Origin of the sequence: Pseudomonas sp. 8O (assembly GCF_902506495.1) — a bacterium.
In the GTDB taxonomy this organism is placed as follows: Bacteria; Pseudomonadota; Gammaproteobacteria; order Pseudomonadales; family Pseudomonadaceae; genus Aquipseudomonas; species Aquipseudomonas chaetocerotis.
This window is the reverse complement of record NZ_LR733265.1, coordinates 518663-576333: the sequence shown is the minus strand read 5'-3', so window position 1 is coordinate 576333 and position 57671 is coordinate 518663. Positions and strand designations below refer to the sequence as shown.

46 protein-coding genes and 4 pseudogenes (2 of these 50 running past the window's edge) are annotated in these 57671 nt (G+C 58.0%); 21 read left to right on the top strand and 29 right to left on the bottom strand.

Annotation, left to right across the window (positions count from 1 at the left end; translation table 11 throughout):
* Together GV002_RS16130 and GV002_RS16125 are read left to right on the top strand one after the other, a co-directional pair.
* Nucleotides 1-631, top strand: partial view of a multidrug effflux MFS transporter gene (locus GV002_RS16130; RefSeq protein ID WP_160019363.1) — the 3' portion only. 614 nt of this gene lie to the left of the window's left edge; only the last 631 of its 1245 coding nucleotides appear in the window; its start codon lies beyond the left edge, outside the window; the stop codon is at nucleotides 629-631.
* 194 nt (nucleotides 632-825) lie between these two features.
* Nucleotides 826-1131, top strand: a complete 306-nt coding sequence (locus GV002_RS16125) for a hypothetical protein (protein WP_160019362.1) — start codon at nucleotides 826-828, stop codon at nucleotides 1129-1131.
* Between the two features lie 536 nt (nucleotides 1132-1667).
* Here the strand turns inward: GV002_RS16125 and GV002_RS16120 are convergent.
* The 3 genes and pseudogenes from GV002_RS16120 to GV002_RS16110 all read right to left on the bottom strand — a co-directional run.
* Nucleotides 1668-2453: pseudogene (locus GV002_RS16120) on the bottom strand (IS3 family transposase); the annotation flags it as partial.
* Between the two features lie 43 nt (nucleotides 2454-2496).
* Entirely contained in the window at nucleotides 2497-2790 is a 294-nt protein-coding gene (locus tag GV002_RS16115) for a transposase (RefSeq protein ID WP_160019361.1), read from the bottom strand.
* 312 nt (nucleotides 2791-3102) lie between these two features.
* On the bottom strand, nucleotides 3103-3906 hold the full coding sequence (locus tag GV002_RS16110; RefSeq protein WP_160019360.1) for an inositol monophosphatase family protein: 804 nt from the start codon (nucleotides 3904-3906) through the stop codon (nucleotides 3103-3105).
* Nucleotides 3907-4132: 226 nt separating this feature from the next.
* On the opposite strand from GV002_RS16110, the gene GV002_RS16105 reads away from it, so the two are divergent.
* On the top strand, nucleotides 4133-5116 hold the full coding sequence (locus tag GV002_RS16105; protein WP_160019359.1) for a hypothetical protein: 984 nt from the start codon (nucleotides 4133-4135) through the stop codon (nucleotides 5114-5116).
* 509 nt (nucleotides 5117-5625) lie between these two features.
* On the opposite strand, the gene GV002_RS16100 is transcribed toward GV002_RS16105, so the two are convergent.
* Nucleotides 5626-7248, bottom strand: a complete 1623-nt coding sequence (locus GV002_RS16100) for a hypothetical protein (protein WP_160019358.1) — start codon at nucleotides 7246-7248, stop codon at nucleotides 5626-5628.
* 460 nt (nucleotides 7249-7708) lie between these two features.
* Here GV002_RS16100 and GV002_RS16095 point away from each other — a divergent pair, with 460 nt between their 5' ends.
* The 3 genes from GV002_RS16095 to GV002_RS16085 all read left to right on the top strand — a co-directional run bounded on the left by GV002_RS16095 (nucleotide 7709) and on the right by GV002_RS16085 (nucleotide 12743).
* Nucleotides 7709-10516, top strand: coding sequence for a TrlF family AAA-like ATPase (locus GV002_RS16095; protein WP_160019357.1), 2808 nt, complete (start codon nucleotides 7709-7711; stop codon nucleotides 10514-10516).
* 651 nt (nucleotides 10517-11167) lie between these two features.
* Entirely contained in the window at nucleotides 11168-11518 is a 351-nt protein-coding gene (locus GV002_RS16090; RefSeq protein WP_160019356.1) for a histone-like nucleoid-structuring protein, MvaT/MvaU family, read from the top strand.
* 181 nt (nucleotides 11519-11699) lie between these two features.
* On the top strand, nucleotides 11700-12743 hold the full coding sequence (locus GV002_RS16085) for an exodeoxyribonuclease VII large subunit (protein WP_160019355.1): 1044 nt from the start codon (nucleotides 11700-11702) through the stop codon (nucleotides 12741-12743).
* Nucleotides 12744-12873: 130 nt separating this feature from the next.
* On the opposite strand, the gene GV002_RS16080 is transcribed toward GV002_RS16085, so the two are convergent.
* The 4 genes from GV002_RS16080 to GV002_RS16065 form a co-directional block, all read right to left on the bottom strand.
* Nucleotides 12874-14133 (bottom strand): phosphatidylserine/phosphatidylglycerophosphate/cardiolipin synthase family protein, encoded by a 1260-nt coding sequence (locus GV002_RS16080; protein WP_160019354.1) that lies wholly within the window; start codon nucleotides 14131-14133, stop codon nucleotides 12874-12876.
* Between the two features lie 88 nt (nucleotides 14134-14221).
* The gene (locus GV002_RS16075) at nucleotides 14222-14569 is read right to left on the bottom strand and encodes a hypothetical protein (protein WP_160019353.1); all 348 of its coding nucleotides are present in this window, start codon (nucleotides 14567-14569) and stop codon (nucleotides 14222-14224) included.
* Nucleotides 14570-14623: 54 nt separating this feature from the next.
* Entirely contained in the window at nucleotides 14624-15136 is a 513-nt protein-coding gene (locus GV002_RS16070) for a hypothetical protein (protein ID WP_160019352.1), read from the bottom strand.
* Between the two features lie 913 nt (nucleotides 15137-16049).
* Nucleotides 16050-16277: a hypothetical protein gene (locus GV002_RS16065; RefSeq protein WP_160019351.1), complete on the bottom strand. Its 228-nt coding sequence runs from the start codon at nucleotides 16275-16277 to the stop codon at nucleotides 16050-16052.
* A gap of 537 nt (nucleotides 16278-16814) precedes the next feature.
* Here GV002_RS16065 and GV002_RS16060 point away from each other — a divergent pair.
* The 3 genes from GV002_RS16060 (at nucleotide 16815) to GV002_RS24355 (ending at nucleotide 19075) form a co-directional block, all read left to right on the top strand.
* Nucleotides 16815-17531: a hypothetical protein gene (locus tag GV002_RS16060; protein WP_160019350.1), complete on the top strand. Its 717-nt coding sequence runs from the start codon at nucleotides 16815-16817 to the stop codon at nucleotides 17529-17531.
* A 710-nt stretch (nucleotides 17532-18241) separates the two neighbouring features.
* The gene (locus tag GV002_RS16055) at nucleotides 18242-18556 is read left to right on the top strand and encodes a hypothetical protein (RefSeq protein ID WP_160019349.1); all 315 of its coding nucleotides are present in this window, start codon (nucleotides 18242-18244) and stop codon (nucleotides 18554-18556) included.
* A 219-nt stretch (nucleotides 18557-18775) separates the two neighbouring features.
* Nucleotides 18776-19075: a hypothetical protein gene (locus GV002_RS24355; RefSeq protein ID WP_256667107.1), complete on the top strand. Its 300-nt coding sequence runs from the start codon at nucleotides 18776-18778 to the stop codon at nucleotides 19073-19075.
* A 73-nt stretch (nucleotides 19076-19148) separates the two neighbouring features.
* Here GV002_RS24355 and GV002_RS16050 read toward each other — a convergent pair whose 3' ends face one another.
* From GV002_RS16050 to GV002_RS16040, 3 genes and pseudogenes are all read right to left on the bottom strand, one after another.
* Nucleotides 19149-21938 carry a UvrD-helicase domain-containing protein gene (locus GV002_RS16050; RefSeq protein ID WP_160019348.1) on the bottom strand — a complete coding sequence of 930 codons (2790 nt, stop codon included), beginning with the start codon at nucleotides 21936-21938 and terminating at the stop codon, nucleotides 19149-19151.
* Between the two features lie 588 nt (nucleotides 21939-22526).
* Nucleotides 22527-23689, bottom strand: a pseudogene (locus GV002_RS16045) (IS3 family transposase).
* Between the two features lie 586 nt (nucleotides 23690-24275).
* Entirely contained in the window at nucleotides 24276-24608 is a 333-nt protein-coding gene (locus GV002_RS16040) for a helix-turn-helix domain-containing protein (RefSeq protein ID WP_160019347.1), read from the bottom strand.
* Between the two features lie 86 nt (nucleotides 24609-24694).
* On the opposite strand from GV002_RS16040, the gene GV002_RS16035 reads away from it, so the two are divergent.
* Nucleotides 24695-25114 carry a hypothetical protein gene (locus tag GV002_RS16035; RefSeq protein ID WP_160019346.1) on the top strand — a complete coding sequence of 140 codons (420 nt, stop codon included), beginning with the start codon at nucleotides 24695-24697 and terminating at the stop codon, nucleotides 25112-25114.
* 320 nt (nucleotides 25115-25434) lie between these two features.
* Here GV002_RS16035 and GV002_RS16030 read toward each other — a convergent pair.
* A pseudogene (locus tag GV002_RS16030) lies at nucleotides 25435-25880 on the bottom strand (transposase); the annotation flags it as partial.
* 689 nt (nucleotides 25881-26569) lie between these two features.
* On the opposite strand from GV002_RS16030, the gene GV002_RS16025 reads away from it, so the two are divergent.
* Both GV002_RS16025 and glyA read left to right on the top strand, forming a co-directional pair.
* On the top strand, nucleotides 26570-30775 hold the full coding sequence (locus GV002_RS16025; RefSeq protein WP_372241837.1) for an EAL domain-containing protein: 4206 nt from the start codon (nucleotides 26570-26572) through the stop codon (nucleotides 30773-30775).
* Nucleotides 30776-30922: 147 nt separating this feature from the next.
* Nucleotides 30923-32176, top strand: a complete 1254-nt coding sequence (gene glyA, locus GV002_RS16020; protein WP_160019345.1) for a serine hydroxymethyltransferase — start codon at nucleotides 30923-30925, stop codon at nucleotides 32174-32176.
* 154 nt (nucleotides 32177-32330) lie between these two features.
* Here the strand turns inward: glyA and GV002_RS16015 are convergent, their stop codons facing one another.
* Entirely contained in the window at nucleotides 32331-32837 is a 507-nt protein-coding gene (locus GV002_RS16015; protein ID WP_160019344.1) for a DUF3015 domain-containing protein, read from the bottom strand.
* A 165-nt stretch (nucleotides 32838-33002) separates the two neighbouring features.
* Between GV002_RS16015 and GV002_RS16010 the strand changes: the two genes are divergently transcribed.
* Nucleotides 33003-33374, top strand: a complete 372-nt coding sequence (locus tag GV002_RS16010; RefSeq protein WP_160019343.1) for a PilZ domain-containing protein — start codon at nucleotides 33003-33005, stop codon at nucleotides 33372-33374.
* Here GV002_RS16010 and GV002_RS16005 read toward each other — a convergent pair whose 3' ends face one another.
* Nucleotides 33375-33563, bottom strand: a complete 189-nt coding sequence (locus GV002_RS16005; RefSeq protein WP_160019342.1) for a hypothetical protein — start codon at nucleotides 33561-33563, stop codon at nucleotides 33375-33377.
* 23 nt (nucleotides 33564-33586) lie between these two features.
* Between GV002_RS16005 and GV002_RS24645 the strand changes: the two are divergent.
* Nucleotides 33587-33799, top strand: a pseudogene (locus GV002_RS24645) (response regulator); the annotation flags it as partial.
* A 175-nt stretch (nucleotides 33800-33974) separates the two neighbouring features.
* Nucleotides 33975-34100, top strand: coding sequence for a hypothetical protein (locus tag GV002_RS24350; RefSeq protein ID WP_256667106.1), 126 nt, complete (start codon nucleotides 33975-33977; stop codon nucleotides 34098-34100).
* A 21-nt stretch (nucleotides 34101-34121) separates the two neighbouring features.
* On the opposite strand, the gene GV002_RS24345 is transcribed toward GV002_RS24350, so the two are convergent.
* The 3 genes from GV002_RS24345 to radA form a co-directional block, all read right to left on the bottom strand.
* Nucleotides 34122-34268, bottom strand: a complete 147-nt coding sequence (locus tag GV002_RS24345; RefSeq protein ID WP_256667105.1) for a hypothetical protein — start codon at nucleotides 34266-34268, stop codon at nucleotides 34122-34124.
* A 213-nt stretch (nucleotides 34269-34481) separates the two neighbouring features.
* Nucleotides 34482-37421, bottom strand: coding sequence for an autotransporter outer membrane beta-barrel domain-containing protein (locus tag GV002_RS15995; RefSeq protein WP_160019340.1), 2940 nt, complete (start codon nucleotides 37419-37421; stop codon nucleotides 34482-34484).
* A gap of 1133 nt (nucleotides 37422-38554) precedes the next feature.
* A complete protein-coding gene (gene radA, locus GV002_RS15990) occupies nucleotides 38555-39913 on the bottom strand; it encodes a DNA repair protein RadA (RefSeq protein WP_160019339.1) in 1359 nt (452 codons plus the stop codon).
* A 92-nt stretch (nucleotides 39914-40005) separates the two neighbouring features.
* On the opposite strand from radA, the gene GV002_RS15985 reads away from it, so the two are divergent.
* Complete coding sequence (locus GV002_RS15985) at nucleotides 40006-40500, top strand: GNAT family N-acetyltransferase (RefSeq protein ID WP_160019338.1); 495 nt, start codon at nucleotides 40006-40008, stop codon at nucleotides 40498-40500.
* Between the two features lie 116 nt (nucleotides 40501-40616).
* Here the strand turns inward: GV002_RS15985 and GV002_RS15980 are convergent, their stop codons facing one another.
* Both GV002_RS15980 and GV002_RS15975 read right to left on the bottom strand, forming a co-directional pair.
* Nucleotides 40617-40895 (bottom strand): YdcH family protein, encoded by a 279-nt coding sequence (locus tag GV002_RS15980; protein WP_160019337.1) that lies wholly within the window; start codon nucleotides 40893-40895, stop codon nucleotides 40617-40619.
* A gap of 68 nt (nucleotides 40896-40963) precedes the next feature.
* The gene (locus tag GV002_RS15975) at nucleotides 40964-41212 is read right to left on the bottom strand and encodes a YdcH family protein (protein WP_021487975.1); all 249 of its coding nucleotides are present in this window, start codon (nucleotides 41210-41212) and stop codon (nucleotides 40964-40966) included.
* Nucleotides 41213-41409: 197 nt separating this feature from the next.
* On the opposite strand from GV002_RS15975, the gene GV002_RS15970 reads away from it, so the two are divergent.
* Nucleotides 41410-42435, top strand: coding sequence for a CNNM domain-containing protein (locus GV002_RS15970; RefSeq protein ID WP_100547167.1), 1026 nt, complete (start codon nucleotides 41410-41412; stop codon nucleotides 42433-42435).
* Here GV002_RS15970 and GV002_RS15965 read toward each other — a convergent pair whose 3' ends face one another.
* Nucleotides 42436-43212: a ferredoxin--NADP reductase gene (locus tag GV002_RS15965; RefSeq protein ID WP_160019336.1), complete on the bottom strand. Its 777-nt coding sequence runs from the start codon at nucleotides 43210-43212 to the stop codon at nucleotides 42436-42438.
* A gap of 69 nt (nucleotides 43213-43281) precedes the next feature.
* Here GV002_RS15965 and GV002_RS15960 point away from each other — a divergent pair, with 69 nt between their 5' ends.
* From GV002_RS15960 to GV002_RS15950, 3 genes are all read left to right on the top strand, one after another.
* Entirely contained in the window at nucleotides 43282-44406 is a 1125-nt protein-coding gene (locus GV002_RS15960) for a methyltransferase (RefSeq protein WP_160019335.1), read from the top strand.
* Nucleotides 44407-44474: 68 nt separating this feature from the next.
* Complete coding sequence (locus GV002_RS15955) at nucleotides 44475-44732, top strand: type II toxin-antitoxin system Phd/YefM family antitoxin (protein ID WP_160019334.1); 258 nt, start codon at nucleotides 44475-44477, stop codon at nucleotides 44730-44732.
* Nucleotides 44720-45016: a type II toxin-antitoxin system RelE/ParE family toxin gene (locus tag GV002_RS15950; RefSeq protein ID WP_160019333.1), complete on the top strand. Its 297-nt coding sequence runs from the start codon at nucleotides 44720-44722 to the stop codon at nucleotides 45014-45016. The genes GV002_RS15955 and GV002_RS15950 overlap by 13 nt, the downstream gene beginning before the upstream one ends.
* Before the next feature lie 3 nt (nucleotides 45017-45019).
* On the opposite strand, the gene GV002_RS15945 is transcribed toward GV002_RS15950, so the two are convergent.
* From GV002_RS15945 to GV002_RS15905, 9 genes are all read right to left on the bottom strand, one after another.
* A complete protein-coding gene (locus tag GV002_RS15945) occupies nucleotides 45020-46339 on the bottom strand; it encodes a TldD/PmbA family protein (protein ID WP_160019332.1) in 1320 nt (439 codons plus the stop codon).
* Nucleotides 46339-47781 (bottom strand): TldD/PmbA family protein, encoded by a 1443-nt coding sequence (locus GV002_RS15940; RefSeq protein WP_160019331.1) that lies wholly within the window; start codon nucleotides 47779-47781, stop codon nucleotides 46339-46341. Before GV002_RS15940 ends, GV002_RS15945 begins: the two co-directional genes overlap by 1 nt.
* Before the next feature lie 105 nt (nucleotides 47782-47886).
* Entirely contained in the window at nucleotides 47887-50289 is a 2403-nt protein-coding gene (locus tag GV002_RS15935; protein WP_160019330.1) for a TonB-dependent receptor, read from the bottom strand.
* A gap of 187 nt (nucleotides 50290-50476) precedes the next feature.
* Complete coding sequence (locus tag GV002_RS15930) at nucleotides 50477-51397, bottom strand: FecR family protein (protein ID WP_160019329.1); 921 nt, start codon at nucleotides 51395-51397, stop codon at nucleotides 50477-50479.
* Nucleotides 51387-51887, bottom strand: coding sequence for an RNA polymerase sigma factor (locus tag GV002_RS15925; protein ID WP_074936200.1), 501 nt, complete (start codon nucleotides 51885-51887; stop codon nucleotides 51387-51389). Before GV002_RS15925 ends, GV002_RS15930 begins: the two co-directional genes overlap by 11 nt.
* A 111-nt stretch (nucleotides 51888-51998) precedes the next feature.
* The gene (locus GV002_RS15920) at nucleotides 51999-52145 is read right to left on the bottom strand and encodes a DUF2474 domain-containing protein (protein WP_004425073.1); all 147 of its coding nucleotides are present in this window, start codon (nucleotides 52143-52145) and stop codon (nucleotides 51999-52001) included.
* A 196-nt stretch (nucleotides 52146-52341) separates the two neighbouring features.
* Nucleotides 52342-53349, bottom strand: coding sequence for a cytochrome d ubiquinol oxidase subunit II (cydB, locus tag GV002_RS15915; RefSeq protein WP_160019328.1), 1008 nt, complete (start codon nucleotides 53347-53349; stop codon nucleotides 52342-52344).
* Between the two features lie 2 nt (nucleotides 53350-53351).
* A complete protein-coding gene (locus tag GV002_RS15910) occupies nucleotides 53352-54791 on the bottom strand; it encodes a cytochrome ubiquinol oxidase subunit I (protein WP_160019327.1) in 1440 nt (479 codons plus the stop codon).
* 394 nt (nucleotides 54792-55185) lie between these two features.
* Nucleotides 55186-56463 carry an acetyl-CoA C-acetyltransferase gene (locus GV002_RS15905; RefSeq protein WP_160019326.1) on the bottom strand — a complete coding sequence of 426 codons (1278 nt, stop codon included), beginning with the start codon at nucleotides 56461-56463 and terminating at the stop codon, nucleotides 55186-55188.
* Nucleotides 56464-56935: 472 nt separating this feature from the next.
* Here GV002_RS15905 and GV002_RS15900 point away from each other — a divergent pair, with 472 nt between their 5' ends.
* On the top strand, nucleotides 56936-57671 hold the 5' portion of the coding sequence (locus GV002_RS15900; RefSeq protein ID WP_160019325.1) for a 3-oxoacyl-ACP reductase. The gene runs 620 nt beyond the window's last position; only the first 736 of its 1356 coding nucleotides appear in the window; it begins with the start codon at nucleotides 56936-56938; the stop codon falls past the right edge of the window.

Below are 57671 nucleotides of genomic sequence, written 5' to 3'. Positions count from 1 at the left end.
GCGGACGCCCCTGTCTGCGACTTCGATTTTCAAGGGCTATGGAAAGCTACTGCTCGACGCACGCTTTGTCGGGCCGGCAGTAGTGGTCGCTTGCGTTACCGGTGGTCTTTTCGGCTTTTTCACTGCTGCACCCGTCATCTTGCTTGAGGGGTTGGGGCTCAGCTCACTGGGTTTTGGGGTGTTTTTTGCGGGAACTGTGCTCGTGGTGTTTGCGGCAGGCCTCCTTGGCCCGCGAATTGCGCATTACCTGGGGACAGAGCGCACAGTTTATATCGGGCTGTTTGTGGCTCTAGCGGGAGGGTTCCTCGTCTGGGCAGCCGCTGCTTGCAACCCTGGCGACCTGATTACCTTTGCGGCCGCGATCAGCGTGTTTCTGTTTGGTATGGGCATGGTCAATCCACTTAGCACAGCCCTGGCACTTGTGCCCTTTGCAGCCCAGGCAGGCTCCGCATCGGCGATGCTTGGTTTCTTGCAGATGTCAGGGGCGGCATTGGGGGCGGCGCTCGTTACCGCGTTAAGCCATTATGTGCCGATGACTGCGCTCGGACTGATACTCATGGCAGCACAGGTCATAGCAATTGCTGTTTTTGGGCTACTGCGCGCACGTCGCTCTGCAATAGAAACTGGATGACGTTGCCATCCTCCGGGCTATTGCGGTGCCCCAGGGACGACGCTTCTATAATCGCGTAGGCTGTAACAGATCACTATTTCTCGTAGCTTTAAACACTGTTAATGCTGCTCTTAGCGGCGATAGATCGGTGGCTATCGCCAATAAGCAGCAACTGCTAATGCTGGCTTGAAGGATCTCCTGAACGGAGATACGTAATGCTTTTGCCTGGAGCCGAAGCACTGGGAATGACCCACAAACAATGCCTCGAACTACTGGAAAGTGCTGAGGACACGCTAGATTTTCTGACCTCCAGCCTGACCTATCTGATCTATGCAGAGAGCCAGCAGTCACGGCCAAATGCTGCCCTGATCGCCGAGTGGGAAACCTTGGATCAGGAGGTATTCGACGTGCAGTATTCGTTACCGGGCTCGGACGTGAAGGTCTATCGGCAGGTCATTGAAACTTATGGTCAGCGCAACCGTGAGCTGCGCCCGGTTGTTGATCGGTACATGACGAAGTAGCTGGCGGCTCGATGGCTGGCTGCACGGGGCGCCCTGCACCAGAACGCTTGCCGCCCCATTGTCCCCGCACCTTTTCTCGACACCGATGCCACCCCTCGGCCCGTATAAGCATTGGCCAAATCAGAAGCGGATGTTCTTGCAGGTGCCGATTGATCTGCCGGTAAATCTGATAGGCCTTGGGCGATAGGCCGTCAGGACTGTGCAGTAGATCAAGCAGCATGCCTACCGCATTACCATCGTTGAGCTCCTGCTGCCGCTCGCCAAGCAATTGCCAGAGCGATGGGCGGCGCTCAGCCAACCAGGCAGCAATGCCCTGCTCGGGGAAAAGCACAGCAGGGGTGAATAAACCCTCATGGAATTCCGTCACCTCCTTGGTTAGAAGGCGGTTCACGGCCTTGTCGAATTGTTCTTTCTGGCGAACTCCTGACTTGTAGCGCGCCGCTGCTGCACGCTTATCTGTGCCATCTGCCAAGAGCGGTGTACTGGGCGCGTGATACGCACAGAGCTGGTCTGCCCCGGAACTGGTGGACAGGTAGTTAAGAGCTACTGCTCGCATTTCGCCGCTCAAATTCCATCGGACTGAGATAGCCCAACGTCGAGTGGCGCCGACGGTGATTGTAAAAGCGGATGTAGTCGAACAGGTCGGTTTTTGCCTCCTGGTAACTGGCGTAGCGCGTCAGGTACACCCGCTCGGCCTTCAGCGAACGGAAAAAGCTCTCCATCGCGGCGTTGTCCCAGCAGTTCCCCGGACGTGAATGGCTGGGCACGATGCGATGGCGCCGAAGCAAGGCCTGGTAGTCGTACGCGCAGTATTGGCTGCCACGATCCGAGTGCAGCAGCACCTCTTCTTTCGGCTGTCGGCGTGCCACGGCCATCTCCAGCGCGGCGTGTACCAAGTCCTGCTGCATGCGGTGGTGCATCGCCCAACCGACAACGGCGCGTGAATAGAGATCGAGCACGACGGCCAGATACAGCCAGCCTTGGGCCGTCCGCACGTAGGTCATGTCCGAGACCCAGTGCCGATTGGCGCGATCCGAGGCGAACTGGCGATCCAGGTGGTTCGGGGCCATCGGCAGAGCATGACGACTGCTGGAAACCAGCCGCCAGCGCTTGCGCGAGCGAACGCGCAGACCGGCTTCGCGCATCAGTCTAGCAACCCGGTGTCGACCACACGCATGCCCCATGGCCGCCAACTCGGCCTTGATGCGGCGATGGCCATAGATCCCATTCACCTCATGGTGGATGGTGCGGATCTCCTTGCTCAGACGCCGATTCGCCATCTCTCTCGCCGAAGGTGGCCGCTGCTGCCAGGCATAGAAGCCGCTGCGGGATAGCGACCGGCCAACGCCTCGATAGCGCGGAACTTCACTTCGTGGGCTGCGAGAAGATGGCGAGCGCCTTTTTTAAAACATCGCGCTCCATGGTGACCTGAGCCAGTTGCTGGCGTAGCCGACGCAGCTCCGCACTCTCACCGCGCTGCTTGCCATTGCCCGGAAAGGCATCGTCACCTTGCTGTTCGTACTGGCGCTTCCATTTGCCCAGCAGGCTTTCAGCGATGCCGAGCGTCTCGGCTACATGACGAAGCGGTGTGCCGAAAAGTACCTGGTCTGCCGCTTCACGTTTGAAAGATTCGGGAAAACGTCGTCTGGTCTGGGTCATGAAAACTCCTTGCGGTGGACATTATCCACCTTAAGTCAGTGTCCACTCAGCCCGGGACAGACCAATCAAATCGCTGCTTATGTCATGTGCGATTGAGGGCAAGGCAACGTTGATTGCCGGCGACTGCTCCCATATTCAGTGGGGACGGCTTAACCACACGCCGGCCCCACTAGGCGAAAGCAAAGCTGAGACGGCGCAAGGGTACCTAGATCGCATCATTAACGCGTCACCAGTCAGCCCGAACGGCAGGGCCTGTGCGCCTCACTAAAAGTTGCGAATGAAAACGTCTTCACACCAGGCAAATCTGTAGCGCTACCCTTGGAAAATGCGTCCCCAGTCTCGCGCAGCCATATCACGACATGCCTCTGGCGCACCGCCAAAGCAGCGCGACGACACCGTCCTCATCCGCTCTTCGGTGTTGTACGAAACTAGCATTCCGTCTTGATCGAGTAGCACACCACCCGCGCCGATCAGCAAGGCATGGCCGCCCACAACATCATGGGCTGACACAGGGACAAGTGACATGCCGACAACCGCATCACCAGTTGCAACACGTGCCAGGCGATAAGCGATACTCGGCATCGGGATGAAGCTCGCCGGAGCACATAGCTCCGCATTTAGTTCTGGCTTACTGGCAGCCGAGGTGCTCACCAGAACGGAACTACCCTGCAGTGCGAGCTGCTCGAGTACCCTGGGGACTGCTTGCCCATTGCGAATAACATTCGGCAGGCCTACAGCCCAAGAGATACAGTCCGCTCCACGGTCTGAAGTAACAGGCGCGTGAACCACCCCTAAAACCGGGACGCCATTGCGAAGCAGCCCCACTGAAACTGCAGATCCCGCTCGCCCTTGTAAAAAATCTCCGGTTCCATCATTGGGATCAACAACCCAGCAATATTCGTGGCCCGTTAAGTGGGCGCCCGTCTCCTCCCCCCAGAAGTCACATGCCAGGAGATCGAGCAGATCTGAACGCAGCTGTACTTCGATTTCAGAATCGATCTCCGCTTTATCTCCCTGACCTCGGGGACCGCCTATGCGATACCACTCTGAAGCCAGCAGTTTCCCAGCGGAAATTACGCTACCGACGGCAGGATCAAGCAAGCCAACGAAGCTCATAAGGCACCCTCTACGTGCGTAGATCACCTCATCAAGACTAATCTCTTTTTCATGCGACCGCGGGCAGATATAACTCCCATCGCCGACTGCAGACTCACCCCAGCGCACCATCTGTCTGCGCTACTAGCCACTTCAGCCTCTCCTCAAGTTGTTTTAGAGTAAACTGGATATTCATACAGAACCCCAAGAGTTCCCTTATCCAGACACCAGGCCAAAAGGAGCGTCCATGTCTGAATCGATGGAGTTCAAGACGCTAGAAGATATCCAGAAACGCTTCGATATTGCGCCCGACATGGTGCTAAACCACGAGAATTTCAGCCACGGGATCTGGCCTTACCGCCTCTACAGAGCGGAAGCTAATTGCCAGTATGAGAAAAACGGCAAGCAATGCTCCCAGGCCCACCAGGTGGGATTTGTCGTGCAGAGAAAGGACGAAGCGGTGGTTCTGATTGGGCATTGCTGCGCTTACAACCACCTCAGTCTTGACGATACAACGGTAAGAAAGGGCTTTAAGGAGCTCGAGGCAGAGGAGCGTCTTGCGAGCAGGCGCCGAAGAGTCGAATCCATGCTTAAGCAGCGTGATTCCCTCGAAAACCGGGCCGAAACGCTCCACACGAGACACAGTGAGCTTCAGAGCCAAGTCTCGTCCATACGCGATGCCCTTCCGCACGAAGTAATGAGCAAGCTGACAGAGCGTTGGAAGGGTGGCCGCCTTGATGTCATCTGGGACTACCAGATCATCAAGGAAGGACTCGACGAGAACGGCAAGAAGACCGTTGAGCGTTCTTGGTACCCGAGCACCTATGGAAAGCTCCAAGGACTTGGCCTATGGCTCCAATTGAAGGGCCAGAGGTATGCAGAGCTGATCAGTGACTTCAGAAAGGAACTACGCAAGATCCCAGTGAACAAGCAGCTAAATGACTCCGAGATCGATCACGCGGAAACGACATTTGCAGGCATCGCAGAGATAGAACGAGTCGAGCGCGAGATCGAAACGCAGTTCAAGCTGCTAGGTGACTTTCTATCTGAATCGAACTTAGTGCTGACAATTCAGTTGAACAGTAACCAATCCATTCGGGCCGAGACCGTTGTCGGTGTGCATAAGCTTACTGGCCAAAAGCTCACCCAAAAGCCTCAACAATTCGTAACAGAGATCGATCAGGAACTGAAGCGGCGACATGGGGCCAACAGCGTCCGAATACACCCGTAATCTGGTGAGCAGGCCGTGGAGCTGCCCTCAACAGACCCGAGTAGGTAAACCTGCGGGTCAGTAGGAGCCCAAGACATCATGATTCAGTCTTGGCAGCCATAGTGCGGATTTCATCAGGACTAGGGATCGGTTTGCCTTTTGGCAGAACCAAGGTCTGGGAGCTAAGGATTGCCGTCTCGTAGTGTGACGAGCACTCAATATTGTCCCCCTGCTGGAACCAGTGAGTAGCTTCAGGCAAAAGAGTTCGGGGAAACGGATGCTGCGCAAATGGATTGTGAAACACCTCAAGATCTGCAGACCAAGGCTCGTAACCTTGAGGCCAGAGACCTCGATACTCCGGGCTTGTAATGTCCAGGCAAAATTATAGCAGTATTGGCTGGAACCGGCTCACGAGGCGCCCCCTCTTTCATCGCCACCTCCAAGGCGTTGAGCGCAGCTATTCTGCTAGCGAGTCCATGCACCTCTAAAACAACCGCCCAGACATGATCCAGTTGTCGCCATGCTAGCGTTCAGAACGCAGCTTCAAGAGCAGCATCAAGATCCGCTTTAAAACGCCCCAAGTGAGCCCGAAGCACATGATCCTGACTATCGAAGCACTCCTTCAAGATATGCAGGTAGTTGTTCCGCTCTCTGTAACCGTATGGCTCGATAAGATGCCGTCGCATCACAGCGGCCAACGAAGCCAGATGCTTTCGAATCTCCAAGTCTCGCAGGGTACTTAGCGCCACACCCAGCAGTTCTTCCTTGAGCCGACGGGATATGCGAGATGACATTAGAGTGGGGTGGATAACTCGGCCAATGGCCTCCGCAGCTTCGAAGGAAATGTAAATGTGATTGCCTTGCATCTGAACGGCATGCACCGCTTCACCCGGCGCTGTCAAAGACTCAGCATCTCTGATCCACACTGCAGTAGTGTTAACGACTTCGTACAGGAGGTAACACAGCGGCGTTGGGAATTCATGGTTCTCATCTTCAAGTCGAACTTCACGTGCTCGATCAACTAGGCGGCTCGCAAAATAAGGCATGTAGTGGAGCCACAAATGGTCGGCAATCCTCTGATGTAGGCCCTCCAGAACCATGACCCTGAAAAACCAGATGCCCGTATAAACCGGATCACGATGCTTACCGACATCTTGAAAGGTCAGTAACCGTCCATTGAGCTTCTTCTCAAGCGCCTCATCTCCGTCGATACGCGCTAAAACAGCCTCACCGACAGACCGGTAAACCCCGAGTCGGGCGGCCACATTAACGTCGCTGCAGTAGAACCTTACGAGGCGATTCTCATCAGGCAACACTAGACGATGCCCGCCACCACCGAAGTTGTCGTTGTTCTTTAGCTCGCTGTAGAAGACGCTAGCATCGTTGGCTAATAGGGCCTCGAAAAATTCGTCTTGGAAATCATCAACAAAACGCGTTGCACGCTCCATGACCTCAATACAGAGGTATGGCCGAGCAATGGCGAGATAGCCGACCAAGGGGCGAGATGAGAGCAGCCGCGTCACGACTATAGCAGCACGGCGCTGCACCCGCTGCGAAGGACCAATTAGATCAGCAAGCCATTCGCGGAAGCTAAACCACTTGCGGGAGAGCCAGTCCGTCGAAGCTGCCTCCCCTAGCGAGATGGATCCATCGTCTCGGAAGACGACCTGCAAGCTGGGATGTGGTGGCCGGATGGCGCTGGCAAGACGGCTTCGAACGCTTTCCGACGCCGCTAGGTTCAACGCCGATGAAAGGTGAAGCTGCAGTAGCTCAGTGAGCTCCTCTAGCTTTCCAGCGTGCAATAGCGATGAGGTGAGATCATCGAACAGCCCGAGATTCCATCTCGTCAGCCTGGTTCTGCGCGACCGCCAATAAACGAACGTAGCGAGCAGTAAGAACAGCAGGTACTGAGTAGCGCTCTTGTCGAAGCCCCACAACCAGGGACCGAAGGTAGGAAAACCTAGTGCGGTAAGTACCGGCTGGAAGAACAACCCATGGATGATGAGCAGCGCGGCCCAGATGACCAACCAATCGAACCAGCTAAGGCTCAAACGGAAGCTGAGCTTGGTTGAGTTTGGCACCATAGACCATACCGCAGCAATCAAGCCGAGCATAGTGAGTAGCGTACTGGTGTCGATGCCAGCCGGGTTCATCAGGTGATCCTTATTAGCTATTCCGTTAAATTGACGCTTTAAGTTTGCGAATGGAGCTATCTCCAGCGCGATTATAAAGCACCTTATCAGGGCCGTTTCGGCTTAGGTGGCGGTGCTACAGCGTTGATGTAACTCATAAAGGCCTTGGCTTTTTCGGCTTCGCTGAGCTTCATGGCAGGGAGCTTACGGGATACCTTGTTCGGTTTAGGATCTTGGGCATCAATCCCCGAGATATGCTGCAGCCCGGATCGCTCTGGCTCAGTTAGAGCCGAATCAAACACCTAGCCGGGCACATGTGCACGAGGTAGAGAGCAGTCCGCATCAGGCCCAAAGCGGGCGCTATCAAGGCAGGCTAGAGACGGTGTAGAGTCACGGCACCTGACCCTGATAGGGGAGAACCACGCAGCCTAGTCTGCTGACTGCCGTGACGATCTCAACTCTGTAACGCAAGGAGGCATGGGTGGCCGAGTATCAAGGTATGCGCTGGTTCAAAATGGATTTTCAGGTCCAGACACCGGAAGACAACAGGCACTGGGCAGATGACGACCTGCGTCTACAGAACCCGCGCCGCCCTATACAGAATGGCGAACCTGACGAGCGCGATATTCAAGCCAAGGCAAAGCGCTTTCTCCATCGATGCCACGAGTTAGAGCTCGAGGCTATAGGGATCACTGACCACAATTTCTCTGAGAAAACTGAACCGCGAGACTGGTTTCTCACCCACCTTGTTGAACAGAACAAAACTGTCGCCAAAGAGCTTGGCCGAGCGCCTATTTTCATTTTCCCCGGTTTCGAGGTAGATCTCGGCTACCACGTGCTGTGCTTGTTTGAGCCAGCTACGAAGGTGAGCCACCTGCGGCGCGTCAATATGATCCTGATCAAGCTGGGCCTGGCAGAAAATCAGCGGTTCAGGGGCGGGATGCCCAACGCCCTGCGCCGCGGTGACGAGCCCGTCAGTCTCAAGACCCTACTGGATGTCGTTCAGAAAGATCATGGTGGCATCGTCATTGCGGCGCACGCTGATCAAGAGGATGGTTTGCTTGCTGCCGGCCGCAATATGGATGACTACAAACTGCCAGGGCTGCTGGCGGTAGAGGTAACCACCTACCCAATGCCTCCAAGATACAGCTCGATCTTGGAAGGGAAAGATAGAAACTGGTCGCGTAATGGACGACAGCCAGCATACGTCCAGTCCTCGGACGCAAAGTCGCTGAAAGTAGACGCGGCTGGTGTTCCTCTAGCGAATGCTCTGGGCTATCGCCACACCTGGGTTAAGTCATCAAAGCCCTCGATCAACTCACTGCGCCAAGCCTTCCTCGATGGCAAATCACGGCTTCGACTCCAGCCGGCCCGCCCCTCAGATCAGCAGACACACCCTAGAATCGTTTTTCTGAAATGCCGAGGCTTCAAGTTTCTCGCTGACCAAGAGATCTTTTTCTCTCCGAACCTCAACACCTTAATCGGCGGAAGGGGCACAGGGAAATCCACAGTACTTGAGCTCCTTCGGTTCGCATTCGGCCGTGACCGAGGAGATACATTCTCTGCCTCCACCAAGGCGAAATTTGATCGCGTACGGGCAACTTTTACCGAAGAAGCAGAGGTTCAGGTCGGCTGGGAGAGTATTCCTGGCCAGGTAGATGTCATCTCGCTTAGACCACTGGAAGGTCACGTATTACTCCATGGAGAAGCACACGATCTTGACGTCTTTCTTCGGCAGCTTCCGGTGCAGTTCTATAGTCAACAGCAGCTCAGTGAACTCACGGACGTAGATGGCGGCGACAGGTTGCTGGCAATGATCGACGAGGCTTGTTCAGCTGAACTTCAGGGCCTAAAGGGCCAGGAAAGTACGCTTCGTGCGGAGATCCACCAGCTTTTTGCTGGCGTCGATCAAATTGAATCTTTGACCGACGAGATCAACGTCCTCAAGCAGGAGCTCCAGGAGCTAAACCGGCAGTGGCAGGCTCGGAGCGAGGTTCAAGCGGAGGCACAACAATACCAGTACGCGGAGGCAGCTCGGCGCTATTTTGAGCAGATCCAAACGCAAATCAATGAAGACATCCGGCGCTTCTCCCTACTGGCCGACGACCTGTCTTCTCGAGGCGCACTCAACAGCGGCCAGGTAGAAGTTTGGCCTAGGTCAGAGTGGTTCAATGCGTTTACTCAGGAAGCGGCCAAGCTAAGGGAGGTATATCGGGCGAAGGCAGCCGAGCTGGCAATTCAGCTCCAGCAAGAAGCGACCAAGCTCTTTCAACATGGTGGCGGTTGGGAACAAATTTCACAGGAGCTTGAGGGCACAAAGGGTGCGTTTCTTCTGGCATGCAGCGAACGAGGCCTTCAGCCACAGGACGTGGCACGACTGCAGGAGATCGATAGGGCACGCCAAGCAAAGATGCAATTGCTGCAGCAGAAGGAGGAACGCCTGGGCATTCTTTCACCACAGCAAGAGCGCTTGAACACCGCGATGGAGGAAATGAACACGCTATGGGAGCAGCAATTTAATGTTCGCCATCAAGCAGCCCTTGAGATCAATGACAGGGCACAAGGCTCAATACGCCTAGTCATTCAGAAAATGGCAGATGCGGCGGGCTTCATCCAGGCATGGAACGGAATTGCACCAGACGGCCGCAGTCGCCTTGGAAGAGCCTGGGAACACATCGGCAAGCATCTTTATGAGAGCTTTTCTGGGTACAAGCAAGAGGCAGGCTCACCCTGGCTTCACATTCGTGAAGTGCTAGCTGAGCGGCGAGATTTTCCACGATCCCTGCTGGAATACAGAGATGAGCTGAAGCTCTACCTCATATCTCAGAAAGACGCTTGGCGAAACGCTCGGCTAACTCGTGTTGAGGAGCGCGTAGACATCGAGCTGTACCGGGCCGACAGGACGTTGGTCGGTAGTGTACAGAGCAAGGCTCTGTCGGAAGGTCAGCGCAACACAGCCGTCCTGAACTTGCTGCTGGCCAAGGGAGAGGGGCCTATCGTCATTGACCAACCTGAGGACGAACTGGACTCCAAGTTTATCTACCGCGAGCTCGTGCCATTACTGCGCAAGATCAAAAACCAGCGTCAATTGATCCTGGCCACGCACAATGCCAACCTACCAGTGAATGCCGACACCGACCTAGTGTACGCATTAGAGGTTGACCTTGGTCTAGGCGTGATGCTTGCGTCAGGTGGTTTGGACAGAGCTGATACAGCCACCGCAGTGTTGGACATCATGGAGGGATCTGAGGAAGCCTTTAAGCGTCGACTAGACAAATATCATTTCTAACACCGGAGCCGCTTCAGATGAGGTTTAAGGTTCATTCTGCTGTCTCGGTAGCAGGCCAACTCCATAAGACTAAATAGAAAAGCCATAAGATCCGGCACATTTAACAGGACAACCTCGTTATGTACGCAGAAGGGTGGCGCAGGTTATGGGAATTGCTAAAGTGGCTTACGGCCATTGGCGTTGGGGTGTGGTCGGCGTCTGTTGGGATCCCCGCACTAGAGGCAGAGGCAGTCAGGACGCCGCTTACACCCGGTCAGATGATGTTCGCGTTGTTGCTCATGACCACGGTTCCGGCTGGAGTTATCTTTGCCTTTTTAAGCTCATTGGAATGGGTGTATCGTGGTTTTCACCCCTTGCCGAAAGCGCCCCCTCCAAAAGAACCTAGTGAATCTGAAGCAGAGGCCCCGGGACTTGTACCTTACCAGGCCCTGCCATCCCCTACTCCCAAGCAAGCATCTGATAGTGGTGAGCTCGTTGCTGTCCGAGACGGAGAGGTTGAGCCAAGTAGAGAAGCTTCATTACACCGTTGATCCAGAACTTCCACTGGTCGAAGTTGTGGAACACGACCTACGTGCATTGCTCATTAGCCGTGGCTACCTATAGCCAAACATTGCCATAATGGAACACCCCTCCCGTCATACAGGCTGACCTATGTCCAAAATTGCCGAATTCAAAGCACTTGAAGCACTACTTGCAGCTCAACTGAAACAGCTTGATGCTCTGAAGAACGATAGTGAACTGAAACGCGAGATCGAATTTGAGGAAAAACTCCGTGGCCTCATGGCCGAGTACGGTGTTTCTTTGCGCGCTATCATTTCTCTTCTTGATCCCCAGCCCCAAGATAATTCCGTAGTCCCTTCCACACGTCGAGAGCGCCGACTGAAGGTCTATAAAAATCCGGAGACTGGTGAGGTGGTAGAAACTAAAGGTGGCAATCACAAAGTCCTGAAGTCCTGGAAAGAGCAATACGGCGCCGCAACCGTGGACGCTTGGTTGCAATAAGCCCGTACTCAATACGCCGGATAAAGAGCCAAGCTATGCTTGGCTCTTTGCTTTACTCCGCTTCTGGCGTGTTTCGCCTCTGAAACTTGGGTGCGCTTACTACCAAACTTTACCCCCATATGCACGAGAATCATCTTATGCGTAGGGATCTAAATGACTTAACCACGAGTATCTTAGTCGCATGGATGCTACAGAACACGCCAAACCTATTGGCATCCCTAATGCTGGGGCGCTCGACCAATTTCTGAATAATATCGCCAATCGGAAACTCGATGGTTGGAGGGATTCCAGCATACTTGTCCGGGCATGGGGATCGCTAAGGCAGCTGGACGATAAGCGCAAAACAGCAGAAAGCAATGGCTGGTCTAAGGTCTATGCTTTCCAGCTGGAGAGTGAGGGCACCATCGTCATGGATGCTCCACGATCTCTGATCAGTGGGTTCCGGGACGGCGACCTGGTCGAGATCGTCGGCTTCCCTACTGCCAAAGTCTTTAATAGCAGGCTGAGCTTTAAGCTTGAGCTCGTGGAGATTCGCCATTTCGAGGGGGAAGCCCTAGTAGAGCAGACCAGACGAGTTGTCCGGGACTTTGAGTACCTCCGAGCTCTGCAACCCGGCAGACATAGCTTCCCCATCAAGGACACGTTAAGCATTTCGCTCATTCATTCATCCGCATCCAGTGCACTCGTAGATGAAGACTTCAGAAAAGCGCTAGCACCTGTAAACAGCCGCTGCGAAATCCAATGCATTCCGGTGAAAATCTCTTCGGCAGAGGCGATTGCTAAGGCAATCAAGTCGAGCGCGGGTGATGTGTTGGTGATAATCAGGGGCGGTGGTAGCGAAAGCGATTTTGCACCATTTAATGATCCGCAGCTGCTCGAAGCACTAGCCGCCTATCCTGGTTATCGAGTCCTCGGACTCGGCCACAGCGCGAACACCTTGATGGCGGACTTAGTCTGCGACTATTCAGCTCCAGTTCCATCTGCTGCTGGGACGCACATTCGGGATCAACTGAACGAAATTTCAAGCCTGAGTAACAGCTTCGAAAACCACCTGCAGCAACAGCGAAACCAAATCCATCATTTATCGCATGAATTAAATAGTCTGAAACACAGCCAGGCAGCCACGAAAGAATCGGGGCGCACTGCAAGTAATAAATCAGCTTTCCAACATAATCTGCCTTGGGCAATAATAATTATTATGGCACTTATTTGGTGGGCAAAGTAATCCTATTGAAAGCTCGCCATGTGGAAACAACTGGCAAAAACCTGCCCCTGTTACTGATCCATCAATTATCAACACTATAAGATGTGGCTGAGCACCGTATCCGAGGGCTAATGGCCTATAGCGGGCAGACCTAAGGCCAAAAGCCTGATTTCACGACTAGAATAGGATTCCCGTCAATTATTGCAATCCTAATTACGTGGTAACTTCCCACCTTACCGAAAAATTTAGCGTCGTCTCCAAGTAAATTTGAGCTGTACTTAAATGCTCTGGTGATTCGATAAATCACCTGCTTTTCAAAAGAAGCTCTATTTTCGCCAATCCATGTTCGTGCTTGCTTGCTCAATGCGTTTGAAGCGCTTGAATTTAGCACCGGACGGGGCGAGTATGTTTTATATGAAGAAAGGGCAAACCGCATCGGGACTATACATAGCGGATGCCCGTGTTCCTTGACGAGGATAAGCATATTTGCCCCCTTCGGTAGATCGCCCGTATAGTTTTTCCTTGACTCAACCTCAATCCGCCAAGTAGGGCACTCAGCTATTACTTTTCCACTGAAGTCAACGCCTCTACCAATCATAGAAATGCGAGTCTGCGCGACTCTAGCCCAGCCAATCTCTCCAGTATCAGTAACGCACAAGTACCTTGATAGCCTTACGAGACTTAGCGGAACTCCATTCACCATCCAATAGAGCAAGCTCTTTGTTTCACTGAGCAGTGTGGTTTCAACAGAGTAAGCACGATATTTTACCAATCCCCGGGACCAGTCCTCAGAAATCGGGGCAGCTTCGATAGCCCGCTTTATCTCTGCTCTTAACTCTTCCTGCTCACGATTTATGTCCTCCTTTTCGAGGAGAATTCGGGCTTCCTTAGCAGCTCTATCAATTTTATTTTGAACAACGCTGCATGCATGCTTAAACTCTTCGTACTGTTTCTTAAGAGGCTCTATCAACAATTCCATTTCAGCTATCATGTTTATGGTGATGGGAATTGCCCTCTCTAGCCAAGGAGAGATTATTTTATTCACTTTAGAGACAGAAATTGCGTCTGTATACAGCGCACTTAATTCAAGGTTACGCTCACCTTTTGAAGTTATATTTTGGCTTCCCAAGGTGGCAAAGCCATCTGATCCAATAACTACCTTGGCGTGCAGTCCCTCTAAATGAAATAGCTGGTGCCCCCTCTCCATTAGCCTCTTGAAGACAAAGATATCTGAGGCACCTGAAGCAAAAATTTCAACATCAAATACGGTATAAACGCTTCCCTTAACTGAATCCCCAAGTACGGACTCTGCTGTTTTACCGGTCAGATAAGGAGAGATAAGTCTAATTTGTTTTTTAGCTTTCTTCCCTTTTGACTTCCAATGGACGTGTGCCTTAGTCGTAAGTATCACTTAGCCTCCTTGCTTTCGGTGGATTGAGCGTGGACGCATCAACAAAGGTCGCCTGAACAGGCGACCTTCCGTCTAGGCTTTATCGGCCTCAGCCAGCACGAGCCTTTAGTGAAGACAAATCATCTGTCAACGCACGCTGAAGACGCAGCGATACATGCTTGGCACAGCAGCCATCAACGAGCTCATTCGGGGCGTACACCGGTGTCATGTGACAAGAAGCCGGGCCTGCACGTACCATCAGTTTCTCATCGAAGCAGGCGTTGCACTGTAAAAGCCCCGCAAGGCGCGCGCAATCAACACACACAACAATATGCTCAGTCGGATCATGATCATGAGTATGCGAAACCTCAACATGCGTAGCGTAATGATCCCAAGAATGTGCGCAGCGTATAGTGCCAGCCGATTCATACTCAGCCGAAGTAATACGGGTAGTCATGATTGACCCCTCCTCTTAGAAAAGATGTAGAAAATCTTTTTAAAGTGGCGGGTCTTAGCGGAGCCGGTGCCTGAACTCGCTGAGTTCTGGACCATAGGCAAAGAGAGGAACTCGGTTACAAGCGATCTCAGCAGCTTTGCTGAGGTTCATGAAGGTGAGGCTTTCTCGCTGCAGGCGATAGATAGCAATGGCAGCTGAAAGGCCATGTACAAAGCCTGAGAATATAGACATCCCCCTACGCGAGAGGGTGCGAATAGTGTCAATGGCATCGAGACTAGATAAAGATCTACTTACGATTACGCTCATCGCATAATCCAGATAGCTCTCTTGTAGCTCGTCCTCAATGTCGGTTAGAAGTGCTGCTTTGCTCGGACCGTAGCGTCCTCCTGACTTCTCGGACTGTGTTGCAACTAGCGCTTCGTCGATTAGTCGATGAATCTTGTCCTGATGAACATGCGCTTCGAGCAGCGCAATCTCGCGGGCTACCTCCTTTTCGCCCCAGGACTCAGCCGGAGTAGCATGGATACTCTCCTCAATGGCTGTGTTGTTGGGTTTAGGGCGGTTCATGGTTTCATTTACCTACGTAGGTGGTGACGCCTCTCATACGCCCCCAATATAGGCACCAGAGAGGCACCACTTCAACCGCTTTTTCTTTGGCAGCTTCTCCCCGTGAACCACCTTTCCACCCGCCTTGGGCCAGAGCAGCTCAGTCTTCGCCACCGGTGGTGCCCCATCCCTCGTTGAAGACGGTGCAGTTCACACCGTAGCTAACGTACCGTGCGTTCCATCGTGACATCGAACGTCTTTCGTAGAGTGCTGGTATCGAACCGCGCTAGATCCCAAGCGGCGAAGATATTGAGGGCCGCGAGCTTAGCTCGCCGAGCGATGGCCTAGGCCCCATACCTCTGACACTGGTGCGAAGCGAAGAGGCTGGGCGAAATACAGCACTGTGGACGCCGGTGGCTGGGCAAAGTACATCCCCCGCCGTGCGCTCGGCATGTCCAACGCTGCAGGTAAAAGGAATGTCGGAAAAGAGCGAAAACCGGCCATCGCACTAGTTCGACATGCCCGAAGTCTACGCGCTGAAGTGCCTGGTCATTGGCAAGGGAGAAGAACGGCGGGTCTATGTGGTAATCACTGAACCATCAGCGGAATACGCGTGGATCCATGATTGATGGCCATTGCTGAGCACTGCGAGCTCCTTATGAACCTCACGCAACCTAGCGCCATTGGAAATTGTTGGACCCCAAGTTTGATAGATGCCGTTATATAACAGGTTTGGGCAGGAAAGCTGTTTTCACGACATACGCCGACCGTCCACAAGGACGGTATTTGACTCCTTGGAGTGCTATTACGCATTTGAGGGCCTTGTTATCTGGCATGGAGCACTCTTGGATGCGCCGCCTATCTAATTATCTAGCAGGAATTAGCATTAGGCAGTGTAGAAAATTCAGGGCCTCATGGTTGGCCATTACAAAAACTAACGACTCGACTGAAGAACATCCCTGGCTACGACTTCGATATAATCGAAATATGAATCAGGAACACAGTCCTTAAATTTATCTCGCGCTACTTTCGGCAACTTTCCGCCGTTACTTATGCATATTTGCACCAGTGCGCTCAAAGCACTTCCTCTAATATCAAGATTTTTGTCAATTATTCTGTGTATCGCTTCGTACTGCGCAAGATAAATATCGTTGTTTTCCATATTTATTCCCTAACTGGTTACGCAATTTGCAGCACCTAATATCGATAAAGTTTATCATTCAGCCGCCGACCACCGTTAACGCCTACGAAGTACGAAGAAAAGTTTTGGCTGAGTTGGATGGGGGCTCAGCATGGGTCGATTGAACCAAGGATTAATGCCATCGAAACCCGATGCGAGCGTACCAGGTAGCATTGCATTCGAGCCTGTTCTTCAAGTCCTCACTCTACCGATGGCAAGGAATTGAACCATCAGGTATTTCATTACGACGAGCAAGCTTGAACCGATATTGGGCTTAGAGCTCTTACTTTACAATCGGCTGGCTGCTTGGGCCGACGACTGACCGTCAGCCTGGGGAATCGCCGGGCTCGTATGGACTGGAGGCCAGGTTCGGAGGCAGGCTGCGAGGGGCGACATTGGGGTTTGTCGAGCTAGTCTCCAATACTACTCACCTGCACCAACTAACGTAGAGTGGCGCATACGTGTGGTATCGGGTTATTTTTATCTCTAGGTAGTCGGCATAAGGAAAAAGGATTTTTTATGAGAAAGGTTCGCCCGCCAGATGTTTTAGCAAGTTTCATCACACAAGTTGATGAATATTTATCTCACTACGAGAGAATTATTGCAGCACTCAAGGGCACTCAAAATGAGAAGCTCGACATAACGCTTATGTCGAGAAACTTATTTCACTCTGTGTTCGTGGATTTTGAGTGCTTTGTTTCCGACTTATTTATTTCATATCTAAATCGAGATTTTAGTCAATATCAGGATACCTTCGAAGGGGTGGTAAAGAAAGCAGCTAAAAGCAGTAAAGTTAGTCCCTGGTTAATAAGTCGGATCACTTTTGATATTCCGACACACTTGAAGCTGGAGGAGTTAGCCGATGCCATTGACCCCCTCGGCTGGAATCTGACTTTCAAGGATACCGGTCAAATGAAGCAGAAGGCTATGGATTGGCTCGCCGACCCTTATAAAACTAAGATTCAAGCGCTCAATGACGAGGATGCTAACCTTATCGATACAGCTCGATCCATAAGAAACTGGATTGCGCACCAGAGCATAGGGTCTGGAATTATTATGAATGATATGCTCAAAAACATTGATCAGGGACCAGGGACTTCTAATCACGAGCTCGGGAGAGGCATCAAGGAAATTACCAATATTGGTTTCTTTCTCAAAAGCCAGAATAATGGGGAGCGGAGAGTACAGGCCTACGCACGTAGACTCAAAGAGACGGCGCGAAATCTAACAGTGTGAATGAATTGGAGGTTCGCATGTGGGATGCTCTTTCCGCTGTAGGGACATTGCTGGCTGTCATTGTTGCCCTCGGGCTTGCGCTATTATCCGAATTCCAGCGGCGCAAAGAGAACACGAAAAGGGCTGGCCTAGTTGCATCTCGGCTTCTTGAGTCAGTGATATTACTTGCTGAAGAGGTTCGCCATAAAATGGCTGCCTTCGCCTTCTACGATGATGGGCGGGACAGCAATAACGATGGCTTCGCAGACGAAGTGCTCACGCTTCGGCGTTTGACTGAGGCGATCAGCTTGGAATCGATCTATGCCCTGGAACCACTCCCTAGGAACTGTGCCAGCCGCTTGGCCATGGCTCTGGGCATAATCGATGCTCTTGGACGAGAGGTCGAGTACGCCAAAGCTCTACAGCCGTGGACTCAGAGGTCTCCTGAGTGGCGTAAACACTACACTACGCGGTGGATGTCACTATCTAGTTCTGCAGCAGACTATCTTCATATGGTTCGGTCGGAACTAGAGTTAGCAGCCGGGGCCGCTGCCCCACGACCTTCGGCAGAGGATATTCACGGCCCTTGGCATGACGACTCCTGAACCATAATGTTTACTTCTCCCTCCCCCTCATTAGGCCAGGGTGACGGCCGGGTCGGGTGGTCACTTTAGTAATACTGGTGTAGGGTTAAGAATGCGTTATTGCCATCAACCGAATGGAAGTTGGATATGCCGGTGAAATCTGATCTCTCGGGCCTGAAAAAATTGCAGAAAAACCTTGAGGACATGAAGGGGGCTCGCACGGTTCCGATAACCGATGTGCTGACTCCGGAGTTTGTTTCGAGTCATAGTCGCTTCCCCGACTTCGAAACCCTTCTGGCTGAGGCAGGAATAACCACTATGGAGGAATTTGCAGCCTATCCGGACGACGATTTCGATTCCTTCATCGCGGCAAATACTGATTTCGAAAGTTGGCTAGATATGCAGAGGCATGGTGGGGCTGCATATACCAAACGTCAACTACTCAAGGGACTTGGCCGCTAAGCCACATTAAGCGCGGGAAGCGCGGGAAGCGCGAGCTTACGAAAAAGGGAAGGCAATTATTCAAATCGAATCCCCGCTATTGGCCAACTGTCAGAAGGTGGGCCAGACTGTGTGAAACCGCTCCTGAGTTCTGTTGCTGATCCGAGGCACAGAAGGGGCGTATTCGAAAGCACATCACCCTCACAGAACAAAACGCCTGGCTCAGGCGGGAGTTTTCCAATGGCTCTCACATCTATGGAGCAGACCGAATCTGTCAGTGATGTTCTGTGTGACGTTTGTGGCAATAGCACGCGCGTTGAAGGGGCTGCGCAATTCGGCACTCTTTGCGCCAGTTGGGGTTATGGCTCGGCCCATGATGGTGAGTGCTATGTAGTCCATCTGTGCGAACCCTGCTTTTTCAGGACATTTTCCGGCCTCAGACGAGAGCGCATGGTGAACTTCATGTTTAGCGATGAGGATCAAGATCTCAGCGATTTCGGACGCGTTTCTCGCAATGATGGAGGTAGCTCAACCTCCTGATTTCCTGCTGGCACAGCACCCAGGTCTAGCCGGCCTTTCTCCTAGAATTGCGAGACCAACGTTAATCGACGATTTAGATTCTCGGAGATTTTGGGGATATCCGCATGCTTTGCGGAGATATTGCCTTTGCGGGACTGCTTTTCTTAGGTTTGTACTTGCAGCGCGAGTAGTTCGAGCATGATCGAAAGTCACCATAAGGCCCCGTGCGCGCGAGAATTACCCCATATTTGCAGACTGGGCAGCGGTCTTCCTTTACCTGCTCTCCCTTGATGCAGGTGATCGTTACCTTTCCGTCTTTGACCAACTCATCAAGGAATGGCGAGCACTGACCCTTCACAGTGAACATGGCAACCGACCGACGTGCCCTGGTGAGAGCCACATAGAACAGGCGGCGCTCCTCTCCATGGAGGTAGTAATCCCCCTCTGGCATGACCAGACCGAAGACCTGATCGTCACCTTTGAGATTTGGAAAACCCCGTACAATGAGCCCAGGCAGGATGACGTAGTCAGCTTCATCTCCCTTTGAGGTATGGATCGTTTTGAACCTGACCTCAATGCGATCACCGTATCGACTGATCCATCCTTCTGGAACGTATTGGACGTCTTTCTTATAGCGTCCCAAGACAAATACGGTTGTCTTGCCGCCACGGCCGCTCGGCACCTCGCCGCTAACCAGATCGTTGTAAAGCCGCTCAACGTACTGACTCACAGCGTCAGGCACCTCATCCCTGCGCTCTACCTGAAACGCCGTCAATTCGGGACCTATGGGTGGAGTATCCGAAACAACTATCTTTTGGAGCTGAGCAGGATTCTTCGAAACGAAGTGGCTTGAAGCATCACAAATTGCTTGGGGGCAGCGAAATGTCTTCTCGAGCCTCAACACTTCACCATGGCCGAACCAGTCGCGGAATCCAGTCATTACTGAAACATCCGCACCTGCAAATCGGTTGATTGACTGCCAATCGTCCCCCACAGCGAAGAGGTACCGATCAGGTTTCGCGACGAGTGCGCGACATAGACGAGCACGTGCGCGAGAGGCATCTTGGTACTCGTCTGCCATGACAAGCTCGTAGGGCGAAGGATGCCCTTGCTCCAAGTGCTCGGCAGCGTTGTTGATCATGTCCTCAAAGTCGATTCCACCTTCGCCACGTAATGCCTTGTCCCAGGTGCCGATAGTAGGCACTGCTAGTTCCAGGAACATCTGATAGCGATATTTGAAGGCACCTAGCGGTAGCTTTTCGAGCCGCTCATACAACGTCTCGATGCTGAGGCTATTGCTCTTGAAGTGGGTGATAAATGAGCGAAGTACCTTGATGAGATCGAGGTGCTCCATGGGTACCAACCCGCTCTCGGGGATCGGCCGATCAGGGTTGGGATCGAGCTCAATGCCTCGCAATGTGAGGGCTTGGGACAAGTGCTTGAAAATCTGTCCAGTGTTCACTTGGTGTGAAGTGGTTTCAATGAGCTGAGTGCCCTTGGCCTTATGGAGCTCTCGCTTCCATGCAGCGTCCTCCAAGTAGCCTTCAAAATGCTCTGGTGCTTGGCCGTGCGCATCGAGCGCAAAATGTTCGTGATAGAGATTGATCTGTGGATAGAAAAAGTCTGGGAAGTATTGCCTGCGTTGAGCTGTGGCAGTTTCGTGCTCGTAGGGTCTTTCGTAGGTGTACTCCACTCCGTTGTAGAACAACCAGTTCGCGATCATGCGCTCTTCTTGGCTGGCGACGTGGTCGCCGTTCAGGCTGATAAGCTGCCCCTGTCCCTCGCTGTTATAGGCATCGAAAAGATCCTTCGGCATCGTAGAGGGTAGATCTCGTCCGAAGACAAGACGGAATAGATCCCAGTTGATGCGGAACGTATCAGACTGGTCTTTCAGCTCATCTGTGATCGCCGTAAGCTTCTCGATACCCGGTAGCTTTTTACTGGCCCAAATCGGTACATGAGGTTTCTTACCGGTGGCGCCTCCAATGATGGCCAGCCCGAGCGAGTGAAACGTCATTGCCTCAATCGCCACGTTGTCTCTACCTAGGCGTGCTAGAGAGGCTGCGGCCCTGGTCTTCAGCTCTTTTGCAGCATCCTTATTAAAGGCCAGCATGACAATGGAACTGGGGGCAACTAGATTCCGGTGAATTGCATAGATGGCCTTGGCAACCATGGTCGAGGTTTTGCCCGATCCGGCCGAAGCGATCACTTGGACACGATTGTCGAAGCAGATCACAGCATCGGACTGTTCGCCCGTGAGGGGTTTGCTTTCGACCTTTTCTAAGAGCGTTTTGCATGCTTCCCGCTCGCGAGCCATATGCCGCTTGTTTCGGTCAGCCCAACGTTGTGGCCAATCGGACATCCAATCCTGAAGCTTTTCCCCGACAAGTGAGGCCTTTTCCTTCAGTGATGCTTGAACGTCAGGCATTAGAAACAGCTTCTGCAGGTCGGTATCTTCCATGGCTAATGCTGGCTTGGCTTCCAGAAGTCGCTGTTGCATGTCATGGGTCAACCAACGTTGCTCGGCATCGGCTGTTTCGACCACGCGAGATACCTCCGCCAGCCAGCGAGAAAGCTCTAAATAACAGCTGTCGAATCGGCGGCGACGGTTGACGAGAAGAAGATGCTTGACGGCTTTGGTCAGGCTTGGCTGGTGGGAGTTGGGCAAGCCGTCGATGCGCACGCGACGGCCTACAGACAGCGTCACGTCTGACCAGAAGATGCCTCGGTTGATAACGACGCTCGACGTATCCTCAGGCGCTATCTGGAAAGCCCGTTCGCCAATGCTAAGTACGAGACGACCATCGTTCTCGATGCTCAGCCGCCAGGGTTTGGATTTTGTGAACAAACGACCCCAGGTGGATGGCTGCCATTCCCTTGTCATTCTGATCCCATCAACACGAAAAGCAGCGAGTCTACCAAAGTGTAGTTTTCGCTAGCTTTGCGACTCGTAGCTGAGATTCAGTGAGCAGCGGCAACGCGACTGACGGGCTCACGTGATGATTTGGCGCAGTGGTAGCATGCAGAGCTGCCCAAGAGCCTCCTCTCCCGGAGTATGTGCCGGTGATGAGACTTGGTCATAGGCGGCCCTCCTGAGGGCCGCCGAATCAAAGTAAAAACCAAACAGTCCTTCGGGCTGAGTCGCGCTGTAGTAGGTCTTACCATCGCGCTGCTAAGCGCTGAGCTTCATTCGTCTGACCGACTTGTCTAAATTTGCAATGTGCAGATTTTGCACTTTGCTCTCCTTTACCAATTCACCGCCTTTGAGCATCTTGCGGATATGCAGTGTGATCACGGTACGGTCGTGCCTGAATAGGTCTCAGACTCAACGTATCGCCACGACCTACTTTGCTCGTTTCACGCCTCACGTACATAGGTTCGATCGGCACTCAAGAACGCTTAGTCGAAAGCGCGAAGCCGGCTGACGTTATCTGAAGTAATCATGCATGGATACCCCTCCTCATTGTAGTGGTCAACCCATCCCGGACAGTGGGTTAAGTTTTTCTTCGGCAACGGCGGGCGGCAGCCCGTCGTTGAATTGATGCGGCCTGACCCAGTTGTAACGGTGCATCAGGTAATGACTGATGTCCCGCTGAGCCTCCTGAGCTGTCAGGTAACCGGTCGGCGGAACCCACTCCGACTTCAGACTCCGGAACAACCGCTCCATCGGTGAGTTGTCCCAGCAGTTACCTCGACGGCTCATGCTCTGTTCCATCCGATATCGCCACAACCGCTGCCGAAACAGGCGGCTGGCGTACTGGCTGCCCTGATCGGAATGAAACAGCACCTGCTGCGGTTTGCCTCGTTGCTCGTAGGCCATATCCAGCGCCTTGATGACCAACTCCGCATCCGGCTTGGCGGAGAGTGCCCAGCCAATTACTCGTCGTGCATGCAGATCCAGCACCACCGCTAAGTAATTCCAGCGGCCTTGCGCCCAGATGTAGGTGATGTCGCCGCACCACACCTGATTGGGGCGCTCAGTTGTGAACTCACGGTTCAGCCGGTTCGGGATATCTGGCCGTTCAACCGTAGCCTGCTTTTACGCGTGCGAGCCTGGTTGTTTGCTGACCAGGCCCAACTCGCGCATTAACCGACGCACGCGAAAGCGGCCAATGCATACGCCATCCTCACGCAGCATGCCCAGAATGCTGCGGCTGCCAGCAGACCCTCGGCTCTGGTTGAACAGTTGGTTGACCTGACTGCGCAGGGCAACCCGGCGTGCATCAACACGGCAGCGCCGTAGACGATGGGCGTAGTAGCAAGACCGCACCACATCGAAGGCTGAACAGACCACTTCCACCGACTCCCGCTCACTCAACTGGTCTATCAGCGCGTACGATTGAACTCGTCCGACATCAAGAGAGCGGTAGCCTTTTTTAGGATCGCTTTCTCCCGTTCCAGTCGGTCGATCCTGGCTTCCAGTTCCTGGATCTTCTGCTGTTCGGGAGTCAATGCTTTGCTCTTCGGGGTAACACCCTGGCGCTCCTCCTGGAGCTGTTTCACCCAGCGCCGAAGCGCCGACTCAACCAGCCCCAGCGAGCGAGCTGCTTCGATATGGCTGTAGCCCTGATCAAGCACCAGACCAGCGGCCTCTCGTTTGAACTCGGGCGTAAAAGAACGACGTTGTTTGGTCATCAGACACCTCTCTATGGCGAGCATTCTCGCCCTAAATGGGTGTCCGGGATCATTGAGCCACAACACGCAGCAGTCATAAACGCAATAGGCTTTGAGGCTCGTAAGCTTCCTCAGACATCTCGGACAGCCTGTCGTCGACCCCAGGGAAGCTAGCTGTGTGTGGTGGTGTTGGAGGCCCCTTAGCCCGGCATCCTATCGGAGATAGATTGCTGCTTTCGGCAAGTAATCGTCGTCAGTCTTACGGCAAATGGCTGAAGCATTGACTCAGCAATCCTGCTCTCATGAATTTATGCGCAACTATTTGAAAATTCATAATTTCGCTAATTGACTGCAGTGGACGCGTTGCTAACTGCCCCCCTAGAGCTAGGACTCTTTCCCTTCCGTTAGGCAGTGACTATTGAAGGTCTGGTCTGCGTAGCGCTTGGGATTTCTTGACCAGTGCCAGATAATTAGCGAGTCTTCTGACATCGTCCAGTCACACCAGCGTGAGCCCCATGAAGACTCTTCCCGAAGCGATCCTGGAACACAGCAAGCTTTTGTCGGAAGGAGGCATGCTGACCCCTAAGGAGTTCCTGGGTAATCCAGTTCAGAGGGAAAGGGGTGGCTCTTGAGCCAACGAATCGACGGTTACCCCCTGATCGTTGAACCCATTGGTCAGCAACTCTTCCTGCACCACGCTAACAAGCTCGGTGAAGGGCATCTGATTTTTCAGCAGGTAGGTAGCTGCCAATAGCGTCAGTGCCTGAATGCCCATCAGGCCCGAAATCTCGTCGACCTTGTCGATGGTTGGCGACTTCAGTCCTCTTTCCAGGGTGCTCAGGTAGGTTCGACTGCTGATGATGGAGAAGTCTTCTTGGGTCTTCCCCTTCGACTTGCGAAGCTGCTTTAGGGCAAGCCCGAATGCGGTGTTCAGTTCCATTTTGCTGTACCGGCAAAAGGAACGATGAAGCGTCAACGAACACTATAGAGCTACAATCTATAGTGTTCATTTTTAGGGGGTGGCCCATGTTTTTGACTATGGAGCATGCAGAGATCCCGGCCGGCGTCCTTGTAAAAGGCACCCATATGTGGCGATACGTCGAGTGCCTGACTAGTCGAGCGTGGTTTTACGTAGCGGTCTTGGAACACCACGAGGATTTCACTCGGCCAACCATCTACATGATCAAGGATTTAGAGGATCTCCTCGAGCTCGCCGGGGCAGCAGACCAGGGATGCGAGATTGATCGCGTCGACTTAGTAAGTCCCGGTGATCTCAACGGTAGCGAAGGATGGAAGATGGATGAGCTGAAAGAAATCTTTCGGATTCATGCGGGAGATCAATCCTCGCTTGCCTACCTGCTGCGCTCAGGGGTCATCTACCTCCAGGATCAGCGCGTGAAGCATCAAGTCGAAACAGGCCGGGAGGTCATTTTCGCGCTCGGCTAGAAAGATGCAATTTCGCAGCGGGCAACGATTCAACAAATTTAGGACTAGCGCGCCTCACATAAACCTAAAAATAACCCAACAAAAAAACTTATAAATCAATAAAAAATCTTATTTCATTGAGGATACTGAACCCCCAGGGGTAACCTCACTCAAGGTCGTCATCGCTCGCCTCGGCGCCAAAGATATGGTTTAACGCGACGAAGATTTCCGACAGGCGCCTCTATATGGTCATGGAGCTTACCGCTGCCCACGTCGCTGCTGGGCTTGAGGGTGTACTCGCCTTCTTCTTCGCTCAGGCGCTATTGATGCTCGGCGCGCTTGCTTACCGAAGAGATAAGACAGGGGGAAACCTCAGCGCCGTACATCTCCTGCAAATGCGGTTGGATCTCGCGCACAGCCATACCGTGTGCGTACAGCGAGAGAATCTCGAAGGCGAACCCCGCCCGTAGATCCTAGCGCTTCTCTAATTTCTGCGGATCGAAGGTGCCATGTTGGTCTCGTGGTACTTCGATGGCCAGCTCACTAAACTCACCTTTGAGCTTCTTCCGGCTGGAACTGTTGGGGGTGCTGCCAGCTGGATTGCTGACAGGTTGACGCTTGTCATGGCCTAGATGGTAGATCAGCTCCGTATCCAGTGCGCGCTTGGCCAGTTTCTTGGTCAGCTGCTTGAGGATGCCGTCAGCATCGATCAGGCCTTCAGATTTCTGAAGGTTAGTCAGGAACTGGTTCAAAAACTCGTCAGTGATGGGGATTGCGTCTTGCTCATGGTGTCTCCAGTTTGTAGCGACAGTGTCGCTCATGAGCCGGTTACACAAAAATTCGGGACACCCTCATACCTTGAGAAGAAACGATCACAGGGACACTTACAAAAAGTTAGGTTTTGGAGCTTAAATTCGACCCAAAATCAGCAAAACCTAACTAAAGCACCACCATAACCACAGGATTAAGAAGAGGAAGATGCAGAACAGGCTGGAAAACTAGTGGCCATAAGGGCTCGAATGCAGATTTTAAAACGTGACTAAAACCTAATAGGGCAGATAGACGTACTGAGCCATGGAGAACCTGACTGGTGAGAATGAGGGCTGAAAATGGCGGGCCTTGCAGACACTGCGATAACGTTGCGAGTGACGAAACCGGCAACGCCGACAGGCTGACCATCTGGTGCGTGCCGGCTTGGCCGCCGTATTACCGGCTGCAGGCAGTTTTCACGAAGCCTGCTGGGCGTTTGCAGAGACCTTAGCCCCTGCTGGAGCGAACGCCAAGTACCGCGCGGACAGTTCACGCGCGCGGCGCAAAACTACCGGAATGTGCGTGGCAGGGCAAACCTACGTTCGTCGGCGCAGCTGGCACTTGGCCACGTTTGCAGGCATTCTAGCCGGCTCGCGCGAGCGCAGGCATGCCCGCGCGTCTCACAAAGCTCAAAATAGCCCAGCACCGGCTACAGGTTCACAGAACGTGTCGACTCCCTCATCCCTGCCTTCCTCCTCTCCGGGCGAGTCGCGCGCCGCATTGCGCCGTGCACTGGTGGTGCTGGTGCTGGCGATACTGGGATTGCTGGCGTGGCAACTGACCCAGGAATATCGCCAGTTGCTCGATAGCCAGAAGCAACTGAGCCAGGGTTACAGCACCCAATTGGCCAAGCATCTGAGTCTGAACATGCGCCTCAAGGCGCAGGCGGGCCAGGCGATGCTGCAGAGCAGCCCGGCGCGCGCTGGCGACGGCAGCGAATTGGTCACGGCATTGCGCAGTATCTTCCCGACCGTCAACAGCGTGGCCTGGCTCGATGCCAACGGGCAGTTGCTGGCCGACAGCGCCAGCGAGTCGCGCGACCTGAGTTTCGTTCGCAACCAGCAACAACGCAGTGGCGCGGCGCCCTATCACTTCGCCTTCAGCTCACTGGACGGCGGTGTGCTCTACCTGCTGCTGCGTCAGCCCGACAACAGCCACCGGATATTGCGCATGCGCACCAGTGCGCTGCGCGGCTGGCTGCGCGAGCAGCACCAGAGCGAGCACAAATGGTTGCTCGAAGACCTGCTCAGTCACCGCGTGATAGCGCGCGCCGATGACCTGCAACAGGCTGGCGGCATCATCGCTCCGGTTACTGCGGCAGAGCAGGCACAAAGCCTCGACCTGATCGCCCTGCCCGGCAGCGACTGGCAACTGCGCGCCCTGTTCGATGCAGAGCGCGCCGGCAACGAGCTGATGCCGACCCTGGCCGGCAAGTTCCTGCTGTTCGCGCTGTGCAGCCTGCTTACCCTGTTGGCCCTGTACGGCCTGCAACGCGAGCAGCGCAGCCTGCAGCGCCTGAATACCGAAACACGCCGCTCGCTGCGCCAGGCCGCCAGTGCGCTCGGCGCCGTCGAAGAACGCATTCTGGTGACCCAGGCCGATGGCAAGGTGCGCTACCTGAACCCGCAGGCCGAAGCGCTGTTCGGGGTTCCCAGCGACGTGGCCGGGGGACTCCATCTGCTTGATCTGCTGCCCGATCTCGACCCGTTGCTGCTCAACAGCCCACAACTGAGCAGCGATCTGGGGCCGGAGCTGATCAGAGTCGAAAGCGAGGGGCGCGAGCGACTGTTCGCCGTGACCCGTAGCGATATCAGCGAAGTCGGGCGTCATGCCGGTTACGTCTGGGTGCTGCGCGATGTGACTGACGAGCAGCAGGCCATGCGCGTACTGCAGGAAACCCGCAGACGCTATCAGGACATCTTCGACGGCACCGGCGTAGCCCTCTGCGTGCTCGACCTCTCCGGCCTGCGCTGCCTGTTGCTGCAGCACAAGTTGCGCGATGCGGCGGGTCTGCAGCGCTGGTTGCAGGCCGATGCCGAGCATCAGCAACTACTGGTCGAGCAACTGCGCATCACCGAGGCCAACCAGGTGGCGCTCAACCTGCTCGGGGTGAAGTCCACCGAACAGGCCCGGCAGCAACTGATCGACAACGGCCCGGTACAGCCCGACGACCTGTGTTACCGCCTGGCCGTGGCCGTGCTCGAAGGCCCCAACCTGATGGAGCTGGAAACCCAGCTGGTCACCGCACAAGGCTTGCAGCGTCACGTCTGGCTGGTGCTGCGCCTGCCGGAAATGCTCCAGGACTATCAGGCCGTCACCCTGAGCATAAGCGACATCACCAGCCGCAAGCGCATCGAGCTGTCGCTGATCGAACGTGAGCGCTTCTGGTCCGAAGTGGTGCGCTCGGTCCCCGACCTGCTCTACGTGCATGACATGCAGAACCGGCAGGTGCTGTTCAGCAACCACAGCCTCGGATTGCAACTGGGCTATAGCGTCAGCGAGCTCAAGGCGATGGGCGGAGACTTCTGGGAGCAGGTGCTGCACCCGGACGACAGCGAATACTACTGGCGCATTCGCAACCTGCAGAAAGTGGTCGGCAACGGTCTGCTGCTCGAATCGGTGCTGCGCTGGCGTCACCGCAATGGCCAATGGCACTGGTTCAGCATCCGCGAGCAGGCTCTGGCGCGCGATGAGCGCGGTCGCGTCAGCCGCCTGATCGGCGTGGCCAAGGACATCACCGAGCAGATCGAGCGCAACCAATCGCTGCGTGACAGCGAGCAACGCTACCGCCTGCTGGCGGAAAGCATCAGCGACGTGATCGTTTCCACCGACGACAGCCTGACCCTGAACTACGTCAGCCCGTCGGTGGAGGCCATGCTCGGCTACAACGCCGAATGGGTGACGACCAACGGCCTGCAGGGCCTGGCGGCCAACCCGCAGCAGCTCGCCAGCCTCTACCTGCTGCTCGAGCGGATTCGCGATTCGCTCGGCGAGCGTGACCGCCTCGAGCGTCTGCGCGAGGAGCTGCCGGATCAGCTGTTCGTCTTCGACTGCCTGCGCGCCGACGGCCACAAGATCCCGGTGGAACTGCGCCTGGTGCTGATGTGGGACGAGAACGGTCGCTTCGAAGGCATCCTCGGCGTTGGCCGCGACATCAGCCAGCAACGCCGCGCGGAAAAAGACCTGCGCATGGCCGCCACGGTATTCGAGCACTCCACCGCGGCGATTCTGGTGACCGACCCGGCCGGTTACATCGTTCAGGTCAACAAGGCCTTCAGCCGCGTCAGTGGTTATTCCGCCGGTCAGGTGCTCGACCAGCTTCCCGGCATGCTCACCGCCGACCGCCAGCAGGCGGCGCACCTGCAGTACATCCTCGGCCAACTCAACCAGCGCGGCAGTTGGGAAGGCGAGGTGTGGCTCAAGCGCAAGGGCGGGGAGAATTTCCCGGCCTGGGTCGGCATCACCGCGGTGCATGACGAGGAAGGCGACCTGGTCAGCTACGTGTGCTTCTTCAGCGACATCAGCGAGCGCAAGGCCAGCGAACAGCGCATCCATCGTCTGGCCTACTACGACGCCCTGACCCACCTGCCCAACCGCACCCTGTTCCAGGATCGCCTGCACAGCGCCCTGCAGCATGCGGATCGGCATGATGAATGGGTGGTGCTGATGTTCCTCGACCTCGACCGCTTCAAGCCGATCAACGATTCGCTCGGCCACGCCGCCGGCGACCGCATGCTCAAGGACGTCGCCGTGCGCCTGTCGGCCTGCGTCGACGGCGACGACACCGTGGCGCGCATGGGCGGCGACGAATTTACCCTGCTGCTGCAGCCGCGCGCCACCCGCGAGGGTGCGCTCAATCGCGCCATTCATGTCGCCGAGCAGATTCTCTCCAGTCTGGCGCGCCCTTTCGTCCTCGAAGGCCGCGAATTCTTCGTCACCGCCAGTATCGGTATCGCCCTTGCCCCGCAGGACGGTAGCGAGCTGAGCCAACTGATGAAGAACGCCGATACCGCGATGTATCACGCCAAGGAACGCGGCAAGAACAACTTCCAGTTCTACCAGGCCGACATGAACGCCAGTGCCCTGGAACGCCTGGAGCTGGAAAGCGACCTGCGCCACGCTCAGGAACAGGGCCAGTTCGTCCTGCATTATCAGCCGCAGTTCTCCGGCGACGGCAATCGCCTGACCGGGGTCGAGGCGCTGCTGCGCTGGAGTCACCCGACACGCGGCCTGGTGCCGCCGGATGAGTTCATCCCGGTACTCGAAGAACTCGGCCTGGTGGTGCAGGTCGGCGAATGGGTGCTGGAAGAAGCCTGCCGGCAGCTCAAGGCGTGGCACGAGGAAAAGATCCGCATCCCCAAGATTTCGGTCAACCTGTCGGCCCGGCAGTTTGCCGAAGGCGACCTGAGCGCACGCATCGCCGCCATTCTGGACAGAACCGGAGTAGCCCCAGCCTGCCTGGAGCTGGAGCTGACCGAAAGCATACTGATGCGTGATGTCGCCAGCGCAATGCAGACTCTTGGTAACCTCAAGCACTTGGGCCTGTGCATTGCAGTGGATGACTTCGGCACCGGCTACTCGTCGCTGAACTACCTCAAGCAGTTCCCCATCGACGTGTTGAAGATCGACCGCAGCTTCGTCGACGGCCTGCCTGATGGTGAGCAGGATGCGCAGATCGCCCGCGCCATCATCGCCATGGCGCACAGCCTGAACATGATGGTGATCGCCGAGGGGGTGGAGAGCCAGGCACAACTGGACTTCCTGCGTGAACACGACTGCGACGAAGTACAGGGCTTCCTGCTGGGCAGACCCATGCCTGCACGTCAGCTCACAGCCCAATTCAGCGGCGCAGCGCTGTTCATCCTCAGTTGACGGGCGGGACGCCGGCAAGCTCTAGGCCCCAACTCAGCATGAAGGCCACTTGTCAGGCTCATGACCGACCTTCATATGCCTGAATGCGACCTTTGCGGTAGAATCCGCCCCCTCTTTCTACCGCCCAGCTGATTTCAGGGGACCGCCATGTTCAGCCGTGATTTGACCCTCGCTCGTTATGACGCCGAACTCTTTGCCGCGATGGAGCAGGAAGCCCAGCGCCAGGAAGAGCACATCGAGCTGATCGCCTCGGAAAACTACACCAGCCCGGCGGTGATGGAAGCCCAGGGCAGCGTGCTGACCAACAAGTACGCCGAAGGCTATCCGGGCAAGCGTTACTACGGTGGTTGCGAGTACGTCGACGTGGTCGAGCAATTCGCCATCGACCGCGCCAAGGAGCTGTTCGGCGCCGACTACGCCAACGTCCAGCCGCACTCCGGCAGCCAGGCCAACAGCGCCGTGTACATGGCCCTGCTCAACGCTGGCGACACCGTGCTGGGCATGAGCCTGGCCCACGGCGGCCACCTGACCCACGGTGCCAGCGTCAGCTTCTCCGGCAAGATCTATAACGCCGTACAGTACGGCATCAACGACCAGGGCCTGATCGACTACGACGAAGTCGAGCGCCTGGCCGTCGAACACAAGCCGAAGATGATCATCGCCGGCTTCAGCGCCTACTCGCAGGTTCTGGATTTCCCGCGTTTCCGCGCCATCGCCGACAAGGTCGGTGCCTACCTGTTCGTCGACATGGCCCATGTGGCCGGTCTGGTCGCGGCCGGTCTGTACCCGAACCCGGTGCCGTTCGCCGACGTGGTCACCACCACCACTCACAAGACCCTGCGCGGCCCGCGCGGCGGCCTGATCCTGGCGCGCAAGAACGAAGAGCTGGAGAAGAAGTTCAACTCCGCCGTCTTCCCGGGCGGCCAGGGCGGCCCGCTGGAGCACGTCATCGCTGCCAAGGCGGTGTGCTTCAAGGAAGCGCTGCAGCCTGAGTTCAAGGCTTACCAGGCACAGGTGATCAAGAACGCCCAGACCATGGCCCAGGTGTTCATCGACAACGGCTACGACGTGGTCTCCGGCGGCACCGAGAACCACCTGTTCCTGCTCTCGCTGATCAAGCAGGACATCACCGGCAAGGACGCTGACGCAGCCCTGGGACGCGCCTTCATCACCGTCAACAAGAACAGCGTACCGAACGATCCGCGCTCGCCATTCGTCACCTCCGGCCTGCGTATCGGCACCCCGGCTGTCACCACTCGCGGCTTCAAGGAAGACGAGTGCCGTCAACTGGCAGGCTGGATCTGCGACGTGCTGGCCAACATCGGCAACGATGAAGTCGAAGGCCGCGTGCGTGAGCAGGTCAAGGCGCTGTGCGCGAAGTTCCCGGTCTACGGCAACTAAGGCCGCTGGCCTGAAATGAAGAAGCCCGCCGATTGGCGGGCTTCTTTTTGCCTTGTCGATTTCCTTGTCGTGCACGGTATACGGCTGGTGCGCACGGCGCACCCTACTGAACTCCGCGAATCGTGCGCACCGACAACGAAACGGACATTACCGCCTACGCGGGCTGTTTCACATAGCGCGCCAGTTGCGCGTCACGACTCATCACCTGAAGCGTGGCTGCCAGCACCTGCTCACTGGTGGCGTCGGCTTTGCTGAAGATGCTGCCGAAATTGTCGTGAGTAACCTTGGCGAAGCGCGCACGATCCTGGGCTTCGACGCCCAGCAGGGTGGCGTAGGCGTCCAGCGCTTCGCCCTGGCCCATGGCCATGTCTTCAGCGATGGAGTCGAGCATGCCGTTCATCGCCAACATGGAGCGACCGTTGTAGCCCAGCGCGCCGCTGGTATCGCAACCGTTGGTACCCGACGTCATGCCGAAGGTGGCATTACCGAATGTGCCGTTGGTGGTGGTGGCCAGGAAATGCGGGGCCATGCCACGCTGCCCTTCGAACAGCATGTTGCCCCAGCCGCAGCCATTGCCACCCGCAGCATCGGCAAATGCGCCGACACTGGCCATGCTCAACAGGCCGAAGACCAAACCTTTGCCTAGCAGTCGTTTGCTCATGTCTATCGCTCCGCAATATCGAGTAATAAAAACTACACACGGAGCTTTGGCGAGACTTGGCCACCTGTCAAACTGGTATGCCTCTGCTGTGCCCTGCGACACAGGGGCAAAGTACGGAGCCGTCAGCCTTGGCTATAGTGATGTAAATCCTTCAGGAGTATGGGCATGAGTGAATCAGCCAACGAGCGTCGGCGCTTTCAGCGCATCGCCTTCGACGCCCCCACCGTACTCGTTCAAGACGAGCGGCAATGGGCGGCGGTGTTGCATGACCTTTCGCTCAAGGGTCTGATGGTCGAGACTCCGGCAGACTGGAACGCTGACCCGGATCAGCCGTTCGAAGCGCAGATCCAGCTCGGCGACGAAGCGCGGGTAAAGATGGAAGTGTTGCTGACCCGTACCCAGGCGGGTTATCTCGGCTTCGTCTGCCGCCATATCGACCTGGAATCAATCAGCCATCTGCGGCGGCTGGTCGAACTCAATCTGGGCGACGAGAGTCTGCTTGAACGAGAGCTCGCCGCCCTGGGCGACCAACCCTGATCAAGGCTGACTGAGCGCTTTGGCGAATCCCTGGCGGATTTCATCCTCAGGCTGGTCGCCACCAATGAACACCAGCACGCTTTCGCGCGGCTCGTTCACCACCTCAACTACACCCTTGTAGCGCAGCAGCGCATCGCCGAAGCGCGCCAGCAAGCCCTCCATGAACGCACTGAGGCGCTCCAGAGCCACCGGTTCAAGGCTCTCCAGCACCAGTGTGCGGATACAGTCCCGAAGCCGGCTCTGCGAAAGAAGCCGTGACGCTGGTAGAACGCGAACGACCCGACATCGCGCTGATGGATATTGGTCTGAAGGACGCCAGCGGGCTGGAGCCGACAGCACTGCTCGCTCGCGGTCATCCGAGGTTCAAGGTAGTGAGACTGAGCATGTACAGTGGCCGGCAATATGTTCGCCAATCCCTGCAGGCTGGTGCCGCTGGCCATGTACTCAAAGGTGCAAGATCAGGAGAAATCATCGCCGCGATCAAGGCGCTGGCCGGGGCGCTGACTGGCTACATGTCAATGCCGGAGGCAGCACTGTCCCCGCTCAAGAGTCAGATACCGCAAATGATGGCGCAAGGCTTGAACAACAGATCCACGGCACGTGAACTGGCAATCAGTGCGCGAACAGTGGAACCATCGCCTGAACATCCGCCGCAAGACGGATATCGAAAAGCTTGCGGGTCTGATGCGTCAGGCCATGCAACACGACTGGCAACGCTGCCACTGACGCCTGCGTATCCCGCGCATATCAGTGGGCGCGACACACCACCTCGGCAGCCTTGCGACGCTGACGTCGCGCTTCGATACGTTTGGCCTTGCGCTGTGCTTCACGGGATTGCGTGACCTGAACATCCGGATTGAACGCACGGGAAAAAAAGTCGAAGAACAGAAACATGATGTGGCCTCCTCATATGGACACACGACCATGCTGCACGCCGATAGCCGGCTATCTATTGATCTGCATCAAGAGTCGCCGGTGCTTCAATTGCGGCAGGACGCCGCAATTGAAGCACTCTGCCTTCGAACGAAAAAAGCCCTTCGCACACCGAATGAGCGATGCTCATACCGGTTCGGAAGGGCTTCGAATGGTTGCCGCCTTGCCTGGCACTTACCAGGCGGAGCTCACGCTGATCGTTCCCTTGAACGCATGATTGTGCGAACGGCCAGCACCTATAGCCTCGGCGCAGCTAATCTCACCAGACGCACTCCAGTTGTCTTTTCGGACAACGCTGCCACCCGCTCCCAACTCCCCCCAAAGGCGCCGATTGTTCTGGTCGAGACGAACCTTGGCGACATCGACCTCACTGCCGGAAAGGATGTCGTAGCTAAGGTTGGCAATGCCGTACAGCTTCACCGGATTGTTCTGACTGTTGTCGCTGTACCAGCTCACAGGTGGTTCAACCTGGACACCGACACGACCTTTGAGGCTATCGTTCTTGGCCTGAACGATACGTGCACCATGTTCGTCGCTGAAACTGTCGAAGTCGACGTGAGTCCATGCCAATTGAGCTTGCGGAACCACCGTCCAATCCGAACCGGCATCAAGGCGCTGACCGACCTCCAGGCTCATCACGGACGACCAGCCTTTGTTGCCACCCCCCGTTTTGCTCGATAGCTTGCTGTCATACCAGGTCAACTGCCCCACGGCATCGGCATAGAGGCCATTCTCCTCCAGCCAGGTAGCACTGGCGCCTACACCGTAGCCGGTCGTAGTGATCTTGCCACTGCGCTTCTCGCCACTTGCCGAATCACGGGTAACGTCGACATTGACGTGCGACGTGCCCATGGTTGCGTAGAGACCGGCGTTAAGCACCCCGTGCTCATTCTGCAAAGCAGTATTTTCATAACCAAGCTGCATGAAACCGATGTGCTGGGTATACGGCGAACCCTTCTTGGGGTCATAAGAGCCGTACTCGCCAGCCACACGCCCCCAGGAACCGGCTGGGCTTGCCTCACTGCGGCTACCTTTCTCAGCGCCGTCAGCACTACCGTTCAGCCAGATGCTATGACCTTTACGCTGCTGCAAAGAACCAAGGGTCGACAGCGCATAAGTGCCGAGCTGACTGGAATAGACACGGACAGTCTGCGCCGAAGCACTCAGCGCTTGGTTACCAGGCCCTCCAGCGGACGATGTATCGATAGAGCGCAGGAACCAGTCCTGATCGTTCATGCCCGCATTGAGACCGCCTCGATACAGGCTGTACTCGAAAGCACCGGCCACCACCGGCGCATTGAGACGAAACGCATCAGCAGAGGTCGTCGCACCATTGATGGCTTCGACAATCTGTATTCCATTGGCTGTCGTGAGTGCTCCGGGACCACCCACATTAGTGATCGAAAGCGTTGTGCTACCCGTAGCGGTACCGCCATCGATAACGATGCGATCAGACGCTGATCCATCTGCGCCCAGGTAGGTGCTGAGGGCAATGACACCGCCGTTACCCACGTAGTTGTTCGTCGTGAAAGTAGCATTGGCGCTATCACCGATGCGGATTTCGCCCGCATTCGTCACGCTGTTCAGCGCGTGACTGAAACCGTTCAGGTCCAGCACACCGCCAGCATCGATCGCATAGGTGGAACTGGAACTGAATGCACCCGCATTGCCAGCAGCCAGTCGCCCAGCAGATACGCGCGTCTCCCCGCTATAGACATTGGCGCCTGTAAGCGTCGTGGTGCCCAAGCCGATCTGCGAAAGCCCACCAGTACCGGATATAACACCCGAGTAGGTGATGTCATCGAAACGGTTGAAGGCCAGCGTACCGTTATTGATTACATCCCCTGTGATGGAGCCGGTGGTGCCGCCTGTACCGATCTGCAACGTCCCGGAGCTTATGCTCAGCGAACCGGATGTTGTCGAGACATCCCCGCCGACCTGCCAGAGAGATCCGGACACGTCCAGGCTGGAGAATCCTGAAAGATCACCTGAAACGAAACCCGAGCCCTGCAACTGCAGGCTATTGCCCGTACCCGTGCTGACAGCTCCCCCATTGAGTACGGAGCCATCGGTGAGAGTCACGGCATTGTTGTTACCCGCAACAGCAACGGCCGTACCGCCGGTTCCGGTAATGGTTCCACTGTTGGTCAGACTGTTGTTATCCGTCTGCAGAGTCACACCCGTGTTACCCGAGATGAGTCCGGCATTGGTGATATTGGCTACACCGCTACCAACCAGCAGGCCGCTGGACGTGGCATCCGTACCGATGATCGAGCCCGTGTTGGTCGCCGTCATCGTTCCCTGCCCCTGGGAAAAACTGACCCCCGTCCCCCCCGTGATCGTCCCGGTGTTCACGAATGTGCCGGTACTCGCGGCCGTAGAACCCAGACGAACTTCCACACCGATGCCGCCGGCACCCGCAGACACCGTACCGTTCTGAATGACCGATGCCGAACCCGCAGCGCCCGTGGCAACAGCGCGAATACCGGTCGAGCCATCAGCGGTCAGATTGATTTCGCCGTCGTTGACGACGGAGACTGCATGGTCGACGCCGGCATCCTGGGCAAAGATACCGAAGGCAGCGCTCCCTGAGAGAACGCCACTCGCGCCATTGGTGACAGAGGCATCGCCATTGGTGAATACGTAGATCGCCCGGCCGCCTGTTCCCTGCATCGAAACCGAGCCATTGTTGACCAGCGTACCGGTCGAGTCACCCGACGAGCCGCGAATGACAAGACCATAGGTGTTGTCCTGCGCGATGATGACTCTGGCGCCCTCCTCGACCGTGAGGGAGGCATTACCTGCGGTCGTGACTGAGGGAACGCCCAGGCCGATACCTACGGTGGTATCCGAGTGAGCACCAAGCGGATTGCCGCCGGTTGTGTCGACTACCGTGCCTGCGGCCAGCGTCACATTGTTATTCGCGCCGGTATAGTTAATGCCATCTGCATAAGGGTTCCCGGTGCCGTTACACACGACCGTGGGACCGACACCACACTCATTGCCACCCAGAGCCAGCGTTGGGAGGCAGGCAATGGCGGCCATTGCCGAACCCAGAAGAGTGGCCGGCCGCTTTTTCAAGGGGTTTACACCATGCTGCTTTATCTTATTCATAATGAACCCACACCATTCCAGTTAATGTAGTTTTTCACTTCAGGCGTTCCTTGCCTAACCGGAAACTAATGCGCATACATGCTTGCCTGCAATCTCCGACTCACTCCACGCACCGCATACAACAGACACTGATCAAAACTTAAAAAATCAAACCAACGAAGTAGCTCAGCGCAACAAAGACGCCATGCTAAAAAGTAATCTGCCTTTCAAGAAGACACGCCGACACAAAGCGCCTAATGTCACCAATTCAAGTAACGCAAAGCCCTACGGAGCATGTCTAAGCACTACCCGCGTCATGATCACTGCATTAAAAAATCTTGTGCGCGACACCGACCGTCTTTCGCCTTCTCTCGGAACAGCAATCAGCATTGCGCTGACCGCCTCACCCATATTTCAGAGGCGCCCCTATTTCACCCACACACGAAGGTGCCCGGAGGACGGCCAACAGAGGCTACCGGACATCACCCAAGATAACTTTTCTGACAAAAAAACAATGGCTAAAGCAGGCCGATTAAAGAGCAAACTTTACGCGCGCAAAGTTTCCATCGGACATCACGCCACTACGCCGCACGCGCTTATAACGACATCAAAGCCACACAAACAACTGAACACTTTCAAGCATTAACAGCTTGGCGACCCAACCATCACAGGACACGCAATTACATGCACTGACTTGGTAGTGGCGCGCACATCTACAGCAGGCAATCCGCCCACACAGAAATACACTGCAGGCTTCAAGATATAGGAAGCGCGCAGCATGCCAGTCGAATTCAAGGTGAGCATTGGCTCGGACCAGATAACCAGGAAAACTCTAACGCACAACTCCTGACCAGAAGCTGAACAAACCAGAGCCGGCACTGAGAATATTCTTAAAAAACCAGAGCAGGCACTAAGAAAATTCTTAAAAACCAGAGCCAGAACCAGAACCAGAACCAGAACCAGAACCAAGAATATTCTTAAAAAGCCCTTTACCGTCACTCCGCGACTACGCGAACCCAGGAAATCCATAGGCTCTGGATGCCCACCTACACAGGAATGACGGCTTTTTCAGAGCATCCTCAAGGAAGTTCGCATATCGCGCTCAGCCAGCAGGCTCGCCTATCACATGGCAAACGGGCCTACATCACAGAGACTCAGTCAAACAGCGCATCCAACGCCTGCTCCAGGCGCGTGACGGCGATGACCTGCAAGCCCGGCGGAGCTTCCTTGGGCGCATTGCCCTTGGGCACGATGGCGCGCTTGAAGCCGTGTTTGGCCGCCTCCTTGAGGCGCTCCTGACCACTCGGCACCGGACGAATCTCGCCGGACAGGCCGATCTCGCCGAACACCAGCAGGTCGTGCTGCAGCGGCCGGTTGCGCAGGCTGGAGATGACCGCTGCCATCAGAGCCAGGTCGGACGCCGTTTCCAGCACCTTGACCCCGCCAACCACGTTGAGGAACACGTCTTGGTCATAGGTTGGAATGCCGCCGTGGCGATGCAGAACCGCCAGGAGCATGGCCAGGCGGTTCTGATCCAGGCCCAGGGTGACGCGGCGCGGATTGCCCAGATGACTGGTGTCCACCAGCGCCTGCACCTCCACCAGCATCGGTCGCGAGCCTTCCCAGGTGGCCATCACCACACTGCCGGGCACCGCCTCCTGCGCGCGGGTGAGGAAGATCGCCGAGGGGTTGGAGACTTCCTTGAGGCCCTTGTCGGTCATGCCGAATACGCCCAGTTCGTTGACCGCGCCGAAACGGTTCTTCACCGCCCTTAGCAGGCGCAAGCGACCGTCGGACTCGCCCTCGAAATACAGCACAGTGTCGACCATGTGCTCCAGCACGCGCGGGCCGGCCAACGCGCCTTCCTTGGTGACGTGGCCGACGAGAAAGATCGCCGTGCCGCTCTGCTTGGCGAAGCGCACCAGCAGCGCCGCACTTTCGCGTACCTGGGCCACACCGCCAGGCGCCGACTGCAGTTGCTCAGTGAAAATGGTCTGGATCGAGTCGATCACCATGACCTTGGGCTTTTCCTGGCGCACGGTGGCGATGATCGATTCGATGCAGGTTTCGGTCATTACCTTGAGCTTGTCCTGCGGCAGGTCCAACCGCCGCGCACGCATGGCCACCTGCTGCTGCGACTCCTCACCAGTGACGTAGAGGGCGGGAAAACGCGTGGCGATATTGCACAGGGTCTGCAGCAGGATGGTCGACTTGCCGATGCCTGGGTCGCCACCGATCAGCACCACCGAGCCATCCACCAGACCGCCACCGAGCACCCGGTCGAGCTCGCCGGAAGCGGTGGAAAAGCGCGGAATTTCCTCGACACTGACTTCAGCCAGGGTTTTGATATTGGCTTTGTCGCCGGCCCAACCAGTGCGCCCGCTGGGCGTGGCACCCTCCACCACGGTTTCGACCAAGGTATTCCAGGCGCCGCACTCACCACACTGTCCTGCCCATTTGGGAAAGGTGGCGCCGCACTCGGTGCAGCCATACATGCGTTTTGCCTTGGCCATTGCGATCAATCCTGCCGCTGAACGAAGGCTGGAACGATACCGAACAACTGGATAAATTTACAGACCACAGCCACTCTGCCCGGAATGCACATATGCAGATCCAACTGCTACCCACCAGCGCCGAACAGCTGCCGCTACTGGCCAACCTCTACCAGTTCTACGCCTACGAAAGCTCGGACTGGGAGCAGGAAGACGTGGAGACGGACGGTCGCTTCTACATCCACCAACCCCACCTGCAGCGCTATTGGCAGGAGCCGGGCTGGAGTGCGCAACTGATACTGGTCGACGGCTTCATTGCCGGCTTCCTGCTGATCGAACAGAGCGAGTTACCCGGTCTTGATGTGCCGGAATTCGCCGACCTGTTCATCCTGAAAAAGTATCGTCGCCAGGGCATCGGTCGCGCCCTGGTACAGCAGGTAATGGGCGATGGCAGACCCTGGCTACTGCGTTTCTACCGTCAGGATGAGCTGGCCTGTGCCTTCTGGCAGCAGCTGCTGAACGAATGGCCCAGGCCGGCGCGCCCGGTGTGGACAGAAGAAGAGGCGGACGGGCTGCTCACTTATCTGATCAACCCGCCCGTGCATTGAGGCCTTTCGGCTCCGATGGCGAAGTCAAGATGAGATCCGGGAAGGCCGGTGCGCACGGCGCACCCTACCGCTAGCGATCTCGTAGGGTGCGCCGTGCCTGCCGCATTTTCCGGGCATCAACCCCGACAGCCATTGCCACAACCGCAGCACTGACCTGCAGCGCGTTTGAGCTGGCGCGCCAGTTCGTCCTTGATCGCTACACGATGGAGTTTCAGTGCGCTGAGGGTAACGTCATCGAGCAACTCGATACCGTCCTCTATACGGCAGATGCGCTTGTCCAGCGCTTCGTACTCTTCGGCCTGACGAGAGAACTGTTCATCGCTCTGCCGCAGACGCTGCAGTTCGTTGCGCAGTTCGGGGAAATCATGAACCAGCGGATGGTGGTCGACGTGCATGAGGAAGCCTCTGACAGGGAAGATGGCTCCAGCCTAGCGCTGCACGTCGACCGTTCATTTGATCCGGATCAAGCACTGCCCGCCTTGCGCAGCAGATCGGCGATCTCGTCCTTGAGACCCACACGCTGCAGTTTGAGCCCCTGCAAGGTCAGGTCGTCGGCAGCTTCGCGACCGTCCTCTATTTCGTAGATGCGCTTGTCCAGCGCTTCATATTCGCCAGCCAGGCGAGGGAAGTGCGGATGACTTTGCATCAGCTTGCGCATGACGTCGCCTTGCTGAGGAAATTCGCGGGTCAACGGATGATGTTCAAGCGGCATGGAGGACCTCCCCAGATAGTGTCCCTTTAGCCTAGTCGAAGCCTGGCTACGTGCAGGCAGCTAAACATCGGCAGAGCAGACGCCGGGCAGCAAACGCCAACCGCGCCAGCATGACGAAATGAAATGTTGCAGCTTTTCTGCTGTTTTCCGCTGCGCTTGCGCTAGATTGGCCGGCCATTGGCCACTCATCCCTCTACATGACACTCCTGATAGCGTTCGCTGTCCTCTCCATTCTGGTTTCGTTCATCTGTTCCATCCTCGAAGCCGCCCTGCTCTCCCTCACGCCCAGTTACATCGCTCAGCAGAAGGTTGCAAAACCGCAGCTGTACGAAAGGTTGAAAGAGCTCAAAGACAAGATCGACCAGCCGCTGGCGGCCATCCTGACCCTCAATACCGTGGCGCATACCGTTGGTGCGACTGGTGTCGGTGCACAGGTGGCGATCGTCTTCGGCGACGGTTATCTGGGCATCGCCTCGGCGGTCATGACCCTGCTGATTCTGGTGCTTTCGGAGATTCTGCCGAAGACCATCGGTGCCCGTTACTGGCGCGCCCTGGCGCCCTTCCTGCCCAGCCTGCTGCGGGCGATGATCCTGCTGCTCAAGCCGTTCATCGTCATGTCGGACCTGATCATGCGCCTGTTCGGCGGCAAGGAGCCGGAGCACGACATTCGCCAGGAGATCAAGGCGCTGACCCTGCTTGGCCGCGAAGTGGGCAAGCTCGACGAAGACGAGCAGCGGGTGATCAGCAACATCCTCGATCTGCACGAGATCCGTCTGCGCGACATCATGACGCCACGCATCGTCTGCGAATCCGCCGCACCGGATGAATCGATCGCCGCGTTCAAGGCACGTGCCCGCGAGAGCCAGTTCTCCCGTTACCCGGTGATCGGCGAGGACGAGTCGCCGCTGGGCGTGGTGTTCCGTTATGACGCTCTGGCGGCCGAGAACGATGGCGAACCGATCACCCAGATCATGAAGCCGATCAAGGTCGTGCCGGACAGCATGAACGTGGAAAACCTGATGACCCTGCTCATGCAGGAGCGCCAGCACATGTGCCTGGTGTACGACGAGTTCGGTAGCTGGCACGGCCTGGTGACACTGGAAGACATCATGGAAACCATCATCGGCAAGCCGATTCTCGACGAGACCGACGATATCCCCAACATGCGCCGCTTCGCCAAGCGCCGTTGGGAACATCGACTCAAGGCGATCCGCGAAGACTGATCACCAGTAGTTCTCCACCGCCACCTGACCCGGCCGCCGGGTCAGGCTCAGATTCAGACCGCGCACCTTCAGGCGCTGACGAATGTCGTCGATCATCTGCGGGTTGCCGCAGATCATCACTCGCGAATGCTCGGGCGTCAGCTCAAGCCCGGCGGCGCGCTCCAGCTCACCGTTGTCGAGCAGATCGGTGATACGCGCATTCAGGCAATTCGGCGCCTGCTCGCGGGTGACCACCGGCAGGTAGGTGAGCTTGTGAGCGAATTCGGCCAGGTGTTCCAGCTCGGCGAAGCTTCGGATCAGCGGCTGATAGGCCAGCTCGGCGAAGCTGCGCGCGCTGTACACCAGCACGATACGCTCGAAGCGCTGCCACACCTCGAAGTCCTGCAGGATCGACAAAAACGGTGCGATGCCAGTGCCGCTACCCAGCAGCCAGAGATCACGGCCGTCGACGAAGCGGTCAAGGGTCAGGTAGCCGGTCGCCATCTTCTCCACCAGCAAGCTGTCGCCCACGCGCAGTCGACTCAGCTCACTGGTGAATTCGCCGCCCGGTACCACGATGGAGAAGAACTCGAGAAACTCGTCATGCGGTGCGGACACCAGCGAATAAGCGCGCCAGACCACGCTGCCATCGGCTTTCTCCACGCCCAGGCGCACGAACTGCCCGGCGCGGAAACGAAAGCTCGCATCGCGGGAGGTGCGCAGGGTGAACAGACTCGGCGTCAGGCTGTGTACCTCGAGCAGCGTCTGACGGGTGAACTTGTCTTCGCTGACGGTCATAATCGCCCCCTTCATTGAATACCTGTCCAGTCTGGCGCAATCGGCCAGCGACAAACACCGAAGGTTTGCATGCCTACTCTCGAAACTCCCTTCGCCAGCCTCGAACTGCAGCGTCAGCCGCACCAGGCGAACGAGCCGCTACAAGCCTTCGATGCCGCCGACGAATACCTGCTGGGTCATCTTCATGAGCAAGGCATCGAGGCAGGCAGCCGCGTGCTGGTGCTCAACGACAGCTTCGGCGCCCTCACCTGCTCGCTGGCCGGGCACTGCCAGGTGACCAGCAGCGGCGATTCGCACCTGGGCTTTCTCGCCCTGCAGAAGAATCTCGCCAGTAACGGCCTGGGTGGCGAGACGGTGACCTTTCTGCCGAGCTGCGAAACTCCGCAAGGGCCATTCGACTGGGTGCTGATTCGCGTGCCCAAGACCCTGGCGCTGCTGGAAGAGCAACTGATTCGCCTGCACGGCCAGTTGGCGCCGGGCGCACGCGTGGTCGCAGGGGCGATGATCAAGCACCTGCCACGAGCCGCCGGTGATCTGCTGGAGCAATACATCGGCCCCGTGCAGGCTTCGCTGGCGGTTAAAAAAGCCCGCCTGCTGGTCGCCACGCCTGAAGCCAAGGCAATGCCGCACTCGCCCTACCCGACCCACTACCTCCTGGATAAACCGACGCTGGAGCTGGTCAACCACGCGAACGTGTTCTGTCGCGACGGCCTGGATATCGGCACCCGCGCCTTTCTTCCGCATCTGCCGCGCCACCTCGGGCGCGTGCGCGTCGCCGATCTCGGTTGTGGCAACGGCGTGCTCGGCATCGCCTACGCCCTGGGTAGCCCGCAGGCGGAGCTGACGCTGGTGGACGAGTCCTATATGGCCGTGCAATCGGCACAGGAAAACTGGCGCGCGGCACTCGGTGAGCGACCAGTGACCATACGCGCTGGCGACGGTCTGGCCGAACAGCCCGCCGACTCGCTGGATATGGTGCTGTGCAACCCGCCCTTCCACCAGCAGCAGGTGGTCGGCGACTTCCTTGCCTGGCGCATGTTCCAGCAAGCCCGCGCGGCGCTGGTCACCGGTGGTGAACTGTGGATCGTCGGCAACCGCCACCTGGGCTACCACGCCAAGCTGGCGCGCCTGTTCCGTGGCGTCGAGCAGGTGGCGGCCAATCCAAAATTCGTGGTGCTCAAGGCGAGAAAGTGACCCGTTGATTGTAACGGCCGAAAAGTATCACTAAAGTGGCACTTTCATCTGCGCAGCGGGCACCGTCCATGAAAGTCGAGCTGGTAACCAACCTGAAGCGACAAGCCACCAAGATTCTGGCCGACCTTCACGAGTCCAAAGAGCCCGTACTGATCACCGAGCATGGAGTGCCCTCGGCTTATCTGGTGGATGTCGATGACTACCAGTTCATGCAGAAGCGTCTCGCCCTTCTGGATGCCCTGGCTCGCGGTGAACGTGCCGTTATCGAGGGCAACACCCTGAACCATGAGCAGGCCAGGGAAAGGCTGAGCAAATGGCTGAAATAGTCTGGACGAACACCGCCCTCGAGCAGCTCGACGATCTCGCGCACTACATCTCCCTCGACAAACCGGATGCCGCGCGAGCACTAGTCAGAAGAGTCGTTGAAACAGTCTCACGGTTAGTGGATTTCCCCCTCTCGGGCCGCGTTCCTGATGAGCTTCCACACTCGGTGTACCGCGAAATCGTCGTCCCACCCTGCCGAATTTTCTACCGCTATACAGACACAACAGTTTTCATCATCCACATCATGCGAGAGGAGCGCGTGCTGCGCGCCCAGATGCTCGAGTGATCGTCATAACGTCAGGGTAAAGCGCGACAACAACGCGCCCGGCAAGGCCATCGAGCCCGTCTGCCTGGCGCCGTAAGTGCCGCCTGGCAGCAGCAGCTCAGGTTCGCGGGTCAACGCCTCCAGTTGCGGGCCGAGGAAGTCGAACAGCGAGTCATCGAAACGCATGGTGTCCACCGGCGCCTGGATCTGCCCATCCTCGACCCAGAAGGTGGCGAAGCGGGTCATGCCGGTCAGGCGCGCGGCGGGCAGGTCGGAGAAATTGCCGTACCACAGGTTGCCGATATACAGCCCGGTGCCGAGCCGTTGCAGCACGTCGTGCTCGTCCAACTCACCGCCTCGCATGTGCAAGGACAGCGGATATTCGCCACTGCACGCACCATTTGCGATCAACCCGTACTCGGCGGCACTGCGCGAGCTGATCAGGCGTTCGCCAGGTCGCCCCTGGCTGATCAGGCGCAGCGGCTGGCGTGGCCCTTCGGACGTGAAAGCCGGCGCCAAGCCACCCTCGATGCGTTCGTCCATCGTCAGCAACGGGCTGAGCTCGGCCTTACCGTTGAACAGACGCTGCAACGGGCTGCCACCTGACGCCAGCGCCTGGGCGCCGAAGCCCCAGCAGCACAGGCTGACCAACTCTTCCAGCGCAGCCGGCGCCAGATAGGCGCGATAGGCCCCTGGCTGCAGCACCTTGGCCGGTCGACCGAGAAACTCCAGCTGTTGCCGTGCACGCCCCAGCTTGTGAGCGAACGCCTGGGCGTCCCACTGCTCGCCGGCATAAGCGCTTTTCACTGCCTGGCCGTTGCCGTGAAAGAGGCTGAACTCCAAGTTGAAACTGCTCGCGGCGTACCAGCCGAACGCGCCCCAGGAACTGGCGAAGCCCTGGTACTGCGGCCCGACGGCCAGAAAGCCGACCAGATCCAGGCCAGCCGCCGCCGCGACGATCTGCTGCGCCATGGCCGCGCCATCCAGCCGCCCCGCCTCGCCCACCGACTCGCTGCGCCAGGCCTCACGATTCAAGCGCAGATAAGGGTCGTCACTCAAGGTTGGTAGCACGCCACGCAGGCGCTGCACTATCTGCTGCAGGCGCTGCAAATCCTCGTCGAGCACGCCACTGAGCGCCAGTTTGCTTTCGGCATGGCGCTGCCCCTGGTACAGCGACAGGGTGACGTACACCTGCTGCACCTGCCCGGCCTGACGCACCTGACCCTGGTTGAAACGGATGAAGCTGGACACCTCGGCGCCGTAGGCCAGGGTAAAACCCTCCTCGCCCACGACCTGCTCCTGCAGGTGCTCCAGCAACGCACTGAAATGCTGACGTGCATCCATCAGGCAGCCCCTCCGAAAACGTCGATATCGGCGAAGACGCAGGCCGGCGAGGCATGCCCGACACGGATCACCTGGTTGGGTTCGCCCTTGCCGCAATAGGGCGTGCCCATCACCTCGAAGGTGCTGGCGTCGCCTACCGCGCGCAGGTTGCGCCAGAACCTCGAACTGATGCCGCGGTAATTGGGGTTCTTCACCACGCCCTTGAGTTCGCCGTTTTCGATCAACTGGCCCCATTCGCAGCCGAACTGGAATTTGTTGCGCGCATCGTCAATCGACCAGGAGCGGTTGTTGCTCATCAGGATGCCGCGCTCGATACCGCCGATCAGCTCAGCCTGGGTCTTGTCACCCGGCTCCAGATTGAGATTGGCCATGCGGTCGATGGGCGGCCGGTTCCAGTTGCACGCACGGCTGTTGGCCACACCCGGCAGGCCACTGCGCCACTGCGACAGCGCACCGCCGAGCGGGCGCTGGAGGATGCCATCGCGGATCAGGTAATGGCGCTGCGCCGGAGTGCCGTCGTCATCATGGCTGTAGCTGGCCAGCTCGCCTGGCACGCCCGGATCGAAGGTCACGTTGAGCAGCGACGAGCCATATGGGTAATGACCGAAATCTTCCTGGCGAATGAAACTGGTGCCGGCGAAGTTGCGTTCGTCACCGAGGATGCGGTCCAGCTCCAGTGGATGGCCGATGGACTCGTGGATCTGCAGGATCATCTGGTCCGGCATCAGCAGCAGGTCACGCGAACCGTTCGGGGTGTTGGGCGCCAGCAGCAGTTGCAATGCCTCGTCGGCAATGCGCTCGGCGCTGCCGATCACGCCCAACTGCTGCAGCACCTCGGCACCGCCCTGCCGCGCCAGATGAGTGCCGCCGAAACTGCGGCTCTGGCTGTCATACTCGTCGCTGGCGGTGACGCCCACCTGCGGAAAGACGTAGCGCTGTGCACGGCGCAGGCAGGCACCCGCGCTGTTGAGGTAGATCTGCTCATGGCAGGTGAAGGTCAGACCAACGTGACTGTCGACCAGGCGCGTATCCAGTGGAATCCGCGCCGACTCCGCCATCAGCAACTCGAACCAGTGGGCGGCGCCCGCAAGCAGCTGCTCGTAGCCTGGCATCACATCGTCGCTTTGCTCGGCGGGGTACGGCAGGCTGGCGAGGTCGAGCAGGTTGTGCCCGGCCAACGTGCGTGCCATCTGCTCGGCGCGCTCCAGCGCAGCCTGCAAGCCGGCCTGGCTGAGATCGCTGGTAGCCGCATAGGCTTCGACACCGGCGATACGCACGGTGAGCATGGCGCCGACATCGTCGACGAAGGACGGCGCCTGCGCCACACGCCGCCGCACCCAATAGGACTCCCGGCTCTCGCGCACATGGCGCAGCGACCAGAAATCCGCGCTGCTTTTCAGCCCGGCGAAGCGGCGTTGCAGGGTATCGCTGAGGGCGAACATCGGGCCTCCGTGGCTGGCGAAGAAAGGAGGCCAGTATGGGAACAAGCACGCGCCGGGATCAACCGCCGACCGGCAAGCAAAAGCCAGACGCCGCCCAGCCCCCGATCAGAAATCGACCGTGGCCGAGACCTTGAAGGTACGCGGCGCGCCCTGGGTCAGGTAGCCACCATTGGCCGAGGCCCAGTAGTTCTCGTCGGCGACGTTCTCCACTATCGCGTTGAAGGTCACGGCGCGCTGGTCCAGACGAGTCTTGTAGCGCGCGCCCAGATCGACGCGGGTCCAGGCCGGGATGCTGTAGTCATTGGCGGTATCGACATACTGACCACCGGTGCGCAACAGCAGGCCATTGAGGCTCAGCCCCGGCACGCCCGGCACATCCCAGTCGGCGCCGACATTGAACTGGAATTCGGGCACCCCGACGGCCTGGTTGCCATCGTTGGCACCACCGACCGTGCCGCGCAGCTCGGCTTCGGTCCAGGTCGCCCCGCCCAACAGGCGTAACCCGCTGAGCGGCTCGCCGAACAGGCTCAGCTCGACACCGCGGTTACGCTGCTCGGCATCCACGCCGTAGTTGCCACTGCCGTCGAGCACACCTTGCGGCTGCTCGATACGGAAGACACTCAGGTTGCCCCCGAAGCGCCCCCAGTCGAGCTTCACCCCCACCTCGGTCTGCTTGGAGCGATATGGCGCGAACATCGTCCCGCGATTGTTCGCAGCATTGGGCGCGGTCGGCCCCTGCTGCAGCGACTCCACACGGTTGGCATAGAGCGAGAGGTATTCGGTGGGTTTGATCACCAGGCCATAGGCGGGCGTGGTGATGCTGTCCTGGTAGTTGGAGGTACGGGCGCCACTGGCCGCGCTCCAGGCGTCGGCGCCAATGGTCTGCCGGCGCAGGCCAAGCGTCAGCAGCACACGATCATCGACAAAACCCAGGGTGTCGGAGACGGCCAGGCTTTTGTTCTGCACCTTGGCGGTGGTATCCGGGTCATGCAGATCGCCGGAGACGCTGGTGGCGGGCGGCTCTGCAATCGGCAGCGCTTCGTACAAGTTGCCATTGCCACGGCTACCAGCGGCGGTGGACTCGAAGGCGTTACGCTTTTCCTGCCAGATGCCGTTGGCCGCCAGATTGACCTTGTGGCTGACCGGGCCGGTCTGCAAGTCTCCGCGCAGCCCCGTGGCCAGGCTCAGGGTTTCCTGATCGAGCGGCGAATACAGGCGGCCGATGCGGGCCGCGCCATCGGCGCCATAGACGTAGTTGGAGGCGTACACACCGTTTTCCCGCGTGTACTTGCCGCCGCCAATGAGGTAGGCGGTCCAGGACGGCGACAGATCATACTCGGCGCTGAACATGCCATAGCTGTCTTCCAACTGCGACCAACTCCAGGGCTGGGCATAGTTATGCGTAGAGTCAGGCGCCGAAGGCACCTTGCCATTCAAGGTTGAGGTGACCCCCGTCGTGGTCAGGTAGACAACTGAACGCCCCTCGTTGACGCGCTGCTTCTGGTAGCCAAGATCGGCTGCCAGGCGCAGGCGCTCACCACGGTAGTCCAGGGCAACGGTGGCCAGGCTGAAGCGCGAATGCTCGTCGTCGATGCCCGTCTCGCCCTCACGCTGCGCCAGGTTGACCCGCACACCGAAGCGGTTGTCCTCGCCGAAGCGACGCCCCAGATCGAGATGCCCGCCCACGCGACTGTCGTTGGCGTAGTCCAGGGTGAAGCTGCGGGTCGGGGTGTCCTCGGCGCGTTTGGAGACCACGTTGATCGCCCCGCCGACGCCGCTGCCGCCAGGCGCCACGCCATTGATGAAGGCGTTGGCGCCCTTGAATACCTCGACGCGCTCGACCGACTCGGTGGAAATGATCTGCCGCGGCAATATCCCGTACAGACCGTTGAAGGCGATGTCGTCGCTGTACAACTGGAAGCCGCGAACGACGAAGACCTGCGAGAAGTTACCGAAGCCGTAGGACTGGCGCACACCCGGATCGCTGGCCAGCACGTCGGCCAGGGTCTGCGCCTGACGCGTTTCGATCAGCTCGGAGGTGTAGCTGGAAAAGGCGAAGGGCACGTCCTGCATGTCCTGGTTGCCCAGCAGGCCGATGTTCGCGCCGCGCGCCACCTGACCGCCGGCATAGCTGGCCGGCAGGTCGCGGCGACCATCGAGCTGAGCGCTGACGGTGGTAGCACCCAGCTCCAGCACATCGCTGTTATCAGGACGCGGGATCAGCGTGACGGTGCCGTCGGCGCCGATACTGAAGGTCAGGCCGCTGCCCTGCAGCAACTGCTGCAGCCCTTCGCCGACGGAATAATCCCCCTTGAGTGCCTGGCGACCACTGATCCCGCGAGTCAGGCTGGCATCGTAGAGCAGGCGGATGCCGGCCTGCTCGGCGAAATCGGTGAGCGCCGAATCCAGAGGCTGGGCCGGGATGTCGAGCTCGACGGCCTGCACCTGCGCTGCAGCGAGGCCGAGGGAAAGCGCGATCAACGTCGGGAAGAAGGGAATCGAACGCATACGGATATCCTGTGTTCTGCTGGCCATTCATGCGAAAAAGTCGCATTTGCAGAAACAGAAGACGAAGGTAATTCGCATTCCTGAACCGGCGCTGCAAATATTCTCGAAAAAATATTTGCCGCACCCAGTCTTAGCCCGGATGCAATCCGGGGCGTGGTGCACGTCCGGCAGTTGTCAGATTGGAAGATCAGCCGTCGGACGACACCAGCAGCACGCCCGGCAAGTGGGTCAGCTTGACCGGCAGAGCGGTCTCGATGGCGCGCAGTAAGGCCTGTGGATCATCCAGAGCGAATACGCCGGTGACCTTCAGCTCACGCGCCGCTGCATCGAGAAACAGCACCTGCTGTGCCTGCTGGCGCTGCAGCTCCTCGAACACTTCGGGCAACGGGCGATCACGGAATACCAGCCGCCCCCGTTGCCAGGCCAAAGCCCGCGCGGCATCCAGTGGCTGCAGTGATTGCAGACGACCACCACGCCAGGCGATCTGCTCACCAGCCTGCACGGCTCGCTCGGTACCCTCGCTGTCACTAACCTGCACATGCCCTTCGCTGACCGCCAGCAAGACCTGATCCCCCAGCAGGTTGACGTCGAACCGAGTACCGGTGACGCGAATGCGCGCCTCACCGGCCTCGATCACGAAGGGGTGGTTGGTATCGGCCGCTACCTGAAAATCGACCTGACCGCGATACAGACGCACTCGGCGCTGACCGTCTGCATCGGCGTTCCAGTCAAGAGCGGTGGTGCCATTGAGCTGCAACCGCGAGCCATCCTCCAGCGTCACCTCGCGGATTTCTCCGGCCTGAGTACGTACATCGGCATGCCAGCCTGGCGGCGCCAGCCACAGCGCCAGCAGCAGGCAGGCCGCGCTGGCCAGTGGCAGCGGCCAGTGCCGCCTACGCCTGGGCATGGCCTGCACCACGGCAGCCGGCCGCTCGACCTGGCCGAGCAGCGCCCACAGACGCTCCGCCTCGGCCAGAGCACTGGCGTGCTCGGCACTGGCCTGGCGCCAGCGCTCGACCGCCGCGCGATCGGCGGCACTGGCTCGCCCGGAATTCAGCAGCACCAGCCACTCCCGGGCCTGGCTGCGCAAATCTGCCTCAGCGGTCATCCATGCGTTCCTGGCAATATTCGAGGGCCTTGAGGATATAACGTCCGGCCATGCTTTCCGAGACGCCCAGACGCTCGCCGATCTCACGCTGAGTCAGCCCGTCCAGGCGATTCCACAACAGCGCCTGGCGCAGGTGTTCGGGCAACTCATGCATCAGGATCTGCAGGCGAGCCAGACGGCGGCTGTCCTCGATGGCGCGTTCGGGTTCGGGGAGTTCGCTTTCCAGCGCATCGTCGAGCGGTGCCGACTGCGGACGAACCTGCTGCTGGCGATGATGGTCGATGAGCAGGTTGCGAGCGATGCGGTAGAGAAAGGCGCGCACGTTGCCGATCTCCTCGGTCCGGCGCCCTTGCAAGCGCAGCCAGGTTTCCTGGCGCAGGTCGGCGGCGAGCTCGCTGCAGCGTGTCTGCCGGGTGAAGAAGCGCAGCAGCTCCGAGGAATGGCGCCGGAACAGTTCTTCAGGAGGCAGTGGATCGACAGGCAGGGACACGCAGAGTTCTCGGTGCCGGGAAAGCCCGAGAAAATATTACAAACGCAAATGATTTTCAAATATATCCACTCGACCCAATCGGCCGAATGGAAGTTGGCTGGATCGCCGGGCTCAGCCCGGCGTCCCCAACCCCGCCGCGCTCATGAACTGGCGCAACAGCCAGGCCACGATACCCAGGGCGGTGACGCTGCAGGCCCAGATCAGCACCAGCCAACCCAGACGCTGCCACAGCGGTTTCTTCTCTTCGGTTTCGGTCATGACCGTCTCCTAAGAACCTGATTCAAAGCCTCGCGAGCTAGAGCCATGCAAGGCGCAACGTTAGTAACAGCCTCCGGCTGGTCAAAGCAGGCGAGGACCGGTCGGAGTCGCGTTCGACTGTACAAGTGGTACATGAGCAGGCCGAGCCTGCTTTTAACGCCGCAGGGCCGACGCGCAGCAGGCTTTGGACAGGTTCTCAGTGGTAGCCATCATCCACCGTCACCTTGCCGCGAAACACGTAATAGCTCCAGGCGGTGTACATGAGGATGAAGGGGATGATGAACAACGCGCCCACCAGCATGAAGCCCTGGCTCTGCGGCGGTGCGGCGGCTTCCCAGATACTGATCGACGGCGGGATCACGTTCGGCCACAGGCTGATGCCCAGACCGCTGTAGCCAAGGAAGATCAGCGCCAGGGTGAGCAGGAACGGCGAGTAGTTGGCGTTGCTGACCACGGCCCGCAGCAGCGCCCAGGTGCACAGCAGCACCAGCACCGGTACCGGCATGAACCAGAACAGGTTGGGCAGGCTGAACCAGCGCTCGGCAATATCCGGGTGGGCAAATGGCGTCCACAGGCTGACGATGCCGGTCACTCCCAGTACCACGAATACCAGCGGACGCCCCAGATCATGCATCTGCTGTTGCAGGCGACCTTCGGTCTTCATGATCAGCCAGGTGCAACCGAGCAACGCGTAGGCGGCGATCAGCGCCAGGCCGCAGAACACCGAGAATGGCGTCAGCCAGTCGAACGCACCGCCGGCGAAGCTGCGATTGACCACCTCGAAACCATCGATATAGGCACCCAGTGCCACGCCCTGAAAGAAGGTGGCAGTCAGCGAGCCGCCAATGAAGGCCTTGTCCCACAGATGGCGCTTGGCGGCCTTGGCCTTGAAGCGAAACTCGAAGGCCACACCACGGAAGATCAGCCCCAGCAACATCAGGATCAGCGGCAGATACAACGCATCCAGCACCACCGAGTAGGCCAGCGGGAAGGCGCCGAACAAGGCCGCACCACCGAGTACCAGCCAGGTCTCGTTGCCGTCCCAGACCGGCGCGACGGTGTTCATCATCACATCGCGCTCGCCCTCGTCACGAACGAAGGGAAAGAGGATGCCGATGCCCAGATCGAAGCCGTCCATCACCACATACATCATCACACCGAAGGCGATGATCACCGCCCAGATCAGCGGAAGGTCGATACCCATGTTCAGCTCCTCTCCGGCAAGGTGTCGGTTTCGCCATCTTCCAGGCCTTCTTCGGCAGCAGACAGCGGACGCGCTGGCGTACGCGGCTGGCCGGGCCCACCCTCGGACGTTTCCTTGCCCTCGTCGATCTTCGGCCCCTTGCGCACCAGGCGCAGCATGTAGCCGATACCCGCACCGAACAGCACGAAATAGACCACCACGAACAGCACCAGGGTGAAACCCAGCTGCGTCGCGCTATGCCCGGACGAAGCATCGGCGGTACGCATCAGACCATGGACGATCCACGGCTGGCGGCCGATCTCTGTGGTGTACCAGCCCGCGAGGATGGCGATGATCCCGCTCGGGCCCATCCACACGGCCAGGTGCAGGAACGGACGGCAGGTATACAGCCGCTCGCCCCGACGCAACCAGGTACCCCAGAGTCCGACGAAGATCATCATCAGGCCCATGGCGACCATGATGCGGAAGGTCCAGAAGACGATAGTGGAATTGGCCCGGTCCTCCGGCGGGAAGTCCTTCAGCGCGGGCACCTGCTTGTCCAGGCTATGAGTGAGGATCAGGCTGCCTAGCGCGGGGATCTCCACCTTGAAGCGGGTTTCCTCGCGCTCCATGTCCGGCCAGCCGAACAGAATCAGCGGCGTCGGCTCGTCGCCGACATTTTCCCAGTGGCCTTCGATGGCAGCGATCTTCGCCGGCTGGTACTTGAGCGTATTGAGGCCGTGCAGGTCGCCGATGAAGGCCTGCACCGGCGCCACCAGCAGGGCCATCCACAGCGCCATCGACAGCATCTTGCGGATTGCCGGGTTGTCACGCCCGCGCAGCAGGTGCCAGGCCGCCGAAGCACCGACGAAGAAAGCGGTGGCGAGGAACGCCGCCGTGGCCATGTGCGCCAGGCGATAGGGGAACGACGGGTTGAACACCACGGCGAACCAATCCACCGGAATTACCCGTCCGTCGATGATCTCGAAGCCCTGCGGCGTATGCATCCAGCTGTTGGAAGCGAGGATCCAGAAGGTCGAGATCAGCGTGCCGATGGCCACCATCACCGTGGAGAAGAAGTGCAGGCCCGGCCCGACGCGATTCCAGCCGAACAACATGACGCCGAGGAAGCCCGCTTCGAGGAAGAACGCGGTGAGCACCTCGTAGGTCAGCAGCGGCCCGGTGACCGCCCCGGCAAAGTCGGAGAAGGCGCTCCAGTTGGTGCCGAACTGATAGGCCATGACCAGGCCGGAGACCACGCCCATGCCGAAGTTGACCGCGAAGATCTTCGACCAGAAGTGGTAAAGGTCGCGGTACAGCGTATTGCCGGTCTTCAACCACAGACCTTCGAGCACCGCCAGGTAGCTGGCCAGACCGATGGTGATGGCCGGAAAGACGATGTGGAAGGAAATGGTGAAGGCAAACTGGATTCGGGCGAGATCAAGCGCCTCTAGGCCGAACATGTCACATCCTCATTCAGGGTTATTTCGGCCCCAGCACGCAAAGCCGATCCATAGACTCCAGGTCTTGGAGTCAAACGAGCTGAAATTGTTCTTATGGAAGTGGTATGCAGCCGAGAAGCTGCTGAGTAAAGCGCGAAAAGGCGTATTGATCTGGATCAATGCGCACTAAAAGACTAGCCGCTAAAGGCCCAACTGGCGCTGTGGTGATTTGCCGCGCGACAGGCCACCGCAGCGTTCACCGAAACAGCACGCTGCGAGCGCTTGTCGCGGCTGAAGCCCCTCCCACAGCCAGGCGGCGCGCAAAAAAAGAGCGGCCACGCATCACACGGGCCGCTCGAATCACGGAGTTGCTTACATCGAATGATCGCGATGACTTGCGACCACCCGTATTGGATTACCGCTCGAGGATTGCGGTCACACCCTGACCACCGGCCGCGCAGATGGAAATCAGGCCGCGCCCCTCGCCGGCCACCGCCAGCAGCTTGGCCAGGTTGGCGACAATGCGTCCGCCAGTGGCTGCGAATGGGTGGCCGGCAGCCAGCGAGCTGCCCTTGACGTTCATCTTGCTGCGGTCGATGGAGCCCAGCGCGGCGTCCAGGCCCAGGCGCTCCTTGCAGTACTCGGCATCCTCCCAGGCCTTGAGCGTACACAGCACCTGGGCGGCGAAGGCCTCGTGGATCTCGTAGTAGTCAAAATCCTGCAGGGTCAGGCCATTGCGCGCCAGCAGACGCGGTACCGCGTACACCGGCGCCATCAGCAGGCCCTCTTTGCCCTGGACGAAATCCACTGCCGCCGCCTCGCCATCGCGCAGATAGGCCAGCACCGGCAGACCACGGGCCTTGGCCCATTCCTCGCTGGCCAGCAGCACCAGCGAGGCGCCATCGGTCAGCGGCGTGGAGTTGGCCGGGGTCAGCGTGCCACGCGGACCACGTTCGAAGCAGGGCTTGAGGGTCGCAAGCTTCTCCGCGCTGATGTCCGGGCGCAGGTTCTGGTCGCGGGTCAGGCCGAGAAACGGCGTCATCAGGTCATCGTGCCAACCTTCGGCGTAGGACGCCGCGAGCTTCTGGTGACTGGCCAGTGCCAGCTGATCCTGCTCGTCACGCGGGATGGCCCAGCGCTGCGCCATCAACTCGCAGTGCTCGCCCATCGACAATCCGGTACGCGGCTCGCCGTTGCGCGGAATGTGCGGTGCCAAGTGGCGCGGGCGAATCTTCAGCAGACTCTTGATCTTGTCACCGGTGCTCTTGCCGCGGTTGGCCTCCAGCAGAATCTGCCGCAGCCCCTCGTTGACGCCGATGGGTGCGTCGGAGGTGGTGTCAACGCCGCCGGCGATGCCGCAGTCGATCTGCCCGAGGGCGATCTTGTTGGCCACCAGAATCGCTGCTTCCAGACCAGTACCGCAGGCCTGCTGCAGGTCGTAGGCCGGGGTCTCCGGCGCCAGGCGCGAGCCCAACACGCACTCACGGGTCAGGTTGAAGTCCCGCGAGTGCTTGAGTACGGCACCGGCCACTACCTCGCCGAGGCGCTCACCATGCAGATTGAAGCGCTCCACCAGCCCTTCGAGGGCGCTGGTCAGCATCTCCTGATTGCTTGCCCTGGCGTAGACGGTGTTGGAACGGGCGAACGGGATACGGTTGCCGCCTACGATGGCGACCCGGCGCAACTGGGTCATGGGGACTCCTTGCTGGTCGAGAAATCGAAGAAACCTGTGGCGAACTATTGCCCGTCCGCCAGTTCCCAGAAACATGAGACGTAGAATCTGTTCACGATCTCGCGAGCTAGAGCCATACAAGGCGCTACGTCAGTAACAGCCTCCGGCTGGTCAAAACAGGCGAGGAGCGCTCGGAGTCGCGCTCGACTTTACGAGCTGTAAATGAGCAGTACTCGCTTTGCTCGCCCTCCGGGCCGCGCTTAAGCGCGTTAGCCGCAAGCGGCTTGCCGAGGCTGTTTTTAACGCAGTAGGGCCGACGCGCAGCAGATCGTGAATAGGTTCTGACACTGTAGCCTTGTGTCTGCACAGGCTAAACCTCAAACAGGTGCGAACATTGGCCGCCTTGCCGGCATGTGAGGCAACAGAGTCAATTGCGCTTTGCCAACTGCCGCGTACAGTGACACGACTTTCGATTCGCCCGCAGGAGCCCTTCATGTCCGATCGTTACCTCGCTTTCGCCAACTCCTCCACCGGCCGCCGCCTGGTTGGCGCCCTCGGCCTGCCGGCGCCTGTGCGCCTGGAACGCTGGATGGCTGGCCGCGTGCGACCGGTGGACGGCGCCCTGCTGCTCGGTGGTGAAGGCGAACTGCTCCAGGCCGTGGTGCCCTTCGCCAACAAGCTCACCGATCAATTGTTCTCAGCTCGCGACGGCCAGCTCGATCTGCCCCGCTGGACCGCCGAGCACGGCCCCAAACTCAAGGCACTGGTATTCGACGCCAGCCACCTGACCCGTTTCGAGCAACTGATCGAGCTGCGCGACTTCTTCCAGCCCACCTTCAAGGGGTTGGCCAATAGCCCTCGAGTGGTGGTGCTGGGGCGTGCACCCGAATCACTCAAAGACCCGGTCGCCGCCAGCGTGCAGCGTTCACTGGAAGGTTTTACCCGCTCGCTGGGCAAGGAAATCCGTCGCGGTGGCAACGTGCAATTGCTCTATATCGGCAAGGGTGGCGAGCAGCAACTGGAAGGCGCGCTGCGCTTCTTCCTCTCGCCCAAGAGTGCCTACGTCTCCGGTCAGGTGCTGCATCTCGGCGCCTGCGGCGAACAGGTCAAGGACTGGACACGCCCATTGGCTGGCAAGAAGGCGCTGGTCACTGGCGCCTCACGCGGCATCGGTGCCGCCATCGCAGAAGTGCTCGCCCGTGACGGCGCCGAGGTCGTGCTGCTCGATG

Excerpts from the sequence above, each read along its gene's own strand:
- GV002_RS16125 (WP_160019362.1), top strand. The coding sequence starts at position 826 with ATGCTTTTGCCTGGAGCCGAAGCACTGGGAATGACCCACAAACAATGC.
- GV002_RS16115 (WP_160019361.1), bottom strand. The coding sequence starts at position 2,790 with ATGACCCAGACCAGACGACGTTTTCCCGAATCTTTCAAACGTGAAGCG.
- GV002_RS16110 (WP_160019360.1), bottom strand. The coding sequence starts at position 3,906 with ATGAGCTTCGTTGGCTTGCTTGATCCTGCCGTCGGTAGCGTAATTTCC.
- GV002_RS16105 (WP_160019359.1), top strand. The coding sequence starts at position 4,133 with ATGTCTGAATCGATGGAGTTCAAGACGCTAGAAGATATCCAGAAACGC.
- GV002_RS16100 (WP_160019358.1), bottom strand. The coding sequence starts at position 7,248 with ATGAACCCGGCTGGCATCGACACCAGTACGCTACTCACTATGCTCGGC.
- GV002_RS16090 (WP_160019356.1), top strand. The coding sequence starts at position 11,168 with ATGTCCAAAATTGCCGAATTCAAAGCACTTGAAGCACTACTTGCAGCT.
- GV002_RS16085 (WP_160019355.1), top strand. The coding sequence starts at position 11,700 with ATGGATGCTACAGAACACGCCAAACCTATTGGCATCCCTAATGCTGGG.
- GV002_RS16075 (WP_160019353.1), bottom strand. The coding sequence starts at position 14,569 with ATGACTACCCGTATTACTTCGGCTGAGTATGAATCGGCTGGCACTATA.
- GV002_RS16070 (WP_160019352.1), bottom strand. The coding sequence starts at position 15,136 with ATGAACCGCCCTAAACCCAACAACACAGCCATTGAGGAGAGTATCCAT.
- GV002_RS16065 (WP_160019351.1), bottom strand. The coding sequence starts at position 16,277 with ATGGAAAACAACGATATTTATCTTGCGCAGTACGAAGCGATACACAGA.
- GV002_RS16060 (WP_160019350.1), top strand. The coding sequence starts at position 16,815 with ATGAGAAAGGTTCGCCCGCCAGATGTTTTAGCAAGTTTCATCACACAA.
- GV002_RS16055 (WP_160019349.1), top strand. The coding sequence starts at position 18,242 with ATGCCGGTGAAATCTGATCTCTCGGGCCTGAAAAAATTGCAGAAAAAC.
- GV002_RS24355 (WP_256667107.1), top strand. The coding sequence starts at position 18,776 with ATGGCTCTCACATCTATGGAGCAGACCGAATCTGTCAGTGATGTTCTG.
- GV002_RS16050 (WP_160019348.1), bottom strand. The coding sequence starts at position 21,938 with ATGACAAGGGAATGGCAGCCATCCACCTGGGGTCGTTTGTTCACAAAA.
- GV002_RS16040 (WP_160019347.1), bottom strand. The coding sequence starts at position 24,608 with ATGGAACTGAACACCGCATTCGGGCTTGCCCTAAAGCAGCTTCGCAAG.
- GV002_RS16035 (WP_160019346.1), top strand. The coding sequence starts at position 24,695 with ATGTTTTTGACTATGGAGCATGCAGAGATCCCGGCCGGCGTCCTTGTA.
- glyA (WP_160019345.1), top strand. The coding sequence starts at position 30,923 with ATGTTCAGCCGTGATTTGACCCTCGCTCGTTATGACGCCGAACTCTTT.
- GV002_RS16015 (WP_160019344.1), bottom strand. The coding sequence starts at position 32,837 with ATGAGCAAACGACTGCTAGGCAAAGGTTTGGTCTTCGGCCTGTTGAGC.
- GV002_RS16010 (WP_160019343.1), top strand. The coding sequence starts at position 33,003 with ATGAGTGAATCAGCCAACGAGCGTCGGCGCTTTCAGCGCATCGCCTTC.
- GV002_RS24345 (WP_256667105.1), bottom strand. The coding sequence starts at position 34,268 with ATGTTTCTGTTCTTCGACTTTTTTTCCCGTGCGTTCAATCCGGATGTT.
- GV002_RS15995 (WP_160019340.1), bottom strand. The coding sequence starts at position 37,421 with ATGAATAAGATAAAGCAGCATGGTGTAAACCCCTTGAAAAAGCGGCCG.
- radA (WP_160019339.1), bottom strand. The coding sequence starts at position 39,913 with ATGGCCAAGGCAAAACGCATGTATGGCTGCACCGAGTGCGGCGCCACC.
- GV002_RS15985 (WP_160019338.1), top strand. The coding sequence starts at position 40,006 with ATGCAGATCCAACTGCTACCCACCAGCGCCGAACAGCTGCCGCTACTG.
- GV002_RS15980 (WP_160019337.1), bottom strand. The coding sequence starts at position 40,895 with ATGCACGTCGACCACCATCCGCTGGTTCATGATTTCCCCGAACTGCGC.
- GV002_RS15975 (WP_021487975.1), bottom strand. The coding sequence starts at position 41,212 with ATGCCGCTTGAACATCATCCGTTGACCCGCGAATTTCCTCAGCAAGGC.
- GV002_RS15970 (WP_100547167.1), top strand. The coding sequence starts at position 41,410 with ATGACACTCCTGATAGCGTTCGCTGTCCTCTCCATTCTGGTTTCGTTC.
- GV002_RS15965 (WP_160019336.1), bottom strand. The coding sequence starts at position 43,212 with ATGACCGTCAGCGAAGACAAGTTCACCCGTCAGACGCTGCTCGAGGTA.
- GV002_RS15960 (WP_160019335.1), top strand. The coding sequence starts at position 43,282 with ATGCCTACTCTCGAAACTCCCTTCGCCAGCCTCGAACTGCAGCGTCAG.
- GV002_RS15955 (WP_160019334.1), top strand. The coding sequence starts at position 44,475 with ATGAAAGTCGAGCTGGTAACCAACCTGAAGCGACAAGCCACCAAGATT.
- GV002_RS15950 (WP_160019333.1), top strand. The coding sequence starts at position 44,720 with ATGGCTGAAATAGTCTGGACGAACACCGCCCTCGAGCAGCTCGACGAT.
- GV002_RS15945 (WP_160019332.1), bottom strand. The coding sequence starts at position 46,339 with ATGGATGCACGTCAGCATTTCAGTGCGTTGCTGGAGCACCTGCAGGAG.
- GV002_RS15940 (WP_160019331.1), bottom strand. The coding sequence starts at position 47,781 with ATGTTCGCCCTCAGCGATACCCTGCAACGCCGCTTCGCCGGGCTGAAA.
- GV002_RS15935 (WP_160019330.1), bottom strand. The coding sequence starts at position 50,289 with ATGCGTTCGATTCCCTTCTTCCCGACGTTGATCGCGCTTTCCCTCGGC.
- GV002_RS15930 (WP_160019329.1), bottom strand. The coding sequence starts at position 51,397 with ATGACCGCTGAGGCAGATTTGCGCAGCCAGGCCCGGGAGTGGCTGGTG.
- GV002_RS15920 (WP_004425073.1), bottom strand. The coding sequence starts at position 52,145 with ATGACCGAAACCGAAGAGAAGAAACCGCTGTGGCAGCGTCTGGGTTGG.
- cydB (WP_160019328.1), bottom strand. The coding sequence starts at position 53,349 with ATGGGTATCGACCTTCCGCTGATCTGGGCGGTGATCATCGCCTTCGGT.
- GV002_RS15910 (WP_160019327.1), bottom strand. The coding sequence starts at position 54,791 with ATGTTCGGCCTAGAGGCGCTTGATCTCGCCCGAATCCAGTTTGCCTTC.
- GV002_RS15905 (WP_160019326.1), bottom strand. The coding sequence starts at position 56,463 with ATGACCCAGTTGCGCCGGGTCGCCATCGTAGGCGGCAACCGTATCCCG.